The 56,257-nt window shown below is 39.2% G+C and carries 72 protein-coding genes (2 of these 72 only partly in view); 62 read left to right on the top strand and 10 right to left on the bottom strand.

The genetic code is table 11. The features are described 5' to 3' along the window. From B5P37_RS03505 to B5P37_RS03485, 5 genes are all read left to right on the top strand, one after another. Window positions 1–1,122, top strand: the 3' portion of a protein-coding gene (locus tag B5P37_RS03505) for an acyl-CoA dehydrogenase family protein (protein WP_085236919.1). The gene continues 45 nt to the left of window position 1, outside the view; only the last 1,122 of its 1,167 coding nucleotides appear in the window; its start codon lies off the left edge, out of view; it ends in the stop codon at window positions 1,120–1,122. 91 nt (window positions 1,123–1,213) lie between these two features. Further along, the gene (locus B5P37_RS03500) at window positions 1,214–1,594 is read left to right on the top strand and encodes a YbaN family protein (protein WP_085236918.1); all 381 of its coding nucleotides are present in this window, start codon (window positions 1,214–1,216) and stop codon (window positions 1,592–1,594) included. Between the two features lie 403 nt (window positions 1,595–1,997). Then, entirely contained in the window at window positions 1,998–2,861 is an 864-nt protein-coding gene (locus tag B5P37_RS03495; RefSeq protein WP_085236917.1) for an ROK family protein, read from the top strand. Window positions 2,862–2,935: 74 nt separating this feature from the next. Further along, window positions 2,936–3,496 carry a biotin transporter BioY gene (locus B5P37_RS03490; RefSeq protein WP_085236916.1) on the top strand — a complete coding sequence of 187 codons (561 nt, stop codon included), beginning with the start codon at window positions 2,936–2,938 and terminating at the stop codon, window positions 3,494–3,496. A gap of 23 nt (window positions 3,497–3,519) precedes the next feature. Further along, window positions 3,520–4,287 (top strand): GNAT family N-acetyltransferase, encoded by a 768-nt coding sequence (locus tag B5P37_RS03485; protein WP_085236915.1) that lies wholly within the window; start codon window positions 3,520–3,522, stop codon window positions 4,285–4,287. A 186-nt stretch (window positions 4,288–4,473) separates the two neighbouring features. Here the strand turns inward: B5P37_RS03485 and fdhD are convergent, their stop codons facing one another. Then, the gene (fdhD, locus tag B5P37_RS03480) at window positions 4,474–5,271 is read right to left on the bottom strand and encodes a formate dehydrogenase accessory sulfurtransferase FdhD (protein WP_085236914.1); all 798 of its coding nucleotides are present in this window, start codon (window positions 5,269–5,271) and stop codon (window positions 4,474–4,476) included. A gap of 167 nt (window positions 5,272–5,438) precedes the next feature. Here fdhD and B5P37_RS03475 point away from each other — a divergent pair, with 167 nt between their 5' ends. From B5P37_RS03475 to B5P37_RS03435, 9 genes are all read left to right on the top strand, one after another. Next, complete coding sequence (locus B5P37_RS03475) at window positions 5,439–6,470, top strand: LacI family DNA-binding transcriptional regulator (protein ID WP_085236913.1); 1,032 nt, start codon at window positions 5,439–5,441, stop codon at window positions 6,468–6,470. A gap of 40 nt (window positions 6,471–6,510) precedes the next feature. Further along, entirely contained in the window at window positions 6,511–7,674 is a 1,164-nt protein-coding gene (locus tag B5P37_RS03470; protein WP_085236912.1) for a galactokinase, read from the top strand. Between the two features lie 18 nt (window positions 7,675–7,692). Further along, on the top strand, window positions 7,693–8,685 hold the full coding sequence (galE, locus tag B5P37_RS03465; protein ID WP_085236911.1) for a UDP-glucose 4-epimerase GalE: 993 nt from the start codon (window positions 7,693–7,695) through the stop codon (window positions 8,683–8,685). 12 nt (window positions 8,686–8,697) lie between these two features. Continuing rightward, the gene (galT, locus tag B5P37_RS03460) at window positions 8,698–10,191 is read left to right on the top strand and encodes a UDP-glucose--hexose-1-phosphate uridylyltransferase (protein ID WP_085236910.1); all 1,494 of its coding nucleotides are present in this window, start codon (window positions 8,698–8,700) and stop codon (window positions 10,189–10,191) included. 86 nt (window positions 10,192–10,277) lie between these two features. After that, window positions 10,278–11,051: a molybdate ABC transporter substrate-binding protein gene (gene modA / locus B5P37_RS03455; RefSeq protein WP_085236909.1), complete on the top strand. Its 774-nt coding sequence runs from the start codon at window positions 10,278–10,280 to the stop codon at window positions 11,049–11,051. 9 nt (window positions 11,052–11,060) lie between these two features. Beyond that, a complete protein-coding gene (modB, locus tag B5P37_RS03450; RefSeq protein WP_085236908.1) occupies window positions 11,061–11,732 on the top strand; it encodes a molybdate ABC transporter permease subunit in 672 nt (223 codons plus the stop codon). Further along, window positions 11,733–12,338 carry an ATP-binding cassette domain-containing protein gene (locus B5P37_RS03445; RefSeq protein WP_085236907.1) on the top strand — a complete coding sequence of 202 codons (606 nt, stop codon included), beginning with the start codon at window positions 11,733–11,735 and terminating at the stop codon, window positions 12,336–12,338. A gap of 341 nt (window positions 12,339–12,679) precedes the next feature. Then, window positions 12,680–13,684, top strand: a complete 1,005-nt coding sequence (locus B5P37_RS03440; protein WP_085236906.1) for a ThiF family adenylyltransferase — start codon at window positions 12,680–12,682, stop codon at window positions 13,682–13,684. A 16-nt stretch (window positions 13,685–13,700) separates the two neighbouring features. Beyond that, complete coding sequence (locus B5P37_RS03435) at window positions 13,701–14,231, top strand: MogA/MoaB family molybdenum cofactor biosynthesis protein (RefSeq protein WP_085236905.1); 531 nt, start codon at window positions 13,701–13,703, stop codon at window positions 14,229–14,231. Between the two features lie 117 nt (window positions 14,232–14,348). On the opposite strand, the gene moaC is transcribed toward B5P37_RS03435, so the two are convergent. Next, window positions 14,349–14,831, bottom strand: coding sequence for a cyclic pyranopterin monophosphate synthase MoaC (gene moaC / locus B5P37_RS03430; RefSeq protein WP_085236904.1), 483 nt, complete (start codon window positions 14,829–14,831; stop codon window positions 14,349–14,351). Window positions 14,832–14,901: 70 nt separating this feature from the next. On the opposite strand from moaC, the gene B5P37_RS03425 reads away from it, so the two are divergent. From B5P37_RS03425 to moaA, 6 genes are read left to right on the top strand one after another with little or no spacing between them, the layout of a single operon-like run. After that, entirely contained in the window at window positions 14,902–16,161 is a 1,260-nt protein-coding gene (locus B5P37_RS03425) for a molybdopterin molybdotransferase MoeA (protein ID WP_085236903.1), read from the top strand. Further along, complete coding sequence (gene mobB, locus B5P37_RS03420; RefSeq protein WP_085236902.1) at window positions 16,158–16,634, top strand: molybdopterin-guanine dinucleotide biosynthesis protein B; 477 nt, start codon at window positions 16,158–16,160, stop codon at window positions 16,632–16,634. Before B5P37_RS03425 ends, mobB begins: the two co-directional genes overlap by 4 nt. Window positions 16,635–16,640: 6 nt before the next feature. Next, window positions 16,641–17,099 carry a molybdenum cofactor biosynthesis protein MoaE gene (locus B5P37_RS03415; RefSeq protein WP_085238407.1) on the top strand — a complete coding sequence of 153 codons (459 nt, stop codon included), beginning with the start codon at window positions 16,641–16,643 and terminating at the stop codon, window positions 17,097–17,099. After that, window positions 17,096–17,329 carry a molybdopterin converting factor subunit 1 gene (gene moaD, locus B5P37_RS03410; protein WP_085236901.1) on the top strand — a complete coding sequence of 78 codons (234 nt, stop codon included), beginning with the start codon at window positions 17,096–17,098 and terminating at the stop codon, window positions 17,327–17,329. Before B5P37_RS03415 ends, moaD begins: the two co-directional genes overlap by 4 nt. An 8-nt stretch (window positions 17,330–17,337) precedes the next feature. After that, window positions 17,338–17,943, top strand: coding sequence for a molybdenum cofactor guanylyltransferase MobA (gene mobA, locus B5P37_RS03405; RefSeq protein WP_085236900.1), 606 nt, complete (start codon window positions 17,338–17,340; stop codon window positions 17,941–17,943). A gap of 18 nt (window positions 17,944–17,961) precedes the next feature. Next, window positions 17,962–18,984 carry a GTP 3',8-cyclase MoaA gene (gene moaA, locus B5P37_RS03400; protein ID WP_085236899.1) on the top strand — a complete coding sequence of 341 codons (1,023 nt, stop codon included), beginning with the start codon at window positions 17,962–17,964 and terminating at the stop codon, window positions 18,982–18,984. 285 nt (window positions 18,985–19,269) lie between these two features. On the opposite strand, the gene B5P37_RS03395 is transcribed toward moaA, so the two are convergent. After that, window positions 19,270–21,144, bottom strand: coding sequence for an endonuclease/exonuclease/phosphatase family protein (locus tag B5P37_RS03395; protein WP_085236898.1), 1,875 nt, complete (start codon window positions 21,142–21,144; stop codon window positions 19,270–19,272). 226 nt (window positions 21,145–21,370) lie between these two features. Beyond that, complete coding sequence (locus tag B5P37_RS03390) at window positions 21,371–21,817, bottom strand: MarR family winged helix-turn-helix transcriptional regulator (protein WP_085236897.1); 447 nt, start codon at window positions 21,815–21,817, stop codon at window positions 21,371–21,373. 187 nt (window positions 21,818–22,004) lie between these two features. Between B5P37_RS03390 and B5P37_RS03385 the strand changes: the two genes are divergently transcribed. Continuing rightward, window positions 22,005–22,772, top strand: a complete 768-nt coding sequence (locus tag B5P37_RS03385; RefSeq protein ID WP_085236896.1) for a VOC family protein — start codon at window positions 22,005–22,007, stop codon at window positions 22,770–22,772. Here the strand turns inward: B5P37_RS03385 and B5P37_RS03380 are convergent. Further along, window positions 22,763–23,017, bottom strand: coding sequence for a hypothetical protein (locus B5P37_RS03380; protein ID WP_085236895.1), 255 nt, complete (start codon window positions 23,015–23,017; stop codon window positions 22,763–22,765). The two genes, B5P37_RS03385 and B5P37_RS03380, sit on opposite strands and share 10 nt — an antisense overlap. A gap of 113 nt (window positions 23,018–23,130) precedes the next feature. Here B5P37_RS03380 and B5P37_RS03375 point away from each other — a divergent pair, with 113 nt between their 5' ends. The 3 genes from B5P37_RS03375 to B5P37_RS03365 all read left to right on the top strand — a co-directional run bounded on the left by B5P37_RS03375 (window position 23,131) and on the right by B5P37_RS03365 (window position 29,160). Beyond that, entirely contained in the window at window positions 23,131–24,396 is a 1,266-nt protein-coding gene (locus B5P37_RS03375) for a lipid II:glycine glycyltransferase FemX (protein WP_085236894.1), read from the top strand. Between the two features lie 237 nt (window positions 24,397–24,633). Then, complete coding sequence (locus B5P37_RS03370) at window positions 24,634–27,789, top strand: efflux RND transporter permease subunit (protein WP_085236893.1); 3,156 nt, start codon at window positions 24,634–24,636, stop codon at window positions 27,787–27,789. A gap of 216 nt (window positions 27,790–28,005) precedes the next feature. Then, window positions 28,006–29,160, top strand: coding sequence for an aminotransferase class I/II-fold pyridoxal phosphate-dependent enzyme (locus B5P37_RS03365; protein ID WP_085236892.1), 1,155 nt, complete (start codon window positions 28,006–28,008; stop codon window positions 29,158–29,160). A 338-nt stretch (window positions 29,161–29,498) separates the two neighbouring features. Here B5P37_RS03365 and mspA read toward each other — a convergent pair whose 3' ends face one another. Both mspA and B5P37_RS11905 read right to left on the bottom strand, forming a co-directional pair. After that, window positions 29,499–29,816 carry a membrane stabilizing protein MspA gene (mspA, locus tag B5P37_RS03360; RefSeq protein ID WP_085236891.1) on the bottom strand — a complete coding sequence of 106 codons (318 nt, stop codon included), beginning with the start codon at window positions 29,814–29,816 and terminating at the stop codon, window positions 29,499–29,501. Between the two features lie 166 nt (window positions 29,817–29,982). After that, a complete protein-coding gene (locus B5P37_RS11905) occupies window positions 29,983–30,159 on the bottom strand; it encodes an SE1832 family protein (RefSeq protein WP_169710771.1) in 177 nt (58 codons plus the stop codon). 111 nt (window positions 30,160–30,270) lie between these two features. Between B5P37_RS11905 and B5P37_RS03355 the strand changes: the two genes are divergently transcribed. Then, window positions 30,271–31,182 carry an AEC family transporter gene (locus B5P37_RS03355; RefSeq protein ID WP_085236890.1) on the top strand — a complete coding sequence of 304 codons (912 nt, stop codon included), beginning with the start codon at window positions 30,271–30,273 and terminating at the stop codon, window positions 31,180–31,182. A gap of 129 nt (window positions 31,183–31,311) precedes the next feature. Here the strand turns inward: B5P37_RS03355 and B5P37_RS03350 are convergent, their stop codons facing one another. Beyond that, window positions 31,312–32,172: a GNAT family N-acetyltransferase gene (locus B5P37_RS03350; protein WP_085236889.1), complete on the bottom strand. Its 861-nt coding sequence runs from the start codon at window positions 32,170–32,172 to the stop codon at window positions 31,312–31,314. A gap of 192 nt (window positions 32,173–32,364) precedes the next feature. Here B5P37_RS03350 and B5P37_RS03345 point away from each other — a divergent pair, with 192 nt between their 5' ends. Both B5P37_RS03345 and B5P37_RS03340 read left to right on the top strand, forming a co-directional pair. Continuing rightward, entirely contained in the window at window positions 32,365–34,497 is a 2,133-nt protein-coding gene (locus tag B5P37_RS03345) for a DNA topoisomerase III (protein WP_085236888.1), read from the top strand. 121 nt (window positions 34,498–34,618) lie between these two features. Beyond that, on the top strand, window positions 34,619–35,953 hold the full coding sequence (locus B5P37_RS03340; protein WP_085236887.1) for an NCS2 family permease: 1,335 nt from the start codon (window positions 34,619–34,621) through the stop codon (window positions 35,951–35,953). 319 nt (window positions 35,954–36,272) lie between these two features. On the opposite strand, the gene B5P37_RS03335 is transcribed toward B5P37_RS03340, so the two are convergent. Beyond that, window positions 36,273–36,653 carry a hypothetical protein gene (locus B5P37_RS03335; protein WP_085236886.1) on the bottom strand — a complete coding sequence of 127 codons (381 nt, stop codon included), beginning with the start codon at window positions 36,651–36,653 and terminating at the stop codon, window positions 36,273–36,275. Between the two features lie 442 nt (window positions 36,654–37,095). Between B5P37_RS03335 and rpsJ the strand changes: the two genes are divergently transcribed. From rpsJ to rpsI, 35 genes are all read left to right on the top strand, one after another. Further along, window positions 37,096–37,404 carry a 30S ribosomal protein S10 gene (gene rpsJ / locus B5P37_RS03330; RefSeq protein ID WP_001118667.1) on the top strand — a complete coding sequence of 103 codons (309 nt, stop codon included), beginning with the start codon at window positions 37,096–37,098 and terminating at the stop codon, window positions 37,402–37,404. Window positions 37,405–37,431: 27 nt separating this feature from the next. Beyond that, on the top strand, window positions 37,432–38,091 hold the full coding sequence (rplC, locus tag B5P37_RS03325) for a 50S ribosomal protein L3 (RefSeq protein ID WP_085236885.1): 660 nt from the start codon (window positions 37,432–37,434) through the stop codon (window positions 38,089–38,091). Between the two features lie 26 nt (window positions 38,092–38,117). After that, window positions 38,118–38,741 (top strand): 50S ribosomal protein L4, encoded by a 624-nt coding sequence (gene rplD / locus B5P37_RS03320; protein WP_085236884.1) that lies wholly within the window; start codon window positions 38,118–38,120, stop codon window positions 38,739–38,741. Beyond that, window positions 38,741–39,016, top strand: coding sequence for a 50S ribosomal protein L23 (gene rplW, locus B5P37_RS03315; RefSeq protein ID WP_085236883.1), 276 nt, complete (start codon window positions 38,741–38,743; stop codon window positions 39,014–39,016). Before rplD ends, rplW begins: the two co-directional genes overlap by 1 nt. A 32-nt stretch (window positions 39,017–39,048) precedes the next feature. Beyond that, window positions 39,049–39,882, top strand: coding sequence for a 50S ribosomal protein L2 (gene rplB, locus B5P37_RS03310; protein ID WP_085236882.1), 834 nt, complete (start codon window positions 39,049–39,051; stop codon window positions 39,880–39,882). Window positions 39,883–39,946: 64 nt separating this feature from the next. Beyond that, window positions 39,947–40,225 (top strand): 30S ribosomal protein S19, encoded by a 279-nt coding sequence (rpsS, locus tag B5P37_RS03305; RefSeq protein ID WP_014613216.1) that lies wholly within the window; start codon window positions 39,947–39,949, stop codon window positions 40,223–40,225. Window positions 40,226–40,257: 32 nt separating this feature from the next. Beyond that, on the top strand, window positions 40,258–40,611 hold the full coding sequence (gene rplV / locus B5P37_RS03300; protein ID WP_085236881.1) for a 50S ribosomal protein L22: 354 nt from the start codon (window positions 40,258–40,260) through the stop codon (window positions 40,609–40,611). 24 nt (window positions 40,612–40,635) lie between these two features. Then, a complete protein-coding gene (rpsC, locus tag B5P37_RS03295) occupies window positions 40,636–41,289 on the top strand; it encodes a 30S ribosomal protein S3 (RefSeq protein WP_085236880.1) in 654 nt (217 codons plus the stop codon). A 2-nt stretch (window positions 41,290–41,291) separates the two neighbouring features. Continuing rightward, window positions 41,292–41,726, top strand: a complete 435-nt coding sequence (gene rplP / locus B5P37_RS03290) for a 50S ribosomal protein L16 (RefSeq protein WP_016426356.1) — start codon at window positions 41,292–41,294, stop codon at window positions 41,724–41,726. After that, the gene (gene rpmC / locus B5P37_RS03285) at window positions 41,716–41,925 is read left to right on the top strand and encodes a 50S ribosomal protein L29 (protein ID WP_085236879.1); all 210 of its coding nucleotides are present in this window, start codon (window positions 41,716–41,718) and stop codon (window positions 41,923–41,925) included. Before rplP ends, rpmC begins: the two co-directional genes overlap by 11 nt. A gap of 24 nt (window positions 41,926–41,949) precedes the next feature. Next, the gene (gene rpsQ / locus B5P37_RS03280) at window positions 41,950–42,213 is read left to right on the top strand and encodes a 30S ribosomal protein S17 (protein WP_037567114.1); all 264 of its coding nucleotides are present in this window, start codon (window positions 41,950–41,952) and stop codon (window positions 42,211–42,213) included. Window positions 42,214–42,241: 28 nt separating this feature from the next. Beyond that, on the top strand, window positions 42,242–42,610 hold the full coding sequence (gene rplN, locus B5P37_RS03275) for a 50S ribosomal protein L14 (RefSeq protein ID WP_014613222.1): 369 nt from the start codon (window positions 42,242–42,244) through the stop codon (window positions 42,608–42,610). A 43-nt stretch (window positions 42,611–42,653) separates the two neighbouring features. After that, a complete protein-coding gene (rplX, locus tag B5P37_RS03270; RefSeq protein ID WP_085236878.1) occupies window positions 42,654–42,968 on the top strand; it encodes a 50S ribosomal protein L24 in 315 nt (104 codons plus the stop codon). A gap of 25 nt (window positions 42,969–42,993) precedes the next feature. Then, window positions 42,994–43,533, top strand: a complete 540-nt coding sequence (gene rplE / locus B5P37_RS03265) for a 50S ribosomal protein L5 (protein WP_085236877.1) — start codon at window positions 42,994–42,996, stop codon at window positions 43,531–43,533. Window positions 43,534–43,554: 21 nt separating this feature from the next. Continuing rightward, window positions 43,555–43,740, top strand: a complete 186-nt coding sequence (locus tag B5P37_RS03260) for a type Z 30S ribosomal protein S14 (protein WP_085236876.1) — start codon at window positions 43,555–43,557, stop codon at window positions 43,738–43,740. A 30-nt stretch (window positions 43,741–43,770) separates the two neighbouring features. Continuing rightward, on the top strand, window positions 43,771–44,169 hold the full coding sequence (rpsH, locus tag B5P37_RS03255) for a 30S ribosomal protein S8 (RefSeq protein WP_014613226.1): 399 nt from the start codon (window positions 43,771–43,773) through the stop codon (window positions 44,167–44,169). A gap of 28 nt (window positions 44,170–44,197) precedes the next feature. Then, complete coding sequence (gene rplF / locus B5P37_RS03250) at window positions 44,198–44,734, top strand: 50S ribosomal protein L6 (protein ID WP_085236875.1); 537 nt, start codon at window positions 44,198–44,200, stop codon at window positions 44,732–44,734. A gap of 30 nt (window positions 44,735–44,764) precedes the next feature. Continuing rightward, window positions 44,765–45,124, top strand: coding sequence for a 50S ribosomal protein L18 (gene rplR, locus B5P37_RS03245; RefSeq protein ID WP_085236874.1), 360 nt, complete (start codon window positions 44,765–44,767; stop codon window positions 45,122–45,124). A gap of 22 nt (window positions 45,125–45,146) precedes the next feature. Continuing rightward, window positions 45,147–45,647 carry a 30S ribosomal protein S5 gene (gene rpsE / locus B5P37_RS03240; RefSeq protein WP_085236873.1) on the top strand — a complete coding sequence of 167 codons (501 nt, stop codon included), beginning with the start codon at window positions 45,147–45,149 and terminating at the stop codon, window positions 45,645–45,647. A gap of 16 nt (window positions 45,648–45,663) precedes the next feature. Then, window positions 45,664–45,843 (top strand): 50S ribosomal protein L30, encoded by a 180-nt coding sequence (gene rpmD / locus B5P37_RS03235; RefSeq protein WP_085236872.1) that lies wholly within the window; start codon window positions 45,664–45,666, stop codon window positions 45,841–45,843. Window positions 45,844–45,859: 16 nt separating this feature from the next. Further along, on the top strand, window positions 45,860–46,300 hold the full coding sequence (gene rplO, locus B5P37_RS03230) for a 50S ribosomal protein L15 (protein WP_085236871.1): 441 nt from the start codon (window positions 45,860–45,862) through the stop codon (window positions 46,298–46,300). Beyond that, complete coding sequence (secY, locus tag B5P37_RS03225; protein ID WP_085236870.1) at window positions 46,300–47,592, top strand: preprotein translocase subunit SecY; 1,293 nt, start codon at window positions 46,300–46,302, stop codon at window positions 47,590–47,592. The genes rplO and secY overlap by 1 nt, the downstream gene beginning before the upstream one ends. Window positions 47,593–47,609: 17 nt before the next feature. Then, window positions 47,610–48,263: an adenylate kinase gene (locus B5P37_RS03220; RefSeq protein WP_085236869.1), complete on the top strand. Its 654-nt coding sequence runs from the start codon at window positions 47,610–47,612 to the stop codon at window positions 48,261–48,263. Window positions 48,264–48,420: 157 nt separating this feature from the next. Then, window positions 48,421–48,639, top strand: coding sequence for a translation initiation factor IF-1 (gene infA / locus B5P37_RS03215; protein ID WP_001118443.1), 219 nt, complete (start codon window positions 48,421–48,423; stop codon window positions 48,637–48,639). A gap of 32 nt (window positions 48,640–48,671) precedes the next feature. Beyond that, window positions 48,672–48,785 (top strand): 50S ribosomal protein L36, encoded by a 114-nt coding sequence (gene rpmJ / locus B5P37_RS03210; RefSeq protein ID WP_002509257.1) that lies wholly within the window; start codon window positions 48,672–48,674, stop codon window positions 48,783–48,785. 23 nt (window positions 48,786–48,808) lie between these two features. After that, window positions 48,809–49,174 carry a 30S ribosomal protein S13 gene (gene rpsM, locus B5P37_RS03205; protein ID WP_085236868.1) on the top strand — a complete coding sequence of 122 codons (366 nt, stop codon included), beginning with the start codon at window positions 48,809–48,811 and terminating at the stop codon, window positions 49,172–49,174. A 24-nt stretch (window positions 49,175–49,198) separates the two neighbouring features. Continuing rightward, window positions 49,199–49,588 (top strand): 30S ribosomal protein S11, encoded by a 390-nt coding sequence (gene rpsK, locus B5P37_RS03200; protein ID WP_014613235.1) that lies wholly within the window; start codon window positions 49,199–49,201, stop codon window positions 49,586–49,588. A gap of 75 nt (window positions 49,589–49,663) precedes the next feature. Further along, a complete protein-coding gene (locus B5P37_RS03195) occupies window positions 49,664–50,608 on the top strand; it encodes a DNA-directed RNA polymerase subunit alpha (RefSeq protein WP_085236867.1) in 945 nt (314 codons plus the stop codon). Between the two features lie 16 nt (window positions 50,609–50,624). After that, the gene (gene rplQ / locus B5P37_RS03190) at window positions 50,625–50,993 is read left to right on the top strand and encodes a 50S ribosomal protein L17 (protein WP_085236866.1); all 369 of its coding nucleotides are present in this window, start codon (window positions 50,625–50,627) and stop codon (window positions 50,991–50,993) included. A gap of 516 nt (window positions 50,994–51,509) precedes the next feature. Continuing rightward, window positions 51,510–52,319, top strand: coding sequence for an energy-coupling factor transporter ATPase (locus B5P37_RS03185; protein WP_085236865.1), 810 nt, complete (start codon window positions 51,510–51,512; stop codon window positions 52,317–52,319). Further along, window positions 52,316–53,182: an energy-coupling factor transporter ATPase gene (locus B5P37_RS03180; RefSeq protein WP_085236864.1), complete on the top strand. Its 867-nt coding sequence runs from the start codon at window positions 52,316–52,318 to the stop codon at window positions 53,180–53,182. The genes B5P37_RS03185 and B5P37_RS03180 overlap by 4 nt, the downstream gene beginning before the upstream one ends. Further along, entirely contained in the window at window positions 53,172–53,975 is an 804-nt protein-coding gene (locus B5P37_RS03175; protein WP_085236863.1) for an energy-coupling factor transporter transmembrane component T family protein, read from the top strand. The genes B5P37_RS03180 and B5P37_RS03175 overlap by 11 nt, the downstream gene beginning before the upstream one ends. 20 nt (window positions 53,976–53,995) lie before the next feature. Then, window positions 53,996–54,799: a tRNA pseudouridine(38-40) synthase TruA gene (gene truA, locus B5P37_RS03170; RefSeq protein ID WP_085236862.1), complete on the top strand. Its 804-nt coding sequence runs from the start codon at window positions 53,996–53,998 to the stop codon at window positions 54,797–54,799. Window positions 54,800–55,009: 210 nt separating this feature from the next. Then, window positions 55,010–55,447 (top strand): 50S ribosomal protein L13, encoded by a 438-nt coding sequence (rplM, locus tag B5P37_RS03165; protein WP_085236861.1) that lies wholly within the window; start codon window positions 55,010–55,012, stop codon window positions 55,445–55,447. Window positions 55,448–55,466: 19 nt separating this feature from the next. Continuing rightward, window positions 55,467–55,859 (top strand): 30S ribosomal protein S9, encoded by a 393-nt coding sequence (rpsI, locus tag B5P37_RS03160; protein ID WP_037542446.1) that lies wholly within the window; start codon window positions 55,467–55,469, stop codon window positions 55,857–55,859. A 101-nt stretch (window positions 55,860–55,960) separates the two neighbouring features. Here the strand turns inward: rpsI and B5P37_RS03155 are convergent, their stop codons facing one another. After that, window positions 55,961–56,257: the 3' portion of an ISL3 family transposase gene (locus tag B5P37_RS03155; RefSeq protein WP_085236860.1), read on the bottom strand. It continues 1,023 nt past the right edge of the window; the window shows 297 of its 1,320 coding nt (coding positions 1,024–1,320); its start codon lies beyond the right edge, outside the window; the stop codon is at window positions 55,961–55,963.

The following is a 56,257-nucleotide window of genomic DNA, read 5'->3' as shown; positions in this document are numbered from 1 at the left end:
GCAAAACTTGAAGCCCATCGTGAGCAGCTTGCACTATATGCGCAAAGTAATGACGAGAAACATCGCTTTCCTTATGAAAATTTGCAATGGCTCGTCGATGAGGGCTATACGCAGTTGACGTTGCCTAAATCTTATGACGGGCGGGGTGCAACGATTGAAGACATGGTCGTTTTGCAGTCCGTACTTGGATCGATTGATGGGGCAACCGCTTTATCTGTCGGATGGCATGTGGCATTGGTTGGAGAGGTTTTCGACAAACAAACTTGGACTCAAGTGCGTTTAGATGATTTTGCAGAAGCTGTGAAAAAAGGTGCGCTTGCCAATAGAGCAGTGAGTGAAGCGGAAACAGGGAGTCCAACTCGAGGTGGAAGACCGGCAACAAATGCGCGATTTGAAGATGGGATGTATATTTTAAATGGTGTCAAGACCTTTACTTCTATGAGTCGTGTACTTACACATATCATTGTCGCGGCCTATATTGTTGAAAAAAATCAAGTCGGTTTCTTTTTGGTTCATAGAGAGACGCCTGGCCTGGAAATTGCTGATAATTGGAATATGGTGGGGATGCGTGCGACGGAGAGCCACGATATCGTATTAAATGAAGTTCGAGTAGGGGCACAATATTTAGTTGAAATGAAAGGAGAAGGCCCAGCTTACCAAAATGGCTGGTTGTTGCACATTCCAGCAACATATTTGGGCATTGCTCAAGCCGCGCGCGACTATGCGCTGGACTTCGCATTAGTTCATAGCCCGAATAGTATTGAAGGTACGATTGCCACGTTACCATTGGTACAACAAAATTTGGGACAAATGGAAACTAAATTGATGACGGCAAGGCATATCCTTTGGAGCACGGCACACGCATATCAAGAAGCAACGCTACGACCTCACATAGGTGCTGAAACTGCGGCAAGCAAAATTGTAGTGATGAATGAAGGATTAGATGTTATTGACTTAGCCATGCGTGTAGTAGGTGCAAAAAGTTTGGAAATGACGCGTCCATTACAACGTTACTTTCGAGATATGCGAGCGGGTCTTCATAACCCGCCGATGCAGGACATGGCGTATACGCAAATTGCAAAACAAGCTTTAGCTGAACGTCAGTCGGGAGACGCAGAATAAAAATACAAGATTATATTTTCGTACTTGAAACACTGTGGTAAGATGAAAGCACGTGTATGCGTGATGAATAAAAAGAATAGAGGCGTATGTGATGAAGCGATATCTGTTGGTGGGCATCGGGGGTATCTTTACATTACTAGGTTTTGCGGGGGCAGTGTTACCTTTATTGCCAACGACACCTTTCTTGCTTGTTGCGGTACTCTGTTTTGCGAAAAGTTCGGATCGCTTTCATGATTGGCTCATTCGAACAAAGGTGTATCAAGCTTATGTTGAGGATTTTCGTAAATATCGTGGCTACACAATGAAAAAGAAGATACAGTTACTCATTAGTCTATATATTGTAGTGGGGTTTTCGATTTGGATGGTCGATATCACTTTGATTCGGATCGGCCTGATGATAATGGTGATGTTACAAACGATTGTCTTATTCACCTGGGTTAAGACATTACCAGCAAGTCATAATACGAAATAAAGATGACGCGTCTTGTTCAGTCGCGATCATTATATTGACAGTAGAAGCTACAAAGCTCGTTTTGAAATGAGTTTTGTAGCTTAATTTTTTGATTCATTCGAATGAACGATATTAAATCACACCATTGACACACAAGGTTCTGTTTGAATGAGTTTAATCCGGTTTGTTCTAGTGATAGGATTATCCCATTGTCAGATGCCACAACGGCATTTATAATTCAATTGTAAGCGTTAACAATATGAGCGGACATCCATTAATTGTTGTGTATGTCATTGAAACGTTTGGATTAGAGCGCATGCGAGAGTATACAAAATTGAGGGATAGCTATTGCATCAACGAATGCGTGCGACTGTTGCAGTTGAACAAGGTTAACGTCATTTTTGGAGAGAGGGGTAGGAATGTTATGAAAAAAGTGGCTTTTGATATTGGTGGAACATACATTAAGTCCGCCATTATCGATCACCAACTACAATTGCATGATTATGATAAAGTACCAACACCCGTCAACGAAGATCAGGCAATTGTAAAGTATATTAAAAAACGATTGGAAACATATATTGAGGAACATCAGTTGAAAGAAGTCGTTGTGGGCATCTCGACAGCGGGAGCGGTGAATCGTGACACATGTACGATCTCCTATGCAAACCCAAACATTCTTCATTATACTGGGACAAATTTTGAATCGGCACTCGGCACACTTGTCGATCGACTAGCTGTATATAATGATGTGGACGCGGCGTTATTAGGTGAATTAAATCAACGCAATGAACATTATGAAAGTGCTTTTTGTTTAACGTTAGGTACAGGCATTGGGGGCAGTTTTTACCATCGTGATGTCGGATTATTACGAGGCGTGCGTCATCGTCCGAATCAAATTGGTTATCTCCTTTATGATCCTGAAACAGGGACGCAATACGAGCAACGGGCATCAACGGGTGCGTTAAAACAATTGTTATTAAGTAAAGCATACCCACATCAACATATAAAGGATTTATTTGAGGAAGCGGAAGCGGACAATGTCATTGCACGTCAGTATATTCAACAATGGGCACGTGAGGTGGCACGGGGGATTGCAGAAATTCAAATTATTTATGATCCTGAAATCATCATTATTGGTGGGGGTGTTTCTGCACAAGGTCCACGTTTGTTACAATACATTGTACCGGCGTTACAAAACTATTTACCTGATGACTATGGATATGCAAAAATCGAAGTCGCACAGTTACAAAACCATGCAGCGTTAGTAGGAGCCGTTGCTGAATTGTAAACTCATATAGAAAATACATTTACAATGATGTATAATCTGAAAAGAAGTGTTTAGGAAGAAGGAGGAAAAAGATTTTGAACACTAAGTTTTTAGTTTATACAGCATTAATGTCAGCAGTGATTGCTATAATGGGCTTTATACCGGCAATTCCGCTTCCTTTTATGCCTGTCCCTATCGTTATCCAAAATGCGGGTATTTTTTTAGCGGGTCTTTTATTAGGACGACGTTATGGTACGTTAAGCGTTATTGTATTTTTATTAGTTGTACTTGTTGGGGCACCTTTATTATCAGGCGGACGCGGTGGCTACGCGGTCTTTGTTGGTCCGAGTGCAGGCTTTTTATTAATGTATCCTATTGTAGCATTTTTAATTGGTTGGATGAGAGATAAATATTTTGAGACGTTAGATTTTAAACGAACATTTGCCATTCTTCTTGTTTTTGGAGTTGTGCTATTAGATCTCGTAGGTGCAATTGTGATGGGCTTTGTGACGCATATACCTGTGTCAAAAGCGTTATATTTTTCGCTTACTTTTTTACCAGGTGATATCATAAAAGCAGTACTGGCTTCATTGATTGCTATGGCGTTGTTTAGAAATCCTATTATTTCAAGAGTCATGCGTCAACTGTCACAGTAATCTCTAAGAACGGAGGGGATTCGATGAAATTTCAAATGAGCGACATTTATGTAGAGGGCAAATTAGAGTCAAGGGATGAACGGGTGACGATATATCTGACCCCGAATGCACCGCTCACCTATGATAGTAACAAATGGATATATCATCAGATGCCCGACCGTCTTACATTTAAAGCAGATATGTTGCGTCAACAATCCATCCACCGTTCACACAGGATGTATCATTTGAAATTTGAATTTCCCGAAAACATTAAACCGGATGCAACGATGTTACAATTTTTGCGTTCGCAAGGGTTTCAAATTGGTAGTGTAGAGCTGTATGCGATTGAAGCGGCCGACTTGCGCAAATTAAAGGGGCCTCGTGTGCAGATAAAACGAGTCACTTTAGAGAATATAGCGGATTATATGGCCGTGAATACACCACTCAGCCTTCAATACGGTGAAGATTATTTGAAAGAGAGTCATCGTCTACTCCATGAACGTTGTCAAAAGCCGACGTATCCATTACAGTCTTACGTCGCTTATGAACACGCTACCCCAGTCGGTATTATGAACTTAATAGAGACGGATCGCACAGTCGAGTTGGATGGCTTTGCTGTCGCCGAGCACGCGCGCGGACGAGGCATCGGTTCGAGTATGCAAGTTTTTACTGGGGAAGTGGCGGATACCCGGCCGGTCATATTATTGGCTGATGCTGAAGATACGGCAAGAGACATGTATATGAAACAAGGGTATACTTTTATGAGCTTTCAATATAGTGTATTAAAAGAAAAAAGTAGCGTATTGACTTAAGCGGTATCCGATTGTCTTCGTGCTTTATTCAATGTGAGGGATTGAGGACGAAGAAAAAGGAAAGGCGTTTTCAGTCGGGAATGAACGATTTGCGACTCACAACGCTGATCAAGAATAAAAAAATAAAAACAGACGCAATTTTGAATGTAAAGTTCAATTGCGTCTGTTTTTATTTTGTGGGGCAGATTATGCAGATGTCGTCTTTACGCGATGTGCGTGACTGTATATATTAAAATAATCGTTACGCACGAACCCGATGGCAGTGATGTTGAGATCATTTGCCAGTTGTACAGCTAAAGTGGTAGGTGCAGATTTTGAAATGATGATACCGACACCAATTTTAGCTGCTTTAATTAATATTTCAGATGAGATTCGGCCACTAAAAATAAGTGCTTTATCTCGTACACCAATACGATGTTGAATACAGTAACCAAAAAGTTTATCCAAAGCATTATGTCGACCTATATCTTGACGGTGAATATAAAAATCATGACCGTCACTAATGGCCGCATTATGAAGCCCACCCGTTGCTTGGAAAGTATGACTTTGCGCTTGGAGGCGCGACATCATACGCAAGATCTGTGGGGGTGAGAGTTGGAGATGGGACATTGACGTCTTAGCAATTGTCACATCATTTTGAAAATAAAATGCCCGACTTTTACCACAGCAAGATGCCACTAAGCGTTTTGTTGACAATTGTATACGGTCGTGTAACGGTGCAGTCGTTTCTACATGTGCAAAACCACGATATGTGTCGATTTCAATGGATTGAAGTTCGTCTCGTTTTAGAATCACACCTTCAGAAGCGAGAAAACCTAGGACAAGTTCTTCAAGTTGATTCGGACTGCAAATCACTGTTGCAAATTCTTCACGATTTACCATAATCGTGAGTGGTGTTTCAATAACAAAATCATCTGTTGTGTTAAAGAGGGTTCCGTTTTCGTAACGAACGATTGGTTGATTCGTTTGAATATCATCGTTCAATGAGGCCACCTCCCTTTCGATTCGCGTGATTTCAATCATAGTGCGATCACATCAATTTTAAAGCTTATCAAAACATTTTAAAAGGAATTAAGGTTTATGGATTGTTGAAAAGTGAGGATAAAAGAAGTAAACTATAGTAAACAAACAAAAAGAAAGTGGGCATAGTTATGGTGAGTATTAGAGACATCGCAAAAGAAGCAGGTGTGAGTCCTGGGACGGTCTCACGTGTATTAAATGAAGATCCATCGTTATCTGTTGCGACGGAGACAAGGGAGAGAATTATAAAAATTGCACATGACCGTCAATACACGAAACAAAAACGATTGTCGCGCCAAATTCAAATCGTGACGCATGCTTCTAAAGAAAAAGAAATGATTGACCCGTACTATCGAGAGTTGAGACTTGCGATTGAAAAAGAAGTAAAACATCTGAATTTAACGCTTAAAAAAACAATTCGGACGCACGAGTTAAATGCAGTAGAAGGCTTGAAACAGGTTGAAAAAGCGGGATCTGTCATCGTGATTGGTCCTTTTAAACAAAGTGTCATTGCACAACTTTATGCATACAATCCTCATTTGATTTTAATTAATCAACTTGAAGCACCATCTTACATAGACGCGATCTCAGCAGACTTATACCAAAGCATGAAAATGGTGCTTGAAGAAATTGAGCAACGTGATGTGTCTGTGGTGGCGTATGTTGGTGGTGAAACGAAAGTACGAGATATTCATCAAGCGCATGATCGCGTTCCAGATGCGAGACAGCTGGCTTATGCTGATTGGAGTCGAGAAACGAATAAAACGGCTTTATATTTCTCTACAAACTGGGAACGTCAAAGTGGATTTCAACTTGGTCAACAACTTGCGCAAACGCAGCCTTTACCTGATGTCGTCATTACAGGGAATGACGTATTGGGTGTAGGGGTTTTACAAGGGTTACAACAAGCCGATGTGCGGGTTCCAGAAGCTGTGCAAATTGTGAGTTTCAACGATTCAGAGATTACGCAGTATACGGCGCCAATGATTTCAAGTGTGCGCATTCCAATTGAAGAGTTTGGCCGCCAAGCTGTTCGATTGGCTCAAGATCGAATGAAAGGGCAGCGACAAGTGGCCATTCATATGCAATTGGATACTTCCATAAAGTACCGAGAGAGCTTTTTGAAAGCGGTATCAGTTGACAGCGTGATAGATAAACAGTAAACTATAATTGCTGTTTACTATTAAAATCGGGGTGTGAGATATGCAAAACCTAACACAAACATTTAAAGACATTTTTAATGCTGAACCCACATTGAAAGCTTTTGCACCAGGACGAATTAATTTGATTGGTGAGCATACAGATTATAATGGGGGTTTTGTATTTCCAGCTGCCATTGAATTAGGGACATATGGGGCTGCACGTTTGCGTGACGATCGGCAAATTCGGCTGTATTCCGTCAACTTCAAAGCACTCGGTGTGATGTCGTTTGATCTAGACCATTTAGATTACGACAGTCAACACCATTGGGCGAATTATCCAAAGGGGATGGTGCGCTTTTTAGTCGAACAATTTTCACAAATTAATCGGGGTTTCGATATTTTAGTGGAAGGTAATATTCCAAATGGCGCGAGTTTATCGTCCTCTGCGTCGATTGAATTATTAACAGGTCATATCGTCACTTCACTATTCAATATCGAGATGGATCGACTGGCACTTGTGAAAATGGGGCAACGTGTTGAAAATGAGTTTATCGGTGTCAATTCAGGAATTATGGATCAATTTATCATTGGATTCGGTAAGGAAAACCATGCGATTTTACTCGATACAAACACATTAGAATATCATTACGTGCCGACAGAGTTTGGAGAATATAAAATTTCGATAATGAATACGAATAAGCGACGAGAACTTGCAGAATCGAAATATAACGAACGACGTCATGAGTGTGAACAGGCTTTAGCTGTTCTACAACAACATTTAGATGTGGCTACGCTAGGTGAGATGACGATGGCACAATTTGAACAATATGCAGATCAAATTAAGGATGACGTATTAAGACGACGTGCGAAACATGCCATTTCTGAAAATGAGCGCACAAAACAAGCTTATGAAGCCTTACAAGCGCATGACTTTGAAAAATTTGGTGCGCTATTAAATGCGTCTCATGCTTCTTTGAAAAACGACTATGAAGTCACTGGACTAGAGTTGGATACGTTAGCTGAAGTTGCACAACAGGTTGATGGTGTCTTAGGCGCAAGGATGACAGGGGCAGGGTTTGCGGGTTGTGCCATAGCGCTGGTTCATCGAGATAAAATTGCTGAACTTGAGGAAAAAGTGACTGAGGAGTATACAAAAACGGTGGGCTACGCGCCGTCTTTTTATCATGTTGATATCGCGAATGGGGTACGTACTTTAGAGCAATAAAAAAGGAGTGTATGAAGAATGACTATGCTTGTTTTAGGTGGCGCAGGTTATATCGGGAGTCACTGTGTAGATCAATTGGTTGAAGCGGGATATGATGTTGCGGTTGTAGATAATTTAGTTAAAGGGCATCGTCAAGCGGTGCATACAGCTGCCCGTTTTTACGAAGGGGACGTTCGGGATCGTGAATTTTTAGATCGTGTATTTCAACAAGAATCGATTGATGGGGTTTTTCATTTTTGCGCTTATTCATTAGTCGGAGAATCTGTGTCGTATCCATTAGAATATTTCAATAACAATGTTTACGGGTTGCAAGTGCTCTTAGAAGTCATGCGCAAACATCAAGTCGAACACATTATATTCAGTTCAACAGCGGCGGTATATGGTGAACCAGAAGAAGTTCCAATTGTGGAAACAGCTTCGAAGTCACCGACAAGTCCGTACGGTGAAAGTAAACTCATAATGGAAAAGATGATGCATTGGTGTCATGAAGCGTACGGTGTCCATTATGCTGCGTTACGTTATTTTAATGTAGCCGGTGCAAAAGCAGATGGCATCATTGGTGAGGATCATCACCCTGAAACACATCTGATTCCAGTGGTACTTCAAGTCGCATTAGGTCAACGTGATGAATTAAAAATGTTTGGCGATGACTATGATACGCCGGATGGTACGCCAATAAGAGATTATTTACACGTGACTGATTTAATTGATGCACACATTTTAGCATATGAATACTTAAAAGCAGGCGGAGAAAGTGGTGCGTTCAACTTAGGAACGAATCATGGTTATTCCGTAAAAGAAATCTTGAATGCGGCTCGTGAAGTCACTGGGCGTGATATTCCAGCAGTTGTTGCGCCTAGACGTGCAGGTGACCCGAGTAAATTGGTTGCTTCTAGTGATAAAGCACAAACCGTTTTGAAATGGCGACCACAACATGATGATATTCACGACATTATCGGCAGTGCTTGGAAATGGCATCAACAACACCCGAATGGTTATGAAAACGTCTAGAGGAGGTACAGTATGGCAAATGCAACACACGTGTATCAATTGGCAGATGCTAGCATCGCGTACGGCGATTTTGAACTAGGAGATCGACAATATGTTGTGAATCAAATATTAGCGCGACTCAAAGCGGATGACATTAAACTTTTAGATACACAACAAGGGAGAGTGCCGCAAACGCCTATTGAAATCGTTAACGTTTTAATTGACGATGCGATTGAAAGAGGGGCAATTGAAAATATTCTATCAGAGCGCGAGCAACTAGAAGCAAGCTTGTTAGATTTAATCACACCTAAGCCGTCTGTGGTGAACCGTGAATTTTATCAACGTTATCAACAATCACCAGAGCGAGCGACGAACTATTTTTATAAACTGAGTCACCTCAATCATTATATTAAAGAGGAAGCTATCGCTAAAAATATTGTTTATACCGTTCCGACAACGTATGGAAACTTCGAAATTACAATTAATTTATCAAAACCTGAAAAAGATGCGAAACAAATAGAAAGAGAAAAGCATACACCGGCTTCAACGTATCCTAAATGTGCAATTTGTATGGAAAATGAAGGGTATTACGGGACGACGACATCAGCTGCACGTTCAAATCATAGAATTATTCAGATGTCCATTAATGGAGAAGCATGGGGGTTCCAGTATTCACCGTATCTTTATTTTAATGAACATAGTATTTTGTTATCTAAAGAACATACGCCTATGTTGATTAATCAGACAACATTTGAAAATCTGATTGATTTTGTGAAGCAATTTCCTCATTATACGATAGGTTCAAACGCGGATATTCCAATAGTGGGAGGATCGATTTTATCGCATAATCATTATCAAGCAGGACGGCACGACTTTCCGATGGCGCTTGCCCCAATTGAACAGTCTTTTAGTCTAGAAGGTTTTCCGGCAGTACAGGCAGGGATTGTGAAGTGGCCGATGAGTGTGATTCGATTAATATCAGAAGATACAACGGCATTGATTGCTGCAAGTGAATGGATCCGTCAAAAATGGGAAGCGCACAGCGATGCAAGTGTGGACATTAAAGCTTTTAGTGAGAGCGGGGAACGGCATCATACTGTGACACCCATTGCAAGATATCGAGATGGACGCTATGAAATGGATGTCGTTTTACGTGATAATCATCGCACAGCAGCACATCCAGATGGATTATTTCATCCGCATCAAGACGTGCAACACATTAAAAAAGAAAACATCGGTTTAATTGAAGTCATGGGAACAGCGATATTACCAGGGCGTTTGAAAAAGGAATTGCAAGCTGTCACAGCCTATTTAAATGGTGACGAAGCAATTGAACTCGGTGTACACCGCGCTTGGGCCCATGACATGAAAGTGAGATATGACTTTACCCGTGAAGATGCTGAAAAAATTGTCCGAAAAGAAGTCGGTTATAAATTTGAACGGGTTCTTGAAGATGCGGGTGTGTTTAAACGTAATGAAGCAGGACAACAGGCTTTTCAACGATTTATCACGACATTAAACGAATAATCATATAAAAATACGTTCGATATTTGCTATACTTGTTTCGAACGTATTTTTTTATTCGAAGTTGGTTTAAGGAGGAGTATAGAACGATGAAAAAGTTAATCAGTTGGATTGTATTGAGTAGTGTACTTGTCGTGATTTTAACAGCATGCGGTCAATCGTCTACATCTCAAAGTTCTAAGGAAGCGCATACTCAAAAAGAATTAACCATTTCTGCAGCAGCCAGTTTGACTGACGTGACGAAAGCATTAGAAAAAGCTTTTAAAAAAGAACATCCAGATATCGATATTTCTTTTAATTATGGAGGCTCCGGTGCATTGCGTGAACAAATCGATAAAGGGGCCCCTGTCGATGTCTTTATGTCAGCGAATACGAAAGATGTGAATATGTTGAAGGACAAAGGGAAATTGCATCAAACTTATGACTATACACGAAATCAGCTCGTACTGATTCATCAGAAAGGTAGCGATATTCGCAGTCTTCAACAACTCGGGGAAAAAGGGCAATTGGCGCTTGGAGAAGTTAAATCTGTACCTGCTGGAAAATATGCAAAAACGTACTTAGAAGATCAACAGCTTTGGACAAAAGTTGAAAATCAAATTGTTTACGCTAAAGATGTGCGTGAAGTGTTGAACTATGTAGATAAGGGGAATGCCCAGTTAGGATTTGTCTACCAAACAGATTTATATGTAGGTCAAAAACCACATGAAGGTGTTGAAAAAGTGGCAGATGCCCCACTGAAATCACCTATCGTTTATCGCATGGGGACAGTCACAGATAAGCCGGAATCAAAAGCTTGGTTCGATTTTATGAAAAGTAAAACGGCACAACAAATTTTAAAAGCATACCATTTTGAAAATTAGGTGATGATGATGGCTGAACTGATGCCATTATGGATTTCCATACGAGTTGCAATCGTCAGTACGATTATTGTGAGTATGTGCGGCATCTTACTCGCACGTATCCTCTACCATCGAGAAAATAAATGGACACAGTTCGTTGAAAGTGTACTATTGTTACCCATTGTGTTGCCACCAACGGTCTTAGGGTTTTTATTGCTGATGTTTTTTTCAGTCAATCACCCGATAGGACATTTTTTAACGGATATATTGGGAATTAAAATTGTCTTTACATGGACGGGAGCAGTGATCGCTTCAGTCATCGTTAGTTTTCCACTAATGTATCAACATACCGTTCATGGTTTTCGTCAGATTAATCCACGTATGTTAAATACGGCGAGAACGATGGGGGCGACGGAATTAAAAATTTTTTTCAAAATCATTTTACCGCTCTCTCGGCGTGCGATAATTTCTGGAATGATGCTCACGTTTGCAAGAGCGATTGGCGAGTTTGGTGCAACGTTAATGATTGCAGGCTATATTCCTGGAAAAACGAATACGCTTCCCTTGGAGATTTATTTTCTTGTCCAACAAGGGCGAGAAAATCAAGCGTGGCTGTGGGTGCTTGTGCTTGTAGCATTTGCGATTAGTGTCATTGGCATAATGAATATATTGAATAAAGACCGTTATCGTGAGGTGGATTAATTGATTAAACTCGATATCCAAAAAAGCATTCGGCAGCGTGTGATTGAAGTTCAAATACAAAGTGTAGCGCCTCGCATTTTTGCGATTCAAGGGGCTTCAGGTATAGGGAAGACGACTTTGTTGAATATAATTGCAGGGATACGCAAACCAGACAAAGGTTATATCCAAATCAACGGTCGAGTATTGACCGATCAATCTCAATCCATTCATGTCCCAATACGTGAACGACGTATCGGCTATTTATTTCAAGACTATCAACTTTTCCCACACATGACAGTATTGCAAAATATTACTTTTATGACACCCTATAATGCGCATATCGCTTATTTAATGACACGTCTCAATATTGATGATTTACGAGATACGTTTCCTGAACAATGTTCGGGAGGCGAGAAGCAACGGGTTGCCTTAGTCCGTGCACTCAGTACGAAACCTGATTTATTGTTGTTAGATGAACCTTTCTCCAGTTTAGATGAAGAGACGCGACGTGAAAGTATGCATCTCGTTAAAGGGATATTTGAAGAGTGGAAAATTCCTGTCATCTTTGTGACGCATTCAAAATGGGAAGCGGAGATGTTAGCCGATGAAGTGATTGTCTTACGATAAAAGCATTTTTGGCGTTGAAATAGTTCAAAAGAATGAAGATGAGCTGTTCTCATATTCATCGCATTGATGTAGGGCGAAGGTAAAACGATTCAGATGTGGAATCATGACATAAGGACAACAGCTGATACGATGAAGTTTAGCAGATATGCACATGTCTCATCTTTTTCATGAGGCGGTGCATTTTTGTTTTTAAAGCGAAACAAAAGAATATAGGGAAACTACGGATGAAAAATGGCGTTTTTCCTTATTGTGAATCACGTCACAATTCGGTTTAATGAATTGAGTGCGACTTAACAAAGTCTTATAATAAACAATAGTATTGAAGAAAAGGGAGGGATGACATGAAGCAAGAGCGATATTCTCGACAAATTTTATATAAAGGAATCGGTCAAAGCGGTCAACAAAAAATCAACCAAAAAACCGTTTTAATAGTTGGAATGGGTGCACTAGGCACACACCTTGCTGAAGGCCTAATCCGTGCAGGAATTGGTAAATTGATTCTCGTTGATCGTGATTATATTGAACATTCCAATTTACAACGTCAAACTTTGTTTACAGAACATGATGCAGACCAGCGTATACCGAAAGTTGTGGCTGCCAGACAGATGTTGCAAGCGATACGTCGAGACGCTGTGATTGAGATTTATATTGAGCATGTAGATGCCGCTTTTTTAGAGCAACATGTGCCATACGTCGATTTAATTATGGATGCGACGGATAATTTTGAGACACGAATGCGATTAAATGATGCGGCATATCGCTATCGTGTTCCATGGATTTATGGGGGTGTCGTACAAAGCACTTATGTCTCAGCGCCATTTATACCTGGAAAGACACCTTGTTTTCAGTGTTTAGTCCCTCAAATTCCAGCATTAAATTTAACTTGTGACACAGTCGGCGTTATTCAACCCGCTGTCACAATGACGACGAGCTTTCAACTGCGAGATGGATTGAAAATATTGACAGATACCACCATAGATGCAAAGTTAACATATGGTGACATATGGGAAGGGACCCATTTCACATTTGGGATGGGGCGGTTACAACGTGAAGATTGCGCAACATGTGGAACACAACCGTACTACCCTTACTTGAATGAACGAACATCAGGCTTTGCAGTATTGTGCGGGAGAGATACCGTTCAATATCAGCACCCTGATTTAAGCTATACTGAATTGAAAAGTTTTTTAGACTCACGAGGCATACGTTATCATATGAATGACTATTTATTACAATTCAAGTTCGAAAAGTATCGCATTGTGGCATTTCAAGAAGGGCGTTTGTTGATACATGGGTTAAAAGATGCTGCGCAAGCCCAAGTGCTGATACGAAAACTATTTGGTTAGATGAAGGAGTGAAGTTATGCATACGAATGTCAGATTAGATCGCGCAATTCGCTGTGCAGTATTAACGATTTCTGACACGCGAACGGTTGAAACAGATAAGGGAGGACAATGTGTTCAAGATCTACTAAAAACAATTGATTGTGAAATTCAGCCTGAGCATTACACGATTGTGAAAGATGAACAAAAGGCGATAACCCAGCAATTGGAAAAATGGTTAACAGAAGAAATCGATGTGATTGTGACGACAGGCGGAACGGGGATTGCGCCGAGAGATGTGACGATTGAAGCGGTTGTACCCCTCTTGGATAAAGAAATAGAAGGATTCGGCGAGTTGTTTCGTTATTTAAGTTTTACCGAAGATGTGGGGACACGTGCATTATTATCGCGAGCTGTGGCAGGAACGTCAAACAAAAAATTAATATTTTGCTTACCTGGGTCTACAGGTGCAGTTAAATTAGCGTTAAATCGGTTGATCTTACCTGAATTGACGCATTTAGTTTACGAAATGAACAAATCTGGGAGCGGAAATGCACATTGCAGTGGATAGAGACAGAACGCCATGATACGGTATGGAACTGAAAAAGCCGAGAAGTCTCTCGGCTCATGTAGTGCAGATGAGTGGTCCTTGTCTTTAACACAGTTTCAGAATAGATCATAATGTCTGTTAAGATTGACGATCAAAATCAGACTTGCCGCCCGTTTTTTTAATGAGATACGTCGCACCAATGATCATTCCTTTATCCACTGCTTTACACATGTCATATATCGTCAGTGCAGTGATTGAAGCGGCTGTTAAGGCTTCCATTTCTACACCTGTTTTGCCAGTGGTAGAGACCGTTGTAGTGATGTGTAAAAGGTATTGGTTATTCGATATCTCCCAATCGAATGTGACGTCGACACCAGTCAGCGGTAAAGGATGGCACATTGGAATGACGGACGCTGTGTTTTTAGCCGCCATAATTCCTGCGATTTGTGCGGTGTTTAAAACATTTCCTTTTTTGTTTGTGTTATGGGTAATTTGATTATAAATGGTTTCATTAACTTCAATGCTTGAATGCGCAATAGCAGTACGTTTTGTTATGTTTTTATCAGAGACGTCCACCATTTTGGCATGACCTTGTGCATTGAGATGTGTGAATTCAGACATGCTATCCCTCCTTCTATAATGCAAGGTTAAGTATAGCATGAAATATATAATTTGTTAGGAGTGCATCATTATGTCAGTAGAAAAAAGACATCCCATACCGGTTACTGAAGCAATTCATAGAGTCCTTTCACAAAACATCGTGACAGATAAAACGATGGTTAATATATACGAGAGTGAAGGTTATATTCTAGCAGAAGATATTGAAGCGATATTTGACATTCCACGTTTTGATAAATCACCCTATGATGGTTTTGCGGTAAGGAGTGAGGATACTCACGGTGCTTCACATGACCATCGTATTGCATTCCAAGTCATTGATCATATCGGTGCCGGGAAGGTATCGGATAAAGTGCTTGAAGCGGGACAAGCGATACGGATTATGACTGGGGCGGAAATGCCAAAAGGTGCGGATGCCGTCGTCATGCTTGAGCAAACGGTTGAAACGGAAAAAGGATTCACTTTGCGTAAGCCATTTGAAGCGTTTGAAAATGTGTCATTAAAAGGGGAAGAGACGAAAGCCGGGGAGATCGTATTAACTGCGGGTCAGCGGATTAATGCGGGTGCTGTTGCTGTATTAGCGACATTTGGCTATGTAGATATCCCAGTTTATCGTAAACCGACTGTCGCTGTTATTGCAACGGGGAGTGAGTTAGTAGATATTGATGCGCCACTCGAACCGGGCAAGATTCGCAATTCAAATGGTCCGATGATTCATGCATTGTTACGTAAAGAAGGTATCGACGCCATCAAATATCAAATTCAAACAGATGATTTTGAAAGCAGTTTAGCCGCAATAAAAGAAGCGTTTCTTAAACATGACATGGTGATTACGACGGGAGGTGTCTCCGTCGGGGATTTTGATTATTTACCTGATATTTACAAAGCGCTCAATGCCGATGTCCTTTTTAATAAAGTTGCAATGAGACCGGGAAGTGTAACAACTGTTGCAGTAGCGGATGGAAAGTACCTCTTTGGCCTCTCTGGAAACCCCTCTGCGTGTTATTCTGGTTTTGAATTATTTGTTAAACCCGCACTTTATCACATGATGTATGCAGAAAAATGTTATCCTGTGATGATTCGTGCGACACTAATGGAAGATTTTAAAAAGGCAAATCCGTTTACACGCTTTATTCGTGCAGAGGTTGTACTCACTGGTTCTGAAGCGACCGTGAAACCTTCTGGATTCAACAAGTCTGGTGCCGTTGTATCCATTGCACATAGTAATGCAATCATGGTCTTGCCGAGCGGGACCCGAGGATTTAAAAAGGGCTATCAAGTGGATGTCATGCTCACATCATCGGAACTTTATCAACGGGAGCTACACTTATGATTTTGCAAGTTGTAGGTTTTAAAGACGTGGGTAAGACGACTGTAATGCAAGATTTAGTGACGTATTTTAAACGTTTAGGTTATCCGGTTGTGACGATTAAACATCATGGTCATGCAGGGGATGAGATTACATTACCGGATGCACACTTAGATCATATGCGACATTTTCATGCAGGGGCAGATCAAAGTATTGTCCAAGGACATCAATATATTGAAAGCGTCCAAAAGTATGACCAAATGCCTTTACAGACTTTGATTGACGAATGTGTTACCATTGACGAAAGTGTGATTTTAATTGAAGGATATAAAAATGAACATTACGATAAAATTATTCTCTATCGTAATGATGAAGAATATAAACAGTTACAACAACTGTCAAATGTCAAATATGCACTGAAAAGAAGTGCAACCGCCACAGATGATACTGCATTTAAAGCGTGGTTGGCTGCATGGGTGTTAAATGATGAAGGGTGATTGGGATTGAAACAATTTGAAGTCGTCACACAGCCAATAGAACCAGAACAATACCGTCGTTTCACGTTGAATGAAAAACAAGGTGCGATTGTCGTTTTTACTGGGCATGTCCGTGAATGGACAAAAGGTGTGAGAACAGCGTATTTAGAATATGAAGCCTATGTACCAATGGCAGAAAGAAAGCTTCAACAAATCGGGGATGAAATTGCTGAACGATGGCCCGGGACTATCACAGCGATTGCACATCGCATTGGCGCATTACAAATATCAGATATTGCAGTGTGTATCAGTGTCTCATCACCACATAGACAAGACGCATATGCTGCAAATGAGTATGCGATTGAGCGAATTAAAGCCATCGTCCCTATTTGGAAAAAAGAAATTTGGGAAGATGGGGCAGAATGGCAAGGACATCAAAGAGGATATCATGAAGATGCAATCAATGAAGGAGGACTTTCGTTGTGAAAGTACTGTATTTTGCTGAATTAAAAGAGCTGATCAATCGATCGGAGGATGTTTTTCATTTTGAGGATGAAGTGGCTGTAGAGGAATTGAAATCCTTTTTATTCGAAACGTATCCAGTCATACAAGGGAAGAAGTTTCAAATTGCAGTAAATGAAGAGTTTGCACGTGCGGATGATCGCATTCAACCTGATGATGTGATTGCCCTCATCCCACCAGTCAGTGGAGGTTAAGTTAAAATATGAAAGCAATTATATTGGCAGGGGGGCGTTCTGAACGTTTTGGCGCACCGAAAGCATTTGCACGAATTAACGGAATGACTTTTTATGAAAAACTGATTGAAACACTCACTGCTACAAATATGTTTAATGAAATTATAGTGAGCACGAATCACCAGCTTTTACCACAATTTCAAATTGAGAATGTCGTGGAGGATGTACCGAAATATCGTGATAAAGGTCCACTAGCCGGCATTTATAGTGTGATGCAACGCGATACAGAGGAAGATCTTTATTTTGTCATTTCGGTAGATACGCCAATGGTGACGAAGAAAGCCATCAGTCATCTTTATCAATTTATGGTTGCCAACCTCATTGAAGAGAAATTGGATATTGCAGGATTTATAGAAAATGGTAGACCCATACCAACGATTGCTTTTTATCATAAAAGCGTGTTACCGATTATTGAAAAGGCATTGCAATCGGATGATTTAAGTATGAAGCATGTTTATGAACAAGTGTCCACTGATTGGATAGAGACGCAAGCCATTGATGCACCGAGCTATTGGGCAAAAAATATCAATCATCAACAAGATTTGGCATCATTAGAAGCTGAAATTGCGAAATAATTTAAAGGGGGGCGCAATATGGCAGACCAAATACTTGATAAATTGGGTAGACCCATACGTGATTTGCGCATTTCCGTAACAGATCGGTGTAATTTTCGTTGTGACTACTGTATGCCAAAAGAAATCTTTGGTGACGATTATGTGTTTTTGCCGAAAGATCAGCTTTTAACATTTGAAGAAATCGTTCGTGTCACGCGGTTATATGCACAGTTAGGTGTTAAAAAAGTGCGCATCACTGGTGGAGAACCTTTATTACGTCGTGATTTACACCAGCTTATAGCTAAATTAACACAAATTGAAGGCATAGAAGATATCGGTTTAACGACCAACGGATTGTTATTGAAAAAACACGGTCAAAAACTGTACGATGCAGGCCTTCGTCGAATCAATGTCAGCTTAGATGCGATAGATGACGCTGTATTTCAAGCGATTAACAATCGTGATATTAAAGCAGCGACGGTTCTAGAGCAAATCGACGAAGCCCTACGAATCGGATTAAAAGTAAAAGTAAATGTCGTCGTTCAAAAAGGCGTCAATGATGACCAAATTCTTCCTATGTTACACTATTTCAAAAATAAACCTGTGATTATTCGTTTTATTGAATTTATGGACGTTGGAAATGACAATGGATGGGATTTTAGTAAAGTGGTGACAAAGGAAGAAATACTCGAACGTGTATCAACTGAGTTTGATATAGAACCGGTTTCACCAGCGTACTATGGAGAAGTTGCCCAATACTATCGTTATGCAGGCACACAAGCTCAATTCGGTTTAATCACGAGTGTCTCCGATTCGTTTTGTGCTACTTGCACGCGTGCACGATTGTCGTCGGATGGAAAATTTTACGGATGTTTATTCAGCACGGGAGATGGCTTTGATATTCGTGCATTGTTGAGAAGTGGTGCATCGGATGAAGCGGTACTGCAACAGCTAAAGGCATTGTGGGGAATACGTGATGATCGCTATTCTGACGAAAGAACGAAGCAAAGTGTGATGCAACGACGTAAAAATAAGATTAATATGAATTACATCGGAGGATAAAAGGACATTAACGGTGGGCATATAATGTGAACAATCGATTGACGCTCGAACAGAGTTGTGCGGTAAGGCCTATTAAATAAAAGGAAAAATCGGAAAGTGGAAATGAATATGGTCATTTCACCTTTCCGATTTTCTATTGCGTCCATATCATTTTGTGATATGAATGTTGACGACTTCATTTGTTTTAAAACCAAAACAACGCGGTTGTGACGTCGGAATTGAAACGCACACAATGCGAAGTCAGCAAAGTGTTGGCGCAGATGATCACTTGCTCGTGCGCATCAATTATTTTTTAGCTTTCTTAATCTGTTTTGAAAAGTCGATTTGTGCGAGGAGTGGATCATGATCACTTGCACGTCCAGACCCTTCAGTGAAATCGCTATTCACATGAATCATGTCGAGTTGGGTCTGAGCAGATAAATGATTTGAGACTAACACATGATCGAGCGTTTGTGTATTCCCTTGATAAACGTATGAGTAACGTTGGTTTTGAGGAACTTGATTGACCATATTGGTTAACCCAAATGACTCTAATGTTGTCAGAGATTTTGTCCATTGAAAATCGTTGTAGTCACCTACAGAAATCACATGAGCTTTAGGGTTTTGGCGCTGCACTTGAGCGACGAATTCACCAATACGTTTTGCAATTTCGACACGTTGAGGTTCAGAATGTAAAACGACTGGTTGTTGGCTTCCAAATAAACCATCATCGCCGCGCTTAGATTTCCAATGATTGGCAATCGCAATGATTTGCTCCCCTTTAAAATCAAATTGTGCCGCTAATGATTTACGTACATCCTTAAACGCAGGATCTTGAGGTGCAATTCGCCCTGGATTAAGCGTTAATTGTTGGCCTTGATAACCGACTGCTGTATGGGCATCTCCAGGTTTGATACGATCGTTGAAAGTCACGCGCTTTGGATTGTATAAAAAGCCAACACGAATATTGGCATCGGGTTGTCCGCCATCGACATTATTATCAGGATCGATATTGACATAACGATAAGTCGGTCCGCCAGCATTTTCAATAGCTTTAATCAGACGTTCATAGGATTGGTTGGCTTTTGTATCCCCTTTACCAGGTCCGTTGTTATCCTGTACTTCCGTTACACCTACAATATCCGGTTGTTTCATACTATTGACAATACCATTTGCTAGTTTTTGCGCTTTATCATCACTCGAACTTTTAACTGAGTTTGAAAAGTTCTCTAGATTATATGAAGCAACAGTTAATTTGTTTTCTGAAGACTTTAATTTTGTCGCAACGGGTTTAGTTCCCCCTTTTTTGTATGCCTTTTCCATATCTTTGTAATCGATATTGACTTTATAATTTTGATAACTGTAGTTGACATAGCCGATTAGCGGTCCTTTAAAGATATCGCCCGTGACAACATTGAAGTCTTTAGCACGTTGTGTGTCATCATTAAGTTTAAAGGCAATCCGTTGGCCATTTGCTTGATTCTCTTTCAACAAGATACCGCCATTTTTAGTTTCTGGTGCTGTGTCGTTTGTCACTGTGAAAATTTCACTGTGTGATTGAGGGCCAACACTGCGAACTTGATCGACTTGTACACGCATCCCTTCTAAAGATTCCCAGTAATCCATCGCGTATGTATCAGGTTGAAATGATTTAAATGGTTGATTTGAAGCGATTTGTTGCGGGACTTTTTTAATCTTTATCGGTTGAGGAAGGGGTTGGTTTCCTTTGATGACAGTGATGTGCCCTTTGTGATCTTCACGTGCATCAATTTCTGTCACAGGTAAATCGGTCGTTTGTTTTTCTGCATAACCTTCAATGGCATATTCACGTACAGTACCTGTCACTTGTGCAAGGTCACCGACACGTACGTCAGGTTTTTGTTTACCCGCGTAGACAATCAATGCTTCTGAAGTTGTAGGATTATGATCTTTCAATTGATCGGGCGTTTGAAAATGGAAGTAATAGTTATTGTTCACTTTGTAAATATATGTGACAATGCCTCCTACCTTATCGACATGTTGATCTTTAAAAGGAGAATCGTGTCCTGCACCTTGAATATCATGAATTTGAAGTGGTGTGTGTGATGATTGCTGGGCATAGGCGTTCGTGTGACTGCTGAGGGTGACTGTTGATGTGAGTAAACCTAAAAGTAGCGTTGTGACGATGTGTTTGTTTTTCAAAATATTGCCTCCTTAAAATGATAACTTTCTTGATAAGTATACCAAATTTAATTTATAAATATTATAAAATTTGGATAAATTTATTGTGAAAGTTTGAGGCTGTTATAAGAAAGTGATTTTAGGCATAAATGTGTTGTAGCGAAAAAAGCGGGGGGAGAAAGAGGTATCATAAAGGCGAGGATCCCTCATCCATCATATGTTCACATGATGAGATGAAGGTTTAAGGTTAAGACGTTTCAGTTTGAAGGTGATGTCTAATCGTTTGATAAATATTTTCAAGCTGATCAGCAAGTTGATTGAGTTCGTCTTTTGACATGGAGAGTGTCTCTAACATCTCTGTTTGCAATTGACTGATTTGTCGAGAAAGCTGTTTGTGAATGTCTTGGCCTGACGGAGATAAATATAACAATTTTTCTCTTTTATCGATTTCTCCAGGACACACGGTAAGCCATCCTTGTGCATCTAATGCTTTGAGCACTTTTCGCGTCGTCGGTTTTTCGATCGAACGTCGCTTCGATATTTGAACGAGTGTTGTACCAGGACTTATTGCAATATCTTTCATCACGAGCCATTGTGCAGGATGAAGCTGATATTGATCGAGTAACGGTTGCATCAATTTGATATAAGGGCGATAAAGTTGTGTGAACTGATCAAAAAGTAGTGAAGGGTGCATGATGTCATCCTCTCTCATTAATTTGAAATATTTGTTTTAATTATACTACTATATTCAACTGCAATGGGTATAGAGAAAAGATGTCATTCAAAAGAATAACGTTGTCTTTGAATGTATGAGAATTCTGTCCCACGTCTAAATTATTTGATAGAATAAGATTATAGCATGAGAATTGGGAGGCATACACATGTTAGATATAGAATTTGATCACGTGATTCATTATATCGATGGACTAAATCAATTCGAGTTTCCTGGGAAATATTTGGAAATTCAAAACGGGGGTCAACATGAGGCGCTCGGTACATTTAACCGCCTTGTCCATATTGATTTAACATATATTGAATTATTAGATATTTTTCATCAAGGAAAAGTGAAACAGCAAGCAAAATCAGATGCCGGAAAACATTCGTTTGCGACGTCAATTATCGATAGTGGATACAAACAAGGCTTCAAAAAAATATGTTTTAGAACGCATAATCTCATGCAGCTAAAAGCACAGCTTGAAGAAAGAGGACTTGAAACGGTGGGGCCACTGAAGATGACGCGTGAAAATAAAAAAGGTGACGTCATTCACTGGCAGTTATTATATATTAATCATCATCAATTCGATGTGATGATGCCATTTTTTATTGAATGGCAAAAATCGGATGAAGCGCGGGAAGCAGAATTCCAACCCTATTTCCACACGCATTTAACTGTAGATATGATTGCTTTAACGTCTTACCAAAGGCAAACGATGGTCAATCATTGGAAGCATTGGTTTGATATGGAAGAAATTGAATCTAGCGAACGTTATACAATCCTTCAAAGACGGGAAGGCACAGTGAAATTTAAAATCACGGAAGGCAAGGAAAATGAGATTGAAGGCATTCAATTTCTTGATCAATCGATTGATGCACCGATTGCCATTCGCACACGAGGGGCGAGTTATCAATTTATTCCACATCACACATAAATCGTTGTGTATACGGCATGCAGGATGAGTAAAATGTGAATCGTGGTCACCCCAACAGTGAACACAGCGAGTTTTAATTGTTGTCTGGTCTGATGAAGAAGGATGAAATAAAGGCCTAAGACAAATGAAAAAGCGACAAAAATGATACGCAAACTTAAAAAATCGATACCTATATGAAAAATAAGACTGAAAATCACAAAGATAATATTGATGAGTGATAATAAGATTAAAATCAATTGACGCATAGTGACACCTCCAGAAAAATGAAGTACATACAATGACAAGCATCCAGTATGTGTGTCAATGATTATACTAGAAAAAAAGGTCAGACGATAACAAAAGGAGTTTTATACGAGAAATGAAACGCATGAATATTACGGATCAAGCACATGATGCATTTGTTAAAACACATCCTACTGGAGACTTATTACAGTTAACAAAATGGGGAGAGACAAAGCAGTTAACCGGTTGGTACGCTAAACGTATTGCTGTAGGAGAAAATGGGGAAATAAAAGGTGTTGCGCAATTACTGTTTAAAAAAATTCCACGCACGCCCTTTACAATATGTTATGCTTCGCGTGGTTTCGTCGTTGATTATACGGACATCAATGCAGTGAAAGCATTATTAGCTGAAGCGATTAAAGAAGCCAAAGCTGAAAAAGCTTATACGATTAAAATTGATCCAGATGTAGAGGTGGATCACGGTATGACGGTCGTTCGAGATTTATTACAAATGGGCTTTCGTCATAAAGGTTTTAAAGCAGGCTTGGCTAAAGATTATATTCAACCTCGGATGACAATGATTACCCCTATTGATCAATCAGATGAGGCATTAATCCAAAGTTTTGATAACAGAAATCGTTCAAAGGTGCGACTGGCTTTAAAGCGAGGGACGAAAGTCGAGCGCAAAGGCCGTGAAGATTTAAAAATATTTGCGGATTTGATGGCAGAAACAGGAGCGCGTGACGGCTTCTTGACGCGTGATTTCTCTTATTTCGAAACGATTTACGATGCACTCCATCCAGAAGGGGACGCAGAATTATTTTTAGTTAAACTCGAGCCTCGACCTGTTTTATCAGAATTAACCGCAGAACAGGAAAAGTTACAAGCGGAAGTGAATGCATTAGCGGAAAAAGATCAAAACAACAAAAAAGTACGTAATAAAATTAAAGATGCAGAGCAGAAAATGCAGAAAAATGATGCTTTAATTAAAGATATGGAGGCTCTAGAAAGTAAACATCCAGAGGGGATTTATTTGTCAGGGGCGTTACTGATGTTTACGGGTTCAAAAGCATATTACCTATATGGGGCTTCTTCCAACCATTACCGTGATTTTTTACCGAACCATCATATGCAATTTAAAATGATGCAGTTTGCACGTGAAAAAGGCGCAAAGACATATGACTTTGGTGGGACAGACAATCAACCTGATAAAGACTCGAGTCATTATGGATTATGGGCGTTTAAAAAATCATGGGGGACGCGTTTAAGTGAAAAAATTGGAGAATTTGATTATGTACTTAATCCAATCATTTATCAAATCGTTGAACAATTCAAACCACAGTTGACACAGCTTAAAATCAAAATGGTTCGCCGTTTAAAAGAAAGACAACAACGAAAATAAAAATATAAAGCGCTACACTTACAGACACAATACCAAGGCATGGGGGCTTGCTGTGTATAAGATAAGGGTAGTGCTTTTTGAAATAATAAATCAAAGACATCATCAGAACACGCCTTTTATCAATCGTTCAGGGCGTGACTTTATTACGCTATTCAACAAGAAGTGAACAATATTATATTGAACCACTGTGTTTCATACGTGTTTTTTATTAAGGGAGAATGGAAGGGAGAGAAGAACATGGTTAAAAAACTGATTGATTTTTCTTTGTCGAATAAATTTGCCATTTTATTAATGGTGATACTTGTTATCCTTGGTGGGAGTTATGCAAGTTTTAAAATGAGATTGGAACTGTTACCAGATACAGAGCCACCACAACTGACTGTAACAACAGTGATGCAAGGGGCGACGCCTGAAACGGTAATGAAAGAAGTCAGTGACCCTATAGATGAAGCGGTTAGAGGTATGGCCGGTGTAACAAGTGTCAAAGCGCAATCGCTCTCTCATGCGTCGATGATTACAATTCAATTTAATGAGAATACAAACATGGATAAAGCAGAGCAGGATGTAGATAAAGCGTTAAAAAAAGTCACATTGCCAGAGCAGGCAGAAAAGCCTGAATTGACACGAAATACGATGAATGCTTTTCCAGTGGTTGCTTATTCATTCCTGCATCAAAAAGATGATGTTACGGTAACGACCAAAGCAGTCGAAGAACAATTAATCCCTAAATTGCAAACGATTGATGGTGTTCAACGGGCAACAGTCAATGGACAAACCGAACGAAAAGTGACGGTGCAATTTAATGAACGTCAATTGCAAAAATTGGGACTCAATGTCAAAGATGTGTCTGATTATATCAAAGCTGCAACGCAAGAATCAGCACTTGGATTATTTCAATTTGGTGACACAGAAAAATCCGTTGTTATTGATGGTCAATTCACGTCTGTGGAAGCTTTAAAAAATTTGAAAATTCCATTAGCACTCGCCGCTCAATCGTCTAGTGCATCATCTCAAGGGACGCAAGGGACAGAATCCTCGCAAGGTCAGGTGCCTTCAGCAGCGATACAACCGTCAAATGATCAACGGACGCAATCTGTTGCATTGGATGAGCTTGCAGACATTAAACGTGCAGATGAACGTAAGTCCATTTCAAGAACGAATGGTCAAGATGCTGTTGATGTCCAAATCATAAAAGCACAAGGCGCTAATACGGTTGCAGTTGCAAGAGAAGTAGACAAAACAATCCAAAGCTTTATAAAAGATCATCCAGATTTGAAATCCGTTAAAATTATGGACACGGCGAAACCGGTGACTGATGCCCTTAACACAATGATTGAAAAGGCGTTACTCGGTTCGATTGTGGCGATTATCGTGATCCTTTGTTTTTTAAGAAATTTTAGAGTGACAGCCATTTCAGTTGTCTCTATTCCATTATCTATATTAATTGCGATGATGGCGCTTAAATTAACAGATGTTTCTCTCAATATTTTAACGTTAGGTGCACTGACCGTTGCAGTGGGACGTGTCATTGACGACTCTATCGTGGTCATTGAAAATATTTATCGACGCTTAACGCGTAAAGATGAACGGCTTGTTGGGGATGCTCTCATTGTGTCAGCAACTAAGGAAGTCTTTATCCCTATTATGTCGTCAACGCTTGTGACGATTGTTGTTTTTGCACCATTGGCATTTGTGACAGGGTCTGTGGGAGAACTGTTTAGACCTTTTGCATATGCGATTACCTTTAGTTTGTTAGCATCTTTGCTCGTGTCGATAACGATTGTACCAGTGTTAGCAGCACTTTTCTTTAAGAAAGGACTTAAAACCCAACGTGCTCACCGGTCGGAACTTGGTAGAGTGGGGAGAGGTTATCAAAAAGTGTTGAAATGGAGTTTAAATCATAAATGGATTGTCATGATTTTAAGCACATTGATACTCGTTGGAAGTATCATACTCGGTAGCATGAATATCGGTACAAGCTTTATTTCATCGGGTGACGATAAGTTCATGGCTTTAACTTATACAGCAAAACCTGGTGAAACGGAACAAAAAGTACTGGCACATGCTAAAGAGGTAGAGAAATATTTATTGTCACAACGCCATGTTCAAAATGTGCAATATTCTGTAGGAGGGCCGTCACCAGTCGACCCAACCGGTACGACGAATAATATGGCGATGATGGTCAAGTATGATTCAGATACACCCAATTTTAAAACAGAGCCTGAACGTGTGCTCCGTCACATTAAGACGTATCATCATGATGGGGAGTGGAAAAATTTAGACTTAGGTACGGGCGTAGCTTCAAATACGCTTAACGTTGAAGTGACGGGTCCATCTACAGCAGCGATTGAAAACACCGTCAGAACAATTGAACAAAAAATGTCAAAAATAGCTGGGCTCACGAATGTCAAATCAGATTTAACTGAAACTTATGCGCAATATGAAGTGAAGGTGGACCCGAATAAAGCTTCACAAGCGGGGATAACAGCAGGTCAGTTGGCGATGATACTCAATCAAAATGCGACACAGATGACCATTTCAAAAGTAAAAGAGGACAACCGAACTTATCAAGTGGTTGTCAAACGCGAGAAAGAGACGCAATGGACGAAAGAAAAATTAGAGCAATTCCGAATTCCTGCTCCAAATGGTGTCAAACTGACTTTAAGTGATATCGCCACGTTAAAAGAGACGTCTACACCGAATGCGTTAGTGAAAAAAGGTGGAGATTTTGTAAGTACGGTTTCCGGCACGATTACTGGAAATGATGTTGGAGCGATTTCACAAGAAGTGATGCAGCAACTGAATCACATAAAGACACCAAGTGATGTGCATACCTCATTAGGTGGCACGAATGAAGATATTACTCAGGCCTTTTCTCAATTGGCCATTGCGATGTTAGCGGCGATTATTATCGTCTACTTAGTACTGGTGTTAACTTTCAAAGGTGCATTGGCGCCATTTACAATACTCTTTGCGTTACCTTACACTGTTATCGGTGTTGTCATGGCACTGATTTTGACAGGAGAAACGTTATCCGTACCGAGCATGATTGGTTTACTCATGTTGATTGGTATTGTTGTTACGAATGCGATTGTACTGATCGATCGTGTAATTCATAATCAGAGCGCAGGTTTACCAATGAAAGACGCTTTAATTGAGGCAGGGGGCACACGGATACGTCCTATTTTAATGACAGCCATTGCAACCATTGGCGCATTAATCCCATTACTTTTTGGTCAAGACAACTCGATACTCATCTCTAAAGGTTTAGCGGCAACAGTAATTGGTGGATTAGTTTCCTCAACATTGCTCACATTAATTGTTGTACCTGTCATTTATGAAATTTTATTTACGATTAAAGAGAAATTATCTCGACGTAAAAACAAGGCGTAATGCATTGACGTAACGGCGTTCCTTTTGTAAGATGAAAACATTATCCCTGAACGGACATCGTCTCATCTTAAGAATAAAAAAGGGCTGGGATAACGAATAAATTTCGTGCTCAGCCCTTTCTATATCTGTGGAAGCATACGTTCAAAATGAGACGTCTCGTTAATGATGCGTTTAAAGAAGAGATTTTAACTCGGAGAGATGTGAGGAGTGAGGAAGTTGACTTATACAACGATTTTAAATGAGATACCTGATAGTTATTTCGGAAAAACAGTGGGAAAGAAAATAGAGCACGGGCCATTGCCTTTGATTAATTTAGCGGTAGGCATTCCAGATGCAGATACGCCGACACCCATTTTAACAGCACTTCAAGAAGCGATTGTTAAACCTGAAAATCAAAAGTATCTTGCTTTTCAAGGGAGAGAGACTTTCAGACAGGCGATTGTAGATTTCTATCAACGTCAATTTAATGTGACGTTAGATCCAGAAAAAGAAGTGTGCTTGTTTTATGGGACTAAAAATGGTTTAGTGGCGTTGCCGACTTGTGTGATTGAGCCCGGTGAAGAAGTCTTGTTACCCGATCCAGGGTATACGGATTACCTTGCCGGTGTCCTACTAGCGAGAGGTGTTCCGAAGCCATTAAAATTAAAAAGTGAGCGGCATTATATTCCCGTGTGGGATGAAGTCGACACCACACAAACAAAATTGATTTATTTAACGTATCCGAACAATCCAACCGGCTCGGTAGCGACTCCTGAGTTTTTCCAAGAGACAGTCGATCGATTTCGTGATACACAAACAAAAATTGTACATGATTTTGCGTACCAAGCATTTGGCTTTGATCAGCCAAATCCAAGTATTCTTCAAGCAAAAGGTGCAAAATCATGTGCAATCGAAGTCTTTTCATTTTCAAAAGGCTATAACATGTCGGGCTATCGTGTAGGTTTTGCAGTAGGAAATGAAGAGATGATTGCGAACCTTCAGAAGTACCATACCCACACACAAGCCGGAATGTACGGTGCATTGCAAGAGGCTTGTACAGTGGCTTTAAATGAGTGTGATGATGTTTTAGAGGCGCAAAATGAAGTGTTCAGACAGCGACGTGATAAAATTGAAGCGGCTTTGAATGCAGCGCAAATACCTCATGAACCAATTAAAGGCGGTATTTTCTTATGGTTAAAATGCCCTGATCAGTTCTCGAGTGATGCGTTTATTGAGTATTTATTACAAACGCAGTCTATTCTTGCAGCGCCAGGTCATCCGTTTGGTGAAGAGGGTGAAGGTTATGTTCGACTGTCATTTGCTATTGATAACGACCAACTTGAAACAGCGATTGAACGGCTCGTTGCGTTAAAAGGACTGTATCACCAATAGGAAGGCATGTTAGAAGGATTAGATTTCTTAATACGAATGCTGCATTGATAGGTGTGAAGTCAGTGCAATTTCAATAAAGATAACGACACTAACCAATGGGGGGCAGGATCCAACGCGCGAAGTTGATTATCGCGTGTAGCCCGAGTCACTAACGTTGCGCATAGGTGTCGTTGTCTTTTTATCTTTTTACTAGGTTCATGTTGATGAGGGAGGCTGTTGTAAATCAGTGGTTGTTGGGATTGCAGAATCACACAAAAAACTAACGTCATCATTGCAAGGGGACAACGTTAGTCGGTCAAGCAGTCGATAATTTTTGAACACATTTGTTGTCATCCACCTTAGACAAATACAAATGCGAGTATGACATAAATGGCGAGAATAAAAAGTGTCATCATATTTAAAATACGCACACCTTTTTCATCATTTTTTCTATGCTTGAAAGCTGTAATTTCAACATTACCTATGAGTAGTAATAACACCACAAACAACCACCATGTTTCTGCGGGGTAGTATACAAGCGAAGTGGCAACCACTATGATGAGCAAAACGCCCATGATAACACGTAGTAGTTTTGGCATTAAAATACGCATTTTAAAAATACTGATATAGCCCACCACTAGGTACATAAAAGGGAGTAAAATTAAGTAAGCTAACATGAAGTACATCCTTTCTATTTCTTGCTGAAGTAGTCAAGTGTTGGACAAATTCTATAAAGATTGAAAGTGACAGCATCTTGACTTGGCGAACGACACATGAAGTTGAGCGATTGAATCACATGTACGTTGCATGTCATCTATTTTAATTTGAACAACAAGTGCCACACTATAAATGATCTTGCTGATGAAGCTGTTGACGAACTGTGGCCATTTGAAGTTCAAGTTGTTCAAGTTGTTTAATGAGTGGATCGACTTGTTGAGATGTGGATTCACGTTTTTCAAGATCATCCTGTAAACGTATATAATCCATTTTCAGCTCTTGTAACTGTTGTTCTAAGTTCATAAAGTGCCGGCACCTCCTTATATCAATCTTCACTATTATAGCATGTAAGTATTGTTAAATTAAATCTTTTTACAACAACATAAAATTAACTTTATTTGAAGGGGGGATTGCATGACAGAGCGATTTTTGATGATTTTATTTTTGATTGCACTCGGTTATACCTTAAAACGTTTGGGTTTCATTAATGGGAAAGATAGTCGGGTTATTTCGGTGCTCGTACTGAATGTCACATTACCTTCAGTTGTCATTGTCAATTTAAATCATGTTCATCTAAGTTTATCATTAGCCGTTTTGCCCGTTATGATGGTGTTATACGGAATCGTCACAAAAATACTGATTGCCTACCTGTTTATAAAATACAATAACGAAGTAAGAGGGACAGTAGCGACGATGATGGCAGCGTTAAATATCGGTATTTTTGCGTACCCGCTTGTACAACAAATTTGGCCTGAAAAAGGATTGTTGTACTTCGGAATGGCAGATATTGGTGGCGCAGTGGTGATGTTCGGCTTGACTTACTTTGCTGCGAGCTATTTTAAACAAGTGGGTGGTGGTTTGAACCCACGACAGATTGGATTCAATATGGTGAAGTCAGTGCCACTCATGACTTACCTTATCATGCTTTTATTGAACATTTTCAGTCTCCATTTGCCGGCGATGGCGATTGATTTTTTTGAGATTTTAGGACAAGCGAATTTGCCACTTTCGATGATATTACTAGGTGTATTGATGGACTTTAAAATTGAACGTCGCTTTTTACCACTGACTTTAAAATACTTAGCTTTGCATTATGGATTTGGACTGTTCTTTGGGACATTGGTTTACTTTTTCTTACCTGTCGAAGATGACATGATTAAAACGACATTGCAGTTGATTTGGTTACTTCCTGTTGGTGTAGCGGCATTATCTTATGCCGTACAATTCAAATATCGTACACTGCCCGTGATCGCCATGGCGAGCAATGTCACGATTGTAATCAGTATCGTGATACTCTATTGTTATCAATATTGGTTTGTCCGATAAGTTGAGAAGAAGGCGGGGGTCATACGTCAATACATTTGCTGTGATGCTCAAATGTATATCTAGAATAAGCATATAAAAAATCGTACGTAGCGGATGGATGAAACGCTACGTACGGGTCTGATCGTCATCTTATTTATAAATTTTATACTTTTCATATTCTGAAGTAATGCGGAAACCAAGCTCATGAAAACGCTCCACAAGGCGATGATTTTTACTGCGGATTTTAAAATAAACGCGATTGATATCTGGGCGCGACAGTGCACGATGAATCGCATGTTGAATCAAGTCAAACGCAATGCCTTTCAAACGATAATCTGTATGACTAGAGAAATATTTAATTTCTGCATGCTGTTGTGCTGTATCATAAACTAAATAAAGATATCCTTTCAAAATGCCTTCTGCCATATATAAGACGAGCTCGTGTTGTGCATCTAAAGTCGACACAATTTCTTTTGCTGTCATGGCATGATGTGTAAAGTTATCTTCATGTAATTTTTGAAAATAGCGATAATACGCTTTGGAATAAGGAATCATATGGTGGCTATTTAAAGTCTCTCCTAAATCTTGAGTTGTTTCTAAATAATAATCTGTAAATGTATACGAAGCGCCAATCGCCTTTATCAATGCTTTTGTATTTTCTTGTTGTGCTGCAAAAGCAAAATAATACGTAGAAGGTTGAAGGTGCTGTGCAGTGAGCGTGTCAAATAGTTGTATCAATGCATCAGGTGTCGGTTGATAACCTGTTTTGATGATAGGTCCAATGACTTTGTATCGATTTTCAGAATAGGCCGTACAAAGGAGCAACATCTGAATGTCATCTTGTGATTCTACGACACATAGACCTGAGTCATTTGTGACTTCTACTAAAAAACGTTGTAGGGCCACTTCGTCATCTAATGGTAACTTGTTTGTGTATGAGGAATCTTCTGTTACGTGCTTTTGTATAAATGACGCAACGGCTTGAGTGGAAGTGACTTGAGATATCTTCATCCTGTGCCTCCTTAATGATATACTTAAGGTTATTATAAGTTTTTTATATATGAAAAGAAAGTAACTTGTAAGGGAATAAAGTGCGATATGTTAGGTGCAAAGGGGATAAAATAACCTGATACGAAGCCATACATCCCTATGAACAATAAAAATAGGAATGACGATAAATAAAAATTTGGAGGAGAAGTCATTATGAAGGCATTGATACTCGCTGAAAAGCCATCAGTAGGGCGCGACATTGCGAGCGCGTTAAACGTTGGAACACGTAAAGAGGGCTATTTTGAAAATCAAAAATATATTGTCACTTGGGCACTAGGGCATCTCGTGACCAATGCGACACCGGAGCAATATGATAAAAAATATCAGCAATGGGTGTTGCAAGACTTACCGATTATTCCGAAACAAATGAAATCCGTTGTCATTGGAAAGACGAAGAAACAATTTAATACCGTACAGCATTTAATGAAGCGGTCGGACGTTAAAGAAATCATTATTGCTACTGACGCAGGACGTGAAGGTGAGCTCGTCGCTCGCCTGATTATTGATAAGGCCCATGTAAAAAAGCCGATTAAACGATTGTGGATCAGTTCTGTCACACCGAAAGCCATTAAAGAAGGGTTTAAAAATTTGAAAGATGGCCGCGCCTATTATGATTTATATCAAGCTGCATTGGCGAGAAGCGAAGCAGATTGGATTGTAGGGATTAATGCGACACGTGCACTGACGACAAAATATGATGCACAACTGTCACTCGGGCGTGTTCAAACACCAACAATTCAACTGATTGCGATGCGTCAAGCGCAGATTAAAAATTTTAAACCACAGACATACTTCACATTGGAAGCGGAAGTGAATGGTGTGGCAATGACGTACCAACATGAAAAAAGAATAATGGCACGTCAGCAATTAGAATCAATCGTACAAGACGTGAAAAATGGAACAGCTACAATCGTTGAAGTTCAAGAAAAGGATAAAAAAACGTACCCGAATCCGCTGTTTAATTTAACTGATTTGCAACAAGCGGCATATCAAAAGTACCGTTTAGGGGCAAAACAAACATTGAATACACTTCAACAATTGTATGAGCGTCATAAATTAGTGACCTATCCACGAACAGATTCTAATTATTTGACGACCGACATGTTCGATACATTAAAAGAGCGCGTACAAGCGACAATGGGTACAGATTTGATGCCCTATGCACGTGAAGTGATCAAACAACCCTTTGCTAAAAAATTAGCATTCATTAACAACCAAAAAGTCTCTGATCACCATGCCATTATTCCAACAGAAGTCCGTGCAAATATGGCCGACTTGTCACCTAACGAACAAAAAATATATTTAATGATTGCACAACGATTTTTAGAAGCTTTATTACCAGCCTTTCGTTATCGGGTTCAACAAGTGAAAGTAGATATCGCGGGTTACCCATTTTCATATCAATCTCAAATCGTGACTGACCTTGGTTTTAAAAAAATGCAACAAGATCAAGATGTAACAGCTAAAACGGTCCGCTTCCAACAGGGAGAGACATATTCAGTCGGGCGATTGAACATTGTCGCTCATGAAACCACACCGCCAGCTTATTTTAATGAGGGAACATTGCTTAAAGCGATGGAACGACCGGATAAATTTTTTGATTTAAAAGATAAAAAATCTGCACAAACACTTAAAGCGACAGGTGGGATTGGAACTGTTGCAACACGTGCGGATATCATTGACAAATTGTTTAATATGAATGCAATTGAAAGTCAGGATGGCAAAATTAAAGTCACTTCAAAAGGGAAACAAATATTAGAACTTGCGCCTCCCGCGTTAACTTCACCACGTTTAACTGCAGAATGGGAAGACAAACTGTTACAAATTGAAAAGGGACAGTATAAGGCTGAACAGTTCATAAAAGAAATGAAACGTTTTACACACGAAATCATTGAGACTATTAAAATGAGTGAACAAAAATATAGACACGATAACTTAACATCTGCCGAGTGCCCAACTTGTGGTAAATTGATGTTAAAAGTGAATACGAAAAACGGTTCTATGCTAGTCTGTCAAGATCCATCTTGTAAAACGAAAAAAGGTGTCAAAGTGAAAACAAATGCAAGATGTCCGCAATGTAAAAAGAAATTGACGAAGTTCGGGATAGGGAAACAGGCCACGTATCGTTGTGTCTGTGGATATACTGAAACACAAGAACATATGGATCAACGCTTTAAAAATAAAGGTAAAGATAAAGTATCTAAACGAGAAATGAAAAAATACATGAAAGAAGATGAATTAGAAAACAATCCGTTTAAAGAGATGTTGAAAGGGTTGAAATTGTAATTGATACGATTAAAAATCGAACGAAAATTGGTTTTTTTAATTTAAAGTTCGGAAAAGTATTGAAATTCGATGGCAAACGTATTAGACTATTGAAGTATTTCATTTAAAGGAGAAAATAATAGTGAAAAAGTACTTTCAATTTGATGAACACCAAACGAATTATCGTCGAGAGATTCTTGGTGGTTTAACGACGTTTCTTTCCATGGCATATATTTTGGCTGTCAATCCGCAAATTTTAAGCCTTGCTGGCGTAAAGGATGTGCCAGAGCATCTTAAAATGGATCAAGGTGCAATTTTTGTAGCAACGGCATTGGCGGCGTTTGTGGGATGTTTGTTTATGGGTATTATTGCGAGATATCCCATTGCTTTAGCACCGGGGATGGGGTTGAATGCGTTCTTCGCCTTTACAGTTGTTTTGACAATGGGCATACCGTGGCAAACAGGTTTAACAGGTGTGTTTTTCTCGGGATTGATTTTTTCTGTCCTTACAGCAACGGGTTTAAGGGAAACAATTATTAATGCAATCCCATTTGAAATGAAGATGGCTGTTTCAGCTGGAATCGGTTTATTCATTACATTCGTTGGTTTACAAAGTTCAGGTTTAATTCAAAAGCAAGACGCGACATTAGTGACATTAGGTAAAATTACGGACCCTAACGTATTGCTCGCTGTTTTTGGTATTATGATTACAGTGATTCTTTATGCGAAGAAAATTCCAGGGGCGATTTTCATCGGGATGGTCGTGACAGCGATTGCGGGTTTAGTGACGCAACAAATTGCACCGCCTCATGCAATCGTTGGTAAAGTCCCAAGTATTGCGCCAACATTTGGAGCAGCATTCGAATCGTTTCAAGATCCAACACAATTATTCACGATTCAATTTTTAATCGTCATACTCACATTCTTATTTATAGATTTCTTTGATACAGCAGGTACAATTGTTGCCGTTGCCTCACAAGCGGGAATCATGAAGGACAACAAACTTCCGCGTGCAGGACGCGCTTTATTCTCAGATTCACTTGCGACAATGGTGGGGGCTGTGTTTGGTACAACAACAACGACGTCATATATTGAATCTACTTCGGGCGTTGCTGTAGGGGCGCGGACAGGGTTTGCGAGTATTATTACAGGTTTCTGTTTCTTACTTGCTTTATTCTTCAACCCATTAATGGCAGTTGTAACACCAGCTGTGACAACACCAGCACTTGTTGTCGTAGGTGTGTTAATGGCATCCAATCTAGCTGAAATTAGTTGGAAACGCTTTGAAGTGGCTGTGCCGGCGTTCATTACCATTATTATGATGCCGCTATCCTATTCGATTGCAACAGGTATTGCATGTGGCTTTATTTTCTATCCAATTACTATGGTGTTAACGAAACGTCATAAAGAAGTTCATCCAATTATGTACGGACTCATGGTGATCTTTATTTTATATTTCGCATTTGTACACGGCTAAAATAGATAGACGAAAAGACTGGAAGTGCGCTCAAAGCATAGCCAGTCTTTTCCTATTAATATGAGCCATCTGAATTCAATGAAAAACAAGCACTGATGATTCACAACTGAATGCATCACTACGAAAGGATAGGGAAAATGTCATGCTGTATGACATTCAAATTGCTATCTAGAGAAACATATGTAGCGTGGAGGAATTGCTGTATCGTTCGGTTAGCGGTGATAAGCAAGAGGAACTTAGATGAATATATCAGTCAATCAAACGACGGTACGCCTTACGAATGCATCCCGTCGTTTTTAAAATGTGTATTGATTTTTGATTAGCGACGTGTTTTTTTTGAATAAATCACACGGGCTTGCGATGATTTTAAATACACGGGTGTGATGAATAGAACAATTAACAAGAGTAGAACTAAGATAAACATCAACCAATGGAGCAGCATACCGACGATAGGAATAAACGCAAGCATACTGGCAACAATTCCAAACCCGGGTATAAAGAGCATTGGACGAATCGTATTTTGACGGTCAAAAATAAAAATTAAAACCATAACGAAGTAAATGAAGGCATTGAACATCAATGGTTGCCACCCTAATGCAAGGACGTACCACCCTCCTAAAAATGGAAAACCAGTTACAAACTCGGAGACAAGTGCAATAAGAGATAAAATGATTAAAGCTGTTTTAGCGTTTTTAGTCAAAACGAGTCACTCCTTTATATGTCAAAGCATATGAATTGATTATAATGTGCGAACGCATCGTATCGTTTAGAGCCCAATACTAAATTTAAAAGGGATTCATACAAACGCATATGAGCCATTAAAAACGATTTAATCCTATTATAGTTGTTTAAAAGAAAAGAAACAAAAAGTAAGAATAAAAGCGTAAAAAATTTACATGAAAGTATTGAACTTATCACTTAATTCAAGTAAAATAATGAGGTATGTGAATTAGACGTGAAAAACTTTGCATAAATAGTTGCGAAGTTGAAATTTTTCATGTATCATGTCTAATGTTGGACTTTTAAATGCGATGAAGCGAAAGGTTACTGACACACCCGGCCGCTTTGCCATGGCGTTGTGTGAGATAGTTTTCGTGGAGAAGTCTATCACTTTAATGAAGACGAAATAAGGAGGGTAAATTATGGCAAAACAAAAAATCAGAATTAGATTAAAAGCTTATGATCACCGTGTTATCGATCAATCAGCTGAAAAAATTGTTGAAACTGCAAAACGTTCTGGAGCGGATGTTTCTGGTCCGATTCCATTACCAACTGAGAAATCAGTTTACACAATCATTCGTGCGGTGCATAAGTACAAGGATTCACGTGAACAATTCGAACAACGTACACATAAACGTTTAATCGACATTGTTAACCCTACACCAAAAACAGTTGACGCGCTTATGGGCTTAAACTTGCCATCAGGTGTAGACATCGAAATTAAATTATAATAGAAAATTTTAGGAGGTGGACTTTCGATGACCAAAGGAATCTTAGGAAGAAAAATTGGGATGACACAAGTGTTCGATGAGAACGGTAATTTAATCCCAGTAACAGTAGTAGAAGCAAAAGAAAACGTTGTATTACAAAAGAAAACGGTTGAGGTTGACGGTTACAACGCAATCCAAATCGGATTCGAAAACAAAGAAGCATATAAAAAAGGTAGAAAAACAAACAAATATGCGACTAAAGCAGCTGAAGGTCACGCTAAAAAGGCTGACACAGCACCTAAGCGCTTCATTCGTGAATTCAGAAACATGAATGTGGATGAATACGAAGTCGGTCAAGAAGTCTCAGTAGATACATTTGAAGTTGGCGACATTATTGACGTAACAGGAACTTCAAAAGGTAAAGGTTTCCAAGGTGCAATCAAACGCCATAATCAATCACGTGGACCTATGTCACATGGTTCTCATTTCCACAGAGCGCCAGGTTCTATAGGGATGGCATCAGATGCATCACGCGTATTTAAAGGACAAAAATTACCAGGTCGTATGGGTGGTAATACAGTCACTGTTCAAAACTTAGAAGTTGTTCAAGTTGACACGGAAAACAACGTTATTTTAGTTAAAGGTAATGTACCTGGACCTAAAAAAGGTTTTGTTCAAATCCAATCAGCGGTTAAAGCTAATTCATAATTAGTAGTGAAAGGAGGAAATGCATAATGGCAAATTATGATGTATTTAAAGTTGATGGTTCAAAAGCCGGAACAGTAGAACTTAGCGATGCAGTATTCGCAATTGAACCTAATAATGAAGTATTGTTCGAAGCAATTAAATTACAACGTGCGTCATTACGTCAAGGGACTCACGCGGTGAAAAATCGTTCAGCTGTTCGAGGCGGTGGACGTAAACCATGGAGACAAAAAGGTACAGGACGTGCGCGTCAAGGTACAATTCGTGCCCCACAATGGCGTGGTGGTGGTGTTGTATTTGGACCAACACCAAGAAGCTACGGCTACAAATTGCCTAAGAAAATGCGTCGTCTAGCATTACGCTCTGCAATTTCTTACAAAGTACAAGAAAATGAATTCAAAATTGTGGATAGCTTTAATTTAGAAGCGCCAAAAACAAAAGAATTCAAAACGACATTAACAAACTTAGAATTACCTAAAAAAGTGTTGGTTGTCACAGTGGGTGAAGATGTCAATGTTGAGTTATCAGCACGTAACATCCCAGGTGTACAAATCACAACACCTGAAGGTTTAAACGTATTAGACCTTACACATGCTGACAGTGTATTAATTACTGAAGCAGCAGCTAAAAAAGTTGAGGAGGTGCTCGGATAATGGAAGCTAGAGACATTCTAAAGCGCCCCGTAATCACTGAGAAGTCATCTGTGGCTATGAGTGAAGATAAATATACTTTTGATGTAGACGTTCGTGCGAACAAAACACAAGTAAAAAAAGCAGTTGAAGAAATCTTTGAAGTAAAAGTTGCTAATGTCAACATTATCAATTACAAACCAAAGAAAAAACGTATGGGCCGTTATCAAGGCTATACAAACAAACGCCGTAAAGCGATTGTGACGCTCAAAGAAGGTCAAATCGACTTATTTAACTAATAAAATCATTACCAATAAGGAGGTAAGCGACAATGGCTCTTAAACATTATAAGCCAATTACAAATGGTCGTCGTAATATGACTACTTTGGATTTTGCTGAGATCACAAAATCTGAACCAGAAAAGTCATTATTACAACCGCTACCGAAAAAAGCGGGTCGTAACAACCAAGGTAAATTGACAGTACGTCACCATGGTGGCGGACACAAACGTCAATACCGTGTTATTGATTTCAAACGTAACAAAGATGGAATTCCTGGTAAAGTGGATTCAATTCAATATGATCCAAACCGTTCAGCAAACATTGCGTTAATCGTATATGCTGATGGTGAAAAACGTTACATCATTGCCCCTAAAGGATTAGAAGTAGGTCAATTAATTGAAAGTGGTTCTGAAGCCGACATTAAAGTTGGGAACGCACTTCCATTAAAGGACATTCCAGTGGGTACTGTTATTCACAATATCGAATTAAAACCTGGTCGTGGTGGACAACTTGCACGTTCAGCAGGTGCAAGCGCACAAGTATTAGGTAAAGAAGGTAAATATGTACTTGTAAGACTTCGCTCTGGTGAAGTACGTATGATTCTTTCAACTTGCCGCGCAACAGTTGGACAAGTTGGTAACTTGCAACACGAACTTGTTAACATCGGTAAAGCGGGTAAATCTAGATGGTTAGGTAAACGCCCAACAGTTCGTGGTTCTGTAATGAACCCTAATGATCACCCTCACGGTGGTGGTGAAGGTCGTGCGCCAATCGGACGTCCATCTCCAATGTCACCATGGGGTAAACCAACACTTGGTAAGAAAACACGTCGTGGTAAAAAACGTTCAGATAAACTTATCGTGCGTGGTCGTAAGAGAAAATAAAAATAGCTTATTTGGGTGTGCGGCGTAACTGCTGCACGCACATAATAAGAAAGGAGGCGCCACTATGGCTCGTAGTATTAAAAAGGGACCTTTCGTCGATGATCACTTAATGAAAAAAGTTGAGGCGCAAGGCGATAGCGAGAAAAAGCAAGTAATTAAAACATGGTCACGTCGTTCAACGATTTTCCCAAACTTTATTGGACACACTTTCGCAGTATATGACGGACGTAAACATGTACCTGTATACGTAACGGAAGATATGGTTGGACATAAATTAGGTGAATTTGCTCCGACACGTACTTTCAAAGGACATGCTGCAGACGACAAGAAAACAAGAAGATAAACCATTTCTAGTAAGTAGAGGAGGAAATACGAATGGAAGCAAAAGCGGTTGCTAGAACGATCAGAATCGCACCTCGTAAAGTTAGATTAGTTTTAGATCTAATTAGAGGTAAAGATGTAAGAGAAGCAGTAGCTATTTTGAAATTAACAAATAAAGCTTCTTCTCCAGTAGTAGAAAAATTATTAATGTCCGCTTTAGCTAATGCAGAACACAACTACGGTATGAATACGGATCAATTAGTTGTAAAAGAAGCATATGCTAACGAAGGACCAACATTAAAACGTTTCCGTCCACGTGCACAAGGACGTGCGAGCGCGATTAACAAAAGAACAAGTCATATTACTATCGTTGTAAGTGATGGTAAAGAGGAAGCTCAAGAAGCTTAATCAAAATATTAAGGAGGGAACACCGTGGGTCAAAAAATTAATCCAATCGGACTTCGTGTTGGTGTAATCCGTGATTGGGAAGCAAAATGGTTCGCTGAGAAAGATTTTGCATCACTTTTACATGAAGATTTAAAAATTCGTAAATTTATTGATAAAGCATTAAAAGACGCATCAGTATCTCACGTAGAGATCGAACGTGCTGCTAACCGTATTAATATCGCTATTCATACTGGTAAACCAGGTATGGTTATTGGTAAAGGCGGTTCAGAAATCGAAAAACTTCGCAACAAATTAAATGAATTGACTAATAAAAAAGTTCACATTAATGTTGTGGAAATTAAGAAAGTAGACCTTGATGCGCGTTTAGTTGCTGAGAACATTGCACGTCAATTAGAAAACCGTGCTTCATTCCGTCGTGTGCAAAAGCAAGCGATTAGCAGAGCAATGAAATTAGGTGCTAAAGGGATCAAAACACAAGTTTCAGGTCGTTTAGGCGGTGCAGACATTGCGCGTGCTGAACAATATTCAGAAGGAACTGTACCACTTCATACATTACGTGCAGACATCGACTATGCACATGCAGAAGCCGACACTACTTATGGTAAGTTAGGTGTTAAAGTATGGATTTATCGTGGTGAAGTTCTTCCTACTAAGAAAAATAGTGAAGGAGGAAAATAATTATGTTACTACCAAAGCGTGTAAAATATCGTCGTCAACATCGTCCTGACACAAAAGGTCGTTCTAAAGGCGGTAACTTTGTAACATTTGGTGAGTTCGGTCTTCAAGCAACAACAACGTCTTGGATTACTTCTCGTCAAATCGAATCAGCTCGTATTGCTATGACACGTTACATGAAACGTGGCGGGAAAGTTTGGATTAAAATCTTCCCTCACACACCATATACACAAAAACCTTTAGAAGTACGTATGGGTGCTGGTAAAGGTGCGGTTGAAGGCTGGATCGCAGTTGTTAAACCAGGTAGAATTTTATTTGAAGTTGCAGGCGTATCTGAAGAAGTTGCGCGTGAAGCATTACGTTTAGCGAGCCACAAACTTCCAGTTAAAACGAAGTTTGTAAAACGTGAAGAATTGGGTGGTGAAACGAATGAAAGCTAAGGAAATTAGAGACTTAACCACTTCAGAAATCGAAGAGCAAATCAAAACTTCAAAAGAAGAGCTTTTTAACCTACGCTTTCAATTAGCTACAGGTCAATTAGAAGAGACTGCAAGAATTAAAACTGTAAGAAAAACAATTGCACGTCTAAAAACTGTTGCACGTGAAAGAGAATTAGAACAAGGTAAAGCAAATCAATAATGATTGAAAGAGGAGGTTACTAAAGTGAGCGAAAGAAATGATCGTAAAGTTTACGTTGGTAAAGTTGTTTCAGATAAAATGGATAAGACGGTAACTGTTTTAGTTGAAACATATAAAACACACAAACTATATGGCAAACGTGTAAAATACTCTAAAAAGTATAAAACGCATGACGAAAACAATTCAGCTAAACTTGGAGATATCGTTAAAATTCAAGAAACTCGTCCTTTATCAGCGACAAAACGTTTCCGTTTAGTAGAAATCGTCGAAGAATCAGTAATCATTTAATGACTATAAAGATAAGGGAGGTTTAATCATGATCCAACAAGAAACACGTTTAAAAGTAGCAGACAACTCTGGTGCACGTGAAGTACTTACAATCAAAGTATTAGGTGGATCTGGCCGCAAAACTGCTAACATCGGTGACGTCATCGTAGCAACTGTTAAAAATGCTACACCTGGAGGCGTTGTTAAGAAAGGCGATGTTGTTAAAGCTGTTGTGGTACGTACAAAATCAGGTGTACGTCGTAAAGACGGTTCTTACATCAAATTTGATGAAAATGCATGTGTAATCATTCGTGATGACAAAGGACCACGTGGAACACGTATCTTTGGACCAGTCGCACGTGAATTACGTGAAGGAAACTTTATGAAAATTGTTTCCCTTGCACCGGAAGTACTATAATCGAACGTAAATGATAAATAACAAATTTCAAGGAGGTGCCCACATGCATATCAAAAAAGGTGACAACGTCATTGTTATTGCAGGTAAAGACAAAGGTAAAACGGGTAAAGTTGTTGCAACTGAACCTAAAAAAGACCGTGTCGTTGTGGAAGGTGTGAACATCGTTAAGAAACACCAAAAACCAACTCAATTAAACCCTGAAGGTGGAATCTTAGAAACTGAAGCTGCTATTCACGTTTCTAATGTGCAAATTTTAGATCCTAAAACAAACGAACCTACTCGTGTAGGCTATAAATTTGTTGATGGTAAAAAAGTAAGAATCGCTAAAAAATCAGGCGAAGAAATTAAGTCTAACTAATATTTAGTTGAAAGGAGGATCCACTTTGAACCGTTTAAAAGAAAAATTTAACTCAGAAGTTACACAAAACTTAGTTAAAAAGTTTAACTATAGTTCTGTAATGGAAGTACCAAAAATCGAAAAAATCGTTGTGAATATGGGTGTAGGTGACGCAGTACAAAACTCTAAAGTATTAGACAATGCTGTTGAAGAATTAACTGCAATCACTGGTCAAAAACCACTTATTACAAAAGCGAAAAAATCAGTTGCGACATTCCGTTTGCGTGAAGGTATGCCAATCGGTGCGAAAGTAACATTACGTGGAGAAAGAATGTATGAATTCTTAGATAAATTAATCTCAGTTTCATTACCACGTGTACGTGACTTCCGCGGTGTATCAAAAAATGCATTTGACGGTCGCGGTAACTACACATTAGGTGTAAAAGAACAATTAATCTTCCCTGAGATTGACTATGATAAAGTATCAAAAGTACGTGGTATGGATATCGTTATCGTAACAACTGCGAACACTGATGAAGAAGCGCGTGAATTACTTACTCAATTCGGTATGCCGTTTCAAAAATAATCTCTAAAGGAGGCGAATTAAATGGCTAAAAAATCAATGGTTGCTAAACAACAACGCAAACAAAAGTTCCAAGTACGTGAATATACACGTTGTGAACAATGTGGACGTCCACATTCTGTGTATCGTAAGTTTAAACTTTGCCGTATTTGTTTCCGTGAATTAGCTTATAAAGGTCAAATTCCTGGTATTCGTAAAGCGAGCTGGTAAAATTTTAACTCTTGAAAGGAGGCAACAACTATGACATTGTCAGATCCAATTGCAGACATGCTTACACGTGTAAGAAACGCAAACATGGTGCGTCACGAAAAATTAGAATTACCTGCATCAAATATTAAAAAAGAAATTGCTGAAATCCTTAAAAATGAAGGTTTCATTAAAAATGTAGAATACATCGAAGACGATAAACAAGGTGTCATCCGTTTATTCTTAAAATATGGTTCAAATAATGAGCGCGTAATTACAGGTCTTAAACGTATCTCTAAACCAGGTTTACGTGTATACGCTAAAGCGAACGAAGTACCTAAAGTATTAAACGGTTTAGGTATCGCATTAGTTTCTACTTCTGAAGGTGTAATCACTGATAAAGAAGCAAGAAAGCGTAACGTTGGTGGAGAAGTATTAGCTTACATTTGGTAATATAAAATAAATAAGGAGGTGCCATAGCATGAGCCGTGTTGGTAAAAAAATTATCGAAATCCCTAGCGATGTTACTGTAACGATTGAAGGTAATACAGTATCAGTTAAAGGGCCTAAAGGTGAATTATCAAAAACTTTAAATGAAGAAATGACTTACAAACAAGAAGAAAACACACTAGAAGTAGTGAGACCATCAGATTCAAAAGAACACAAAACTGTTCATGGTACAACTCGTGCGTTAATCAATAACATGGTCATTGGTGTATCTAAAGGATACGAAAAAACACTTGAGCTTATCGGTGTAGGGTATCGTGCACAAGTTCAAGGTAAAAACCTTGTATTGAACGTAGGTTACTCTCATCCAGTTGAGATCGAAGCTGAAGAAGGAATCACTTTCTCAGTTGAGAAAAATACGACAGTTAAAGTTGAAGGTATCAACAAAGAATTAGTGGGTGCAACAGCATCAAAAATTCGTGACGTGAGACCTCCAGAACCTTACAAAGGTAAAGGTATTCGCTATCAAGGTGAATATGTTCGTCGTAAAGAAGGTAAAACTGGTAAATAATAAATCACTCTTAAAGAAAGGAGTATTGAAATGATCACTAAAATTGATAAAAATAAAGTACGTTTAAAAAGACATGCACGCGTTCGTACGAAATTGTCAGGTACAAGCGAAAAGCCACGTTTAAACGTATACCGTTCAAATAAACATATCTATGCACAAATCATTGATGATACTAAAGGCGTAACTTTAGTACAAGCTTCAACAAAAGATAGTGATGTAGATGCTTCTGGTGCAAAAGTAGAAATGGCATCAAAAGTTGGTGAAGTCATTGCTAAAAAAGCAATTGAAAAAGGAATCGAAGCAGTTGTATTTGATCGTGGAGGATACTTATTCCACGGACGTGTAAAAGCACTTGCAGATGCAGCTCGTGAAAATGGACTTCAATTTTAATTTAAAAGGAGGGACAATATAAATGGCTCGTAGAGAAGAAGAAGTTAAAGAATTTGAAGAACGCGTTGTTACGATTAACCGTGTTGCTAAAGTAGTAAAAGGTGGACGTCGTTTCCGTTTTACAGCACTTGTAGTAGTAGGTGACAAAAATGGTCGCGTTGGATTCGGTACTGGTAAAGCACAAGAGGTACCTGAAGCAATCAAAAAAGCAGTAGAAGCTGCGAAAAAAGACTTAATTACTGTTACGCGTGTGGATGGTACAACACCACATACAATTACTGGACGTTTCGGTTCAGGAAGTGTTTTAATGAAACCAGCTGCACCTGGTACAGGTGTTATCGCAGGTGGACCAGTTCGTGCCGTATTAGAACTTGCGGGTATTACTGACATTTTAAGTAAATCATTAGGTTCAAACACACCAATTAACATGGTTCGTGCGACTATGAATGGTTTACAAAACTTAAAAAATGCTGAGGACGTAGCGCGTTTACGTGGCAAATCAGTAGAAGAATTATATAATTAAGGAGGGAAACAGATCAATGACTAAAATTAAAATTACCCTCACTCGAAGCGTTATCGGACGTCCTGAAACACAACGTAAAACAGTTAAAGCGCTTGGTCTTAACAAGATCAACTCATCTGTTACAGTTGAGGACAACGCAGCAATTCGTGGACAAATTAATAAAGTAAGTCACTTAGTATCAGTAGAAGAACAATAATTAAGGAGGTGCCAAAATGAAATTACATGAATTAAAACCATCAGAAGGATCACGTAAAGTACGTAACCGTGTCGGTCGTGGTGCAGGTACAGGTAACGGTAAAACAAGTGGTCGTGGACAAAAAGGTCAAAAATCACGTTCAGGTGGTGGCGTAAGACCAGGTTTCGAAGGTGGTCAATTACCATTGTTCCGTCGTCTTCCAAAACGTGGTTTCACTAACATCAATCGTAAAGAATACGCAATTGTTAACTTGGACCAACTTAATCGATTTGAAGATGGTACAGAGGTAACACCAGAATTATTAATTGAAACAGGCGTAGTTAAAAACGAAAAAGCTGGCATTAAAGTTTTAGGTAATGGTTCATTAGAAAAGAAATTAACTGTTAAAGCACACAAATTCTCAGCTTCAGCTGTAGCCGCCATCGAAGCGAAAGGCGGAGCACAAGAGGTGATCTAATGTTTCACACGCTTGTGAACTTTTTTAAAACAAAGGAAGTTCGTAACAAGATACTTTTTACACTTGCAATGTTAGTCATTTTCAAAATAGGTACGTATATTCCAGCACCTGGTGTTAATCCAGCAGCATTTGATAATCGACAAGGTTCTCAAGGCGTCACTGACTTGTTAAACACGTTTGGTGGCGGAGCCTTGAAGAACTTTTCGATTTTTGCTATGGGAATCATGCCCTACATTACTGCTTCAATTGTTGTTCAACTTTTGCAAATGGATATTGTACCTAAGTTTACTGAATGGGCAAAACAAGGTGAAACAGGTCGTAAGAAATTAAACAATTTCACGCGTTATTTTACGATTGTTTTAGCGTTTATTCAATCTATTGGTATGTCATTCCAATTCAATAATTACTTGAATGGAGCATTAATCAAAGAACAAAACGTTTGGTCATATTTATTAATTGCAATAGTACTTACAGCAGGTACTGCATTTTTAATGTGGTTAGGTGAACAAATCACGCAATATGGTGTTGGCAATGGGATTTCAATTATTATCTTCGCGGGTATTTTGTCAACTTTACCATCAGCCCTCATCCAATTTTATCAACAAGAATTTGTTGGTCAAGATGACGTGACTTTTGCTTGGTTAAAAGTCGCTGGACTTATCGTTGGTATGATTTTATTAACTGTCGGTGCGGTTTACGTATTACAGGCAATTCGTAAAATTCCAATCCAATATGCAAAGAAACAGTCCAATATGCGTCTTGGTTCGCAAGCAACATATTTACCATTAAAAGTGAACTCTGCAGGTGTTATTCCAGTCATTTTTTCAATGGCATTTTTCTTATTACCAAGAACATTAACACTCTTTTTCCCAGATGCCGCTTGGGCACAAAAGGTTGGGAATTACGCAGATCCATCTAATGGCATGGGTATGGTTGTCTATGTGATTTTGATTATTGCATTTGCATATTTTTATGCATTTGTTCAAGTTAACCCAGAAAAAATGGCAGAGAATCTTAAGAAGCAAGGCAGTTATGTTCCTGGGATACGTCCTGGTGAACAAACGAAAAAATACATTACTAAAGTTTTATACCGCTTGACTTTTGTAGGTTCAATTTTCTTAGCAGTGATTGCCATTTTGCCGATCATTGCAACTAAATTTATGAACTTACCACAAGCGATTCAATTGGGTGGTACGAGCTTACTTATCGTTATTGGTGTAGCGATAGAAACAATGAAAAGCTTAGAAGCACAAGTGAATGAGAAAGAATATAAAGGCTTTGGTAGACGATAATTTGTAGGAGGGCACTTATGAACATTATCTTAATGGGATTACCAGGTGCTGGTAAAGGAACTCAGGCGAGTGAGATTATTAAAAAGTACCCTATTCCTCATATTTCAACGGGGGATATGTTCAGAGCAGCCATTAGGCAAGAAACTGAACTTGGGAAAGAAGCTAAATCTTACATCGATCGTGGAGAACTTGTACCAGACGAAGTGACGGTTGGAATTGTAAAAGAGCGTATCTCTGAAGACGATGCAAAAAAAGGATTCTTATTAGATGGATTTCCTCGTACGATTGAACAGGCAGATGCATTAAATTCAATTCTGAAAGAGCTTGGAAGAGATATTGATGCAGTTGTGAATATAGAGGTTCCAGAAGAAGAATTAATGAATCGTCTTACAGGTCGCCGTATTTGCGAATCTTGTGGGACAACGTATCATCTTGTTTTCAATCCTCCAAAAGTTGAAGGTATTTGTGATATTGATGGTGGTAAGCTTTATCAACGTGAAGATGACAACCCTGAAACTGTTGCTAACCGTTTAGAAGTGAATGTAAGACAATCTAAACCTATTTTAGAGTTTTACAATCAACAAGGTGTCTTGAAAAACATTGACGGGTCTAAACATATTGATGAAGTGACGTCAGACGTGATTGAGATCTTAGAATCATTAAAATCATAAGGTTGAATCCAATTTACTTTTTAAGACGTTTACGCTGAGCATATGAATGAAATGGATCATTTCAAACCGCTTGGCAAGGGTAAATGTCAGACACATCAGTCGAGTATGCACAAGCTAGTATTCTCTATCCTTACAACAAAAGGAGGCGTTATTCCAAATGGCAAAACAAGACGTTATCGAACTTGAAGGTACAGTATTAGATACTTTACCAAATGCAATGTTTAAAGTAGAATTAGAAAATGGTCATGAAATTCTAGCACATGTGAGTGGTAAAATTCGTATGAACTATATTCGTATTCTACCTGGCGACAAAGTAACAGTAGAAATGTCTCCGTATGACTTAACACGCGGAAGAATCACATATCGTTATAAATAATTGTCACTCCAACATTGAAGGAGGTATAAAAAATGAAAGTAAGACCATCAGTAAAGCCAATTTGCGAAAAATGTAAAGTCATTAAACGTAAAGGCAAAGTTATGGTAATTTGTGAAAACCCTAAGCATAAACAAAAACAAGGTTAATTAAAAGAGAGGTGTAAAATATAATGGCACGTATTGCAGGAATTGATATCCCACGTGATAAACGCGTAGTAATCTCATTAACTTATATCTACGGTATCGGTAAAACATCAGCACAAAAGATCCTTTCAGAAGCGAATGTTTCAGAAGACACACGTGTTAAAGATTTAACTGACGATGAATTAGGTCGTATTCGTGAAGTTGTCGATGGCTATAAAGTTGAAGGTGACTTACGCCGTGAAACAAACTTAAACATTAAACGTTTGATGGAAATTTCATCATACCGTGGTATCCGCCATCGTCGTGGTTTGCCAGTTAACGGTCAAAGAACTAAAAACAATGCGCGTACGCGTAAAGGCCCAGTTAAAACTGTCGCTAACAAGAAAAAATAATAGGTAAAGGAGGCATATTATACTATGGCACGTAAACAAGTATCACGTAAACGTAGAGTGAAAAAGAATATTGAAAATGGTGTGGCTCACATCCGTTCAACATTCAACAATACAATTGTAACTATTACAGATGAATTCGGTAATGCTTTATCATGGTCATCTGCAGGGGCACTTGGTTTTAAAGGTTCAAAAAAATCAACACCATTTGCAGCTCAAATGGCTTCTGAAACTGCTTCAAAAGCAGCAATGGAGCACGGTTTGAAATCAGTTGAAGTGACTGTTAAAGGTCCTGGTCCAGGTCGTGAATCAGCGATCCGTGCATTACAATCAGCTGGTCTAGAAGTAACAGCGATTAAAGACGTTACTCCAGTTCCACATAATGGTTGCCGTCCACCAAAACGTCGTCGCGTATAATTAAATTTTTGTTTTGTCACAAATCACTTGAATTTATAGTTTATGCAAGTCGACGTACTTAAGGAGGATATGTAAATGATTGAAATTGAGAAACCTAGAATTGAGACAATTGAAGTTAGTGATGATGCTAAATTCGGTAAGTTCGTTGTTGAACCACTTGAGCGTGGTTATGGTACTACACTAGGAAACTCCTTACGTCGTATCCTACTATCATCATTACCAGGTGCGGCTGTGAAATATATCGAAATTGAAGGTGTGTTGCACGAATTCTCAGCAATCGACCATGTCGTTGAAGATGTGTCTACAATTGTAATGAATATTAAAAAGTTAGCACTTAAAATATATTCAGAAGAAGACAAAACACTAGAAATCGATATTAAAGAAGAAGGCGAAGTCACTGCGAAAGACATTATGCATGACAGTGATGTTGAAATTTTGAACCCGGATCTTAAAATTGCAACAGTATCTAAAGGCGGTCACCTGAAGTTACGTTTAGTTGCGAATACAGGACGTGGGTATGCATTAGCTGATCAAAACAACTCAAGTGATCTTCCAATTGGTGTGATTCCAGTTGATTCATTGTACTCTCCAGTAGAGCGCGTGAACTATACAGTTGAAAACACACGTGTGGGACAAAGTTCTGACTTTGATAAATTAACATTAGATGTATGGACAGATGGTTCTATTACACCACAAGAGTCAGTATCTTTAGCTGCAAAAATTATGACTGAGCATTTAAACATATTTGTGAGTCTCACTGATGAAGCACAAAATGCAGAAATCATGATTGAAAAAGAAGAAGATCAAAAAGAAAAAGTATTAGAAATGTCTATTGAAGAATTAGACTTATCTGTACGTTCTTACAACTGTCTTAAACGTGCGGGTATTAACTCAGTGCAAGAACTCGCTGACAAATCAGAGGCTGATATGATGAAAGTTCGTAACTTAGGTCGTAAGTCTCTTGAAGAAGTAAAATACAAATTAGAAGACTTAGGATTAGGTCTAAGAAAAGAAGATTGATAAAGGAGGTTAACTCATGGGTTACAGAAAATTAGGTCGTACTTCAGATCAACGTAAAGCAATGTTACGTGATTTAGCAACAGCATTAATCGTAAGCGAACGCATTGAAACGACTGAAGCACGTGCGAAAGAACTTCGTAGTGTAGTTGAAAAATTAATCACTTTAGGTAAAAAAGGTGACTTAGCTTCTCGTCGTAATGCAGCTAAAACATTACGTAATGTTGAAATTTTAAATGAAGATGAAACAACACAAACAGCACTTCAAAAATTATTCGGTGAAATTGCTGAACGTTATCAAGAACGTCAAGGTGGTTACACTCGTATTCTTAAAGTTGCGCCACGTCATGGTGACGGTGCATTAAAAGTGATTATCGAATTAGTATAATTAATACACACTACTACATGAAAGCAAATGAGTGCAACGATAATGTTTGCCACATACAAATATTGTCTAGCTCAGAGTGCCCCATCCAATTAAATATTGACGACAAAGCGTGAACTCAATAGGGATGGGGTGCGCGCTTTTTTATGTTGTGTAAACGAATAGCGAATGACGTGGATGTTGATATATCGAAATAATGGTGAAGCCTTTTCGATATGGGATAGACATCCACTATTTTTGCGTTTAAAGTGGAGAGATTAAACGAAATTTGGACTTTTGATGATTGACAACCATACGTACGGATTGCGTTGAACTATTGATATTGAGGATGAAATTTGATAAAAGTGCACGAGTACCATAATGACAATATCGGTGAGACGCTGATGTCGATCCGAGTGGACTATCGTATTTATGGATAACGTTTTAAATGATGCAACAATCGTACGGGGTTGGATACATATACAAATGATGCTGTTTTTTGTAAAATAGTCATATTAGTAGACAAAGGAGGGATCAGCAATGGAAGGGCAATATCTAGTGGAATTTGATCATGTGTCTTTTCGATATCAAGCAGATCAACCTTATGTTTTGCGAAATATACAGTTTAATGTAAAAAAAGGCGACTGGGTTTCCATCGTCGGTCACAATGGATCGGGCAAATCGACATTGGCCAAATTACTGACGGGAATAGAACAAACCTTTGAAGGTGACATTCGTATCAATGGGCAATCGATTAAAGGTGTTGAGCGTCCTGCCTTTCAACATCGGATAGGTATGGTGTTTCAAAATCCTGAAAACCAGTTTGTCGGTTCAACAGTACGGTTTGATGTGGCGTTTGGATTGGAAAATCAGGCACTTTCATACGACACGATGCATGAAATCGTTCCGGCAGTACTGAAAGATGTTGATATGTATGACAAGCAGCATCATGAGCCTGCTGCGCTTTCTGGTGGACAAAAGCAACGTGTAGCCATTGCGGGCGTTCTAGCACTTGAACCACAACTCATCATTTTGGATGAAGCGACAGCGATGCTAGATCCAGAAGGAAGACGTGACATTTTAACATTAGTAAAAAAATTAAATCAGACTCAGGGTGTGACGGTCATTGCAATTACACACGATCTTTCTGAAGTTGTGTCGTCTGATCGCATCATTGTGATGAATCAAGGAGAAATATTGTTAAACGGAACAGCAGAAACGGTTTTTAAACAAGGTGCGCAATTATTAGATATCGGGCTCGACTTGCCATTTGAAATGCGTATGGCTCAAAAATTAAATTTTGGACATTCATATATGACTTATGAAGGACTATTGGAGCGGTTGACATGATTAAATTTGAAGATGTTTCCTATACGTATCAACGAAAAACGCCATATGAATATCAAGCATTAAATCAAATTACCACTGAGTTTTTACCCGGCCGTTATTATGCGATTATTGGCCAAACAGGCTCTGGTAAATCAACATTGATTCAGCATTTCAATGGTTTGTTGAAACCGTCAAGAGGTAAAATGCAATTATTTGACGTGGAAGTTGATAGAAAAACGAAAGATAAATTACTAAAACCTATCCGTCAACGCGTGGGCATGGTCTTTCAATTCCCAGAATCACAACTTTTTGAAGAAACCGTAGAGAAAGAAATCCTCTTCGGACCAAATAATTATGGCATGAATCTCGAAAGCGCGAAAGACAAGGCCAGACAGTTATTGAGTGAATTGGGGTTTGATGTGGATCAAATTATGGGACAATCTCCATTCCAGTTATCTGGCGGTCAAATGCGCAAGATTGCGTTAACAGCTATTTTGGCAATGGACCCAGATATTTTGGTCTTAGATGAACCGACAGCAGGGCTCGATCCAAGAAGTAAAAAGCAAGTGATGACTTTGTTTAAAAAATTACAACAAGAAGCAGAAAAAACAATTATTTTAGTGACACATGATATGAATGATGTGGCAGCCTATGCGGATGAAATTAAAATCATGCAAAAAGGCACACTCATCGAATCGACAACGCCAGCTGACTTTTTTCAGCGGCCAGAAGATGTGCGTGCACTTCATCTTTGCTTACCACATGTTGTACGCCTACAGAGAGATGTTGAAGCACGATTAGGCATTCAATTTGGCACGTTAGCGTTGACTGAAGAAGATTTTGTCACGATGTATGAAGGATGGAGGCAGCGTCATGAAAGATAAAATGATTATCGGGCGTTACCTTCCTTTAGATACGATGATACACCGCTTGGATCCCCGGTCTAAGCTGATCTTTGTGTTTTTATTTATCATCATCATTTTTATGGGGCATCACCCTATGAGTTATTTATGGTTGGCACTTGTTTTAGGTGTGATGATACGACTGGCGCGCATCCCTTTTTGGTTTTTAATAAAAGGCTTGTCTCCCGTGTTTTTCTTTTTAATATTGACGTTAATCATGCATCTCTTTTTAACAAAGGGAGGCACACGGCTCTTTGAATGGGGAATCATTTCAATTGATACGAACGGCATACGGGAAGGCATTTTGATTTTATTCAGACTCAGTTTGATCATGATTGCTTCGACAGTGTTGACATTGACGACCAGTCCACTGAATCTCACGGATGCCTTTGACCGTTTGTTCAAACCGTTAAAATATATTAAAGTTCCAGTGGCAGCGTTAAGTATGATGATGGCCATTGCACTTCGATTTATTCCGACATTAATGGAAGAACTCGACAAAATTATTTTATCGCAAAAATCACGAGGGTCCGATATGAGTTCAGGTTCTTTGATGACGCGGATTAGAGCGTTTATCCCATTGCTGATTCCATTGTTTATTTCTGCCTTTCAACGTGCAGAAGAGTTAGCGATTGCAATGGAAGTGAGAGGCTACGACGCGCAAGCAGAACGGACAAGCTACCGTATCTTGAAATGGCAAGCGCGTGATACGTGGCTGATAGTAAGTCTAGTGCCAATCGCAGCTGTATCGCTCTGGTTAAGTCACAACTTTTAAAAAAGAGAAAGGACGATTTTATGCAACGAGTCCTCGTTAAAATCAGTTATAACGGTGCACAGTTTTTAGGATTCCAAATTCAAAATCAAGGTCGCACTGTACAGGGATACTTTGAAAAATTACTCAAGCGGATGCATCAACGACCGGTCCGAATCCATCCGTCTAGTCGTACAGATCGTGGTGTGCATGCACTAGAACAATACTTTCATTTTGATACACATTTAAACCTCACACCAGAACGATGGCAGTACGCCATGAACCGTGCGATGCCTGACGATATTTATGTTCATGAAGTGACGTTTATTGATGCAGACTTTCATTGCCGCTATGATTGTGTCGGCAAGCGTTATCGTTATGCGATTTATCAAGCACCACATCGCAATCCATTTTGGTCACAACTGAAAACATATGAGCCGCAATCTTTGAATATTGAAGCAATGCAACGAGCCGCACAATATTTTTTAGGGACGCATGATTTTACGACATTTTGTTCACAGAAAACAGAAGTAGAAAGCAAGGAAAGGACCATTTATGAAAGCCGTATTGAAGTGACACAGGATGGCATCGATTTCATCATTACAGGTTCGGGCTTTTTATACAATATGGTACGCGTAATTATGGCTTATTTGTTAGAGGTTGGGAAAGGAAAACGAACTGCAGAAGCGATACCTCAGTTGCTGGCGAAAAAAGATAGAAATCTGGTTCCGCATACTGCACCGGCAGAAGGACTCTATTTAGAGAAGATTTACTTAGCGCCTGAGCAACTAACAGCAGATTTTGGACCGGATATCAAAATTCATGTTAAAAAATCCACGCAAATTTAGTGAAACGCATTGACATTATACGCTAAAACTTATATGATAGTTAACGGTATTGTTTTATATCACCCCACGATAAGCCCCGGAAACTTATTGTGTTACAAGATATATAAGCAGGAAAGATCAACAGTTAACGGAATAAAGCGTGCACCAAGATTGTTATGACACACTGGCCCAAAAACTATAGAAACATTTATTCACTAGGAGGACTCTATTATGCGTCAAACATTTATGGCAAATGAATCAAACATTGAGCGCAAATGGTACGTTGTAGATGCTGAAGGACAAACATTAGGTCGTTTATCATCAGAAGTTGCAGCTATCTTACGCGGTAAAAATAAAGTAACTTACACACCACACGTTGACACAGGTGACTATGTAATCATCATCAACGCATCTAAAATCGAATTCACTGGAAACAAAGAAAACGATAAAATCTACTACCGTCACTCAAACCATCCAGGTGGTTTAAAATCAATCACAGCTGGAGAGTTACGTCGTACAAACCCAGAACGTTTACTTGAAACTTCAATTAAAGGGATGTTACCAAGTTCACGTTTAGGTGAAAAACAAGGTAAAAAATTATTCGTTTATGGTGGCGCTGAACATCCACACGCTGCACAACAACCAGAAAACTACGAGTTACGTGGTTAATTAGAAGGAGGAAATGACAATGGCACAAGTTGAATATAGAGGCACAGGCCGTCGTAAAAACTCAGTAGCACGTGTACGTTTAGTACCAGGTGAAGGTAACATTAAAGTGAATGATCGCGATGTACGTGAATACTTACCATTTGAATCATTAATCTTAGACTTAAACCAACCATTCGACGTAACAGAAACAAAAGGAAACTATGACGTTTTAGTTAACGTTCACGGTGGTGGCTTCACTGGTCAAGCGCAAGCAATCCGTCACGGTATTGCGCGTGCATTATTAGAAGCAGATCCTGAATACAGAGGCTCTTTAAAGCGTGCTGGTTTATTAACACGTGACCCACGTATGAAAGAACGTAAAAAACCAGGTCTTAAAAAAGCACGTCGTTCACCACAATTCTCAAAACGTTAAGATTGTCGTGTATGGCATTTATACAGCACTTCTCGAAATTACTCGAGAGGTGCTTTTTTGTTTGGCTCTTTGTCAACGTCGGTTGGTGAGACGATAACGCATTAAGCAACGTTATTTTGTTGTTTAATGCGTTTTTTATATTCACTTACAAACACCTTAGAAATCATTAAGATACTATTACTAAAATTCCAGAAATTTCTATAACCATAAGAAACACGTTTAATCAGTTTTATTTTATTATTAATCCCTTCAATGGGGCCATTCGTTAAATGTGGATGACGCATAGTACTTGAGATATAAGGCAAGTATTTGATGAATGTTTGAATGACACGCTTGAGCCCTTTCGAAATATCTTTTGTCTTTGCATCCTGTAAGATGAACCGTAGTTGCTGGATATC

The sequence above is a fragment of the Staphylococcus lutrae genome (assembly GCF_002101335.1).
Classification (GTDB): domain Bacteria; phylum Bacillota; class Bacilli; order Staphylococcales; family Staphylococcaceae; genus Staphylococcus; species Staphylococcus lutrae.
Note: the sequence above shows the minus strand (reverse complement) of the source record. Positions and strands in the feature narration are given on the sequence as shown.

Coding starts and splice junctions, on each gene's coding strand:
- rplR (WP_085236874.1), top strand. CDS start 44,765: ATGATCACTAAAATTGATAAAAATAAAGTACGTTTAAAAAGACATGCA.
- rplP (WP_016426356.1), top strand. CDS start 41,292: ATGTTACTACCAAAGCGTGTAAAATATCGTCGTCAACATCGTCCTGAC.
- mobB (WP_085236902.1), top strand. CDS start 16,158: ATGATTTTGCAAGTTGTAGGTTTTAAAGACGTGGGTAAGACGACTGTA.
- modB (WP_085236908.1), top strand. CDS start 11,061: ATGGCTGAACTGATGCCATTATGGATTTCCATACGAGTTGCAATCGTC.
- B5P37_RS03385 (WP_085236896.1), top strand. CDS start 22,005: ATGTTAGATATAGAATTTGATCACGTGATTCATTATATCGATGGACTA.
- rplV (WP_085236881.1), top strand. CDS start 40,258: ATGGAAGCAAAAGCGGTTGCTAGAACGATCAGAATCGCACCTCGTAAA.
- B5P37_RS03485 (WP_085236915.1), top strand. CDS start 3,520: ATGAAATTTCAAATGAGCGACATTTATGTAGAGGGCAAATTAGAGTCA.
- rpsI (WP_037542446.1), top strand. CDS start 55,467: ATGGCACAAGTTGAATATAGAGGCACAGGCCGTCGTAAAAACTCAGTA.
- rplC (WP_085236885.1), top strand. CDS start 37,432: ATGACCAAAGGAATCTTAGGAAGAAAAATTGGGATGACACAAGTGTTC.
- B5P37_RS03350 (WP_085236889.1), bottom strand. CDS start 32,172: ATGAAGATATCTCAAGTCACTTCCACTCAAGCCGTTGCGTCATTTATA.
- rpsS (WP_014613216.1), top strand. CDS start 39,947: ATGGCTCGTAGTATTAAAAAGGGACCTTTCGTCGATGATCACTTAATG.
- B5P37_RS03185 (WP_085236865.1), top strand. CDS start 51,510: ATGGAAGGGCAATATCTAGTGGAATTTGATCATGTGTCTTTTCGATAT.
- rplD (WP_085236884.1), top strand. CDS start 38,118: ATGGCAAATTATGATGTATTTAAAGTTGATGGTTCAAAAGCCGGAACA.
- rplO (WP_085236871.1), top strand. CDS start 45,860: ATGAAATTACATGAATTAAAACCATCAGAAGGATCACGTAAAGTACGT.
- B5P37_RS03375 (WP_085236894.1), top strand. CDS start 23,131: ATGAAACGCATGAATATTACGGATCAAGCACATGATGCATTTGTTAAA.
- B5P37_RS03180 (WP_085236864.1), top strand. CDS start 52,316: ATGATTAAATTTGAAGATGTTTCCTATACGTATCAACGAAAAACGCCA.
- rpsK (WP_014613235.1), top strand. CDS start 49,199: ATGGCACGTAAACAAGTATCACGTAAACGTAGAGTGAAAAAGAATATT.
- B5P37_RS03220 (WP_085236869.1), top strand. CDS start 47,610: ATGAACATTATCTTAATGGGATTACCAGGTGCTGGTAAAGGAACTCAG.
- B5P37_RS03440 (WP_085236906.1), top strand. CDS start 12,680: ATGAAGCAAGAGCGATATTCTCGACAAATTTTATATAAAGGAATCGGT.
- B5P37_RS03355 (WP_085236890.1), top strand. CDS start 30,271: ATGACAGAGCGATTTTTGATGATTTTATTTTTGATTGCACTCGGTTAT.
- rpsJ (WP_001118667.1), top strand. CDS start 37,096: ATGGCAAAACAAAAAATCAGAATTAGATTAAAAGCTTATGATCACCGT.
- B5P37_RS03370 (WP_085236893.1), top strand. CDS start 24,634: ATGGTTAAAAAACTGATTGATTTTTCTTTGTCGAATAAATTTGCCATT.
- mspA (WP_085236891.1), bottom strand. CDS start 29,816: ATGTTAGCTTACTTAATTTTACTCCCTTTTATGTACCTAGTGGTGGGC.
- B5P37_RS03175 (WP_085236863.1), top strand. CDS start 53,172: ATGAAAGATAAAATGATTATCGGGCGTTACCTTCCTTTAGATACGATG.
- rpmC (WP_085236879.1), top strand. CDS start 41,716: ATGAAAGCTAAGGAAATTAGAGACTTAACCACTTCAGAAATCGAAGAG.
- moaA (WP_085236899.1), top strand. CDS start 17,962: ATGGCAGACCAAATACTTGATAAATTGGGTAGACCCATACGTGATTTG.
- rplW (WP_085236883.1), top strand. CDS start 38,741: ATGGAAGCTAGAGACATTCTAAAGCGCCCCGTAATCACTGAGAAGTCA.
- rpsE (WP_085236873.1), top strand. CDS start 45,147: ATGGCTCGTAGAGAAGAAGAAGTTAAAGAATTTGAAGAACGCGTTGTT.
- moaC (WP_085236904.1), bottom strand. CDS start 14,831: ATGTCTGAATTCACACATCTCAATGCACAAGGTCATGCCAAAATGGTG.
- B5P37_RS03380 (WP_085236895.1), bottom strand. CDS start 23,017: ATGCGTCAATTGATTTTAATCTTATTATCACTCATCAATATTATCTTT.
- galE (WP_085236911.1), top strand. CDS start 7,693: ATGACTATGCTTGTTTTAGGTGGCGCAGGTTATATCGGGAGTCACTGT.
- B5P37_RS03195 (WP_085236867.1), top strand. CDS start 49,664: ATGATTGAAATTGAGAAACCTAGAATTGAGACAATTGAAGTTAGTGAT.
- galT (WP_085236910.1), top strand. CDS start 8,698: ATGGCAAATGCAACACACGTGTATCAATTGGCAGATGCTAGCATCGCG.
- B5P37_RS03260 (WP_085236876.1), top strand. CDS start 43,555: ATGGCTAAAAAATCAATGGTTGCTAAACAACAACGCAAACAAAAGTTC.
- B5P37_RS03475 (WP_085236913.1), top strand. CDS start 5,439: ATGGTGAGTATTAGAGACATCGCAAAAGAAGCAGGTGTGAGTCCTGGG.
- rpmJ (WP_002509257.1), top strand. CDS start 48,672: ATGAAAGTAAGACCATCAGTAAAGCCAATTTGCGAAAAATGTAAAGTC.
- rplB (WP_085236882.1), top strand. CDS start 39,049: ATGGCTCTTAAACATTATAAGCCAATTACAAATGGTCGTCGTAATATG.
- rplF (WP_085236875.1), top strand. CDS start 44,198: ATGAGCCGTGTTGGTAAAAAAATTATCGAAATCCCTAGCGATGTTACT.
- B5P37_RS03470 (WP_085236912.1), top strand. CDS start 6,511: ATGCAAAACCTAACACAAACATTTAAAGACATTTTTAATGCTGAACCC.
- rplN (WP_014613222.1), top strand. CDS start 42,242: ATGATCCAACAAGAAACACGTTTAAAAGTAGCAGACAACTCTGGTGCA.
- B5P37_RS03390 (WP_085236897.1), bottom strand. CDS start 21,817: ATGCACCCTTCACTACTTTTTGATCAGTTCACACAACTTTATCGCCCT.
- rpsH (WP_014613226.1), top strand. CDS start 43,771: ATGACATTGTCAGATCCAATTGCAGACATGCTTACACGTGTAAGAAAC.
- rpmD (WP_085236872.1), top strand. CDS start 45,664: ATGACTAAAATTAAAATTACCCTCACTCGAAGCGTTATCGGACGTCCT.
- B5P37_RS03425 (WP_085236903.1), top strand. CDS start 14,902: ATGTCAGTAGAAAAAAGACATCCCATACCGGTTACTGAAGCAATTCAT.
- truA (WP_085236862.1), top strand. CDS start 53,996: ATGCAACGAGTCCTCGTTAAAATCAGTTATAACGGTGCACAGTTTTTA.
- B5P37_RS03435 (WP_085236905.1), top strand. CDS start 13,701: ATGCATACGAATGTCAGATTAGATCGCGCAATTCGCTGTGCAGTATTA.
- B5P37_RS11905 (WP_169710771.1), bottom strand. CDS start 30,159: ATGAACTTAGAACAACAGTTACAAGAGCTGAAAATGGATTATATACGT.
- modA (WP_085236909.1), top strand. CDS start 10,278: ATGAAAAAGTTAATCAGTTGGATTGTATTGAGTAGTGTACTTGTCGTG.
- rplX (WP_085236878.1), top strand. CDS start 42,654: ATGCATATCAAAAAAGGTGACAACGTCATTGTTATTGCAGGTAAAGAC.
- B5P37_RS03495 (WP_085236917.1), top strand. CDS start 1,998: ATGAAAAAAGTGGCTTTTGATATTGGTGGAACATACATTAAGTCCGCC.
- rplQ (WP_085236866.1), top strand. CDS start 50,625: ATGGGTTACAGAAAATTAGGTCGTACTTCAGATCAACGTAAAGCAATG.
- B5P37_RS03345 (WP_085236888.1), top strand. CDS start 32,365: ATGAAGGCATTGATACTCGCTGAAAAGCCATCAGTAGGGCGCGACATT.
- rpsM (WP_085236868.1), top strand. CDS start 48,809: ATGGCACGTATTGCAGGAATTGATATCCCACGTGATAAACGCGTAGTA.
- mobA (WP_085236900.1), top strand. CDS start 17,338: ATGAAAGCAATTATATTGGCAGGGGGGCGTTCTGAACGTTTTGGCGCA.
- infA (WP_001118443.1), top strand. CDS start 48,421: ATGGCAAAACAAGACGTTATCGAACTTGAAGGTACAGTATTAGATACT.
- secY (WP_085236870.1), top strand. CDS start 46,300: ATGTTTCACACGCTTGTGAACTTTTTTAAAACAAAGGAAGTTCGTAAC.
- rplM (WP_085236861.1), top strand. CDS start 55,010: ATGCGTCAAACATTTATGGCAAATGAATCAAACATTGAGCGCAAATGG.
- B5P37_RS03500 (WP_085236918.1), top strand. CDS start 1,214: ATGAAGCGATATCTGTTGGTGGGCATCGGGGGTATCTTTACATTACTA.